This window comes from Marmoricola sp. RAF53 (assembly GCF_052114005.1).
Classification (GTDB): domain Bacteria; phylum Actinomycetota; class Actinomycetes; order Propionibacteriales; family Nocardioidaceae; genus Marmoricola.
The window spans coordinates 54,985-109,479 of the sequence record NZ_JBFRDX010000005.1; the positions used below are offsets into that span (position 1 = coordinate 54,985).

The 54,495-nt window shown below is 71.9% G+C and carries 60 protein-coding genes (2 of these 60 cut by a window edge); 27 read left to right on the top strand and 33 right to left on the bottom strand.

Features of this window, described 5'->3' with window-relative positions; translation table 11 throughout:
• The 3 genes in view from AB4Y76_RS05655 to AB4Y76_RS05665 are tightly spaced (at most 34 nt apart) and all read left to right on the top strand, a layout consistent with a single transcriptional unit that may run on beyond the window.
• Positions 1–407, top strand: partial view of a hypothetical protein gene (locus AB4Y76_RS05655; protein WP_441923015.1) — the end only. 757 nt of this gene lie to the left of the window's left edge; 407 of the gene's 1,164 nt are visible here — the last part of the coding sequence; the start codon falls outside the window, past its left edge; the stop codon is at positions 405–407.
• A 34-nt stretch (positions 408–441) separates the two neighbouring features.
• Positions 442–2,151 (top strand): fumarate hydratase, encoded by a 1,710-nt coding sequence (locus AB4Y76_RS05660; protein ID WP_441923017.1) that lies wholly within the window; start codon positions 442–444, stop codon positions 2,149–2,151.
• Positions 2,152–2,182: 31 nt separating this feature from the next.
• Positions 2,183–3,574 carry a class II fumarate hydratase gene (locus AB4Y76_RS05665; protein ID WP_441923019.1) on the top strand — a complete coding sequence of 464 codons (1,392 nt, stop codon included), beginning with the start codon at positions 2,183–2,185 and terminating at the stop codon, positions 3,572–3,574.
• Positions 3,575–3,612: 38 nt separating this feature from the next.
• Here AB4Y76_RS05665 and AB4Y76_RS05670 read toward each other — a convergent pair whose 3' ends face one another.
• The 3 genes from AB4Y76_RS05670 to AB4Y76_RS05680 all read right to left on the bottom strand — a co-directional run bounded on the left by AB4Y76_RS05670 (position 3,613) and on the right by AB4Y76_RS05680 (position 6,916).
• Complete coding sequence (locus tag AB4Y76_RS05670) at positions 3,613–4,248, bottom strand: lytic transglycosylase domain-containing protein (RefSeq protein WP_441923021.1); 636 nt, start codon at positions 4,246–4,248, stop codon at positions 3,613–3,615.
• Between the two features lie 248 nt (positions 4,249–4,496).
• Entirely contained in the window at positions 4,497–5,867 is a 1,371-nt protein-coding gene (locus AB4Y76_RS05675) for a PhoH family protein (protein WP_441923023.1), read from the bottom strand.
• 272 nt (positions 5,868–6,139) lie between these two features.
• A complete protein-coding gene (locus AB4Y76_RS05680; RefSeq protein ID WP_441923025.1) occupies positions 6,140–6,916 on the bottom strand; it encodes an isoprenyl transferase in 777 nt (258 codons plus the stop codon).
• Positions 6,917–7,022: 106 nt separating this feature from the next.
• Here AB4Y76_RS05680 and trhA point away from each other — a divergent pair, with 106 nt between their 5' ends.
• On the top strand, positions 7,023–7,754 hold the full coding sequence (trhA, locus tag AB4Y76_RS05685; protein WP_441923027.1) for a PAQR family membrane homeostasis protein TrhA: 732 nt from the start codon (positions 7,023–7,025) through the stop codon (positions 7,752–7,754).
• Here trhA and AB4Y76_RS05690 read toward each other — a convergent pair.
• The 5 genes from AB4Y76_RS05690 to AB4Y76_RS05710 are packed head-to-tail and all read right to left on the bottom strand — an operon-like array spanning position 7,747 to position 12,940.
• On the bottom strand, positions 7,747–8,655 hold the full coding sequence (locus AB4Y76_RS05690) for a DUF1353 domain-containing protein (RefSeq protein ID WP_441923029.1): 909 nt from the start codon (positions 8,653–8,655) through the stop codon (positions 7,747–7,749). The genes trhA and AB4Y76_RS05690 overlap by 8 nt on opposite strands.
• A gap of 21 nt (positions 8,656–8,676) precedes the next feature.
• Entirely contained in the window at positions 8,677–10,677 is a 2,001-nt protein-coding gene (locus AB4Y76_RS05695; RefSeq protein ID WP_441923031.1) for a thioredoxin domain-containing protein, read from the bottom strand.
• A gap of 38 nt (positions 10,678–10,715) precedes the next feature.
• Positions 10,716–11,504 (bottom strand): hypothetical protein, encoded by a 789-nt coding sequence (locus AB4Y76_RS05700; protein ID WP_441923033.1) that lies wholly within the window; start codon positions 11,502–11,504, stop codon positions 10,716–10,718.
• A gap of 56 nt (positions 11,505–11,560) precedes the next feature.
• Complete coding sequence (locus AB4Y76_RS05705; protein ID WP_441923035.1) at positions 11,561–12,322, bottom strand: helix-turn-helix transcriptional regulator; 762 nt, start codon at positions 12,320–12,322, stop codon at positions 11,561–11,563.
• A gap of 57 nt (positions 12,323–12,379) precedes the next feature.
• Positions 12,380–12,940, bottom strand: coding sequence for a hypothetical protein (locus tag AB4Y76_RS05710; protein ID WP_441923037.1), 561 nt, complete (start codon positions 12,938–12,940; stop codon positions 12,380–12,382).
• A gap of 267 nt (positions 12,941–13,207) precedes the next feature.
• Here AB4Y76_RS05710 and AB4Y76_RS05715 point away from each other — a divergent pair, with 267 nt between their 5' ends.
• A complete protein-coding gene (locus tag AB4Y76_RS05715; protein WP_441923039.1) occupies positions 13,208–13,615 on the top strand; it encodes a cyclic nucleotide-binding domain-containing protein in 408 nt (135 codons plus the stop codon).
• A gap of 1 nt (position 13,616) precedes the next feature.
• Here AB4Y76_RS05715 and AB4Y76_RS05720 read toward each other — a convergent pair whose 3' ends face one another.
• Together AB4Y76_RS05720 and AB4Y76_RS05725 are read right to left on the bottom strand one after the other, a co-directional pair.
• Positions 13,617–13,970 carry a hypothetical protein gene (locus AB4Y76_RS05720; protein WP_441923041.1) on the bottom strand — a complete coding sequence of 118 codons (354 nt, stop codon included), beginning with the start codon at positions 13,968–13,970 and terminating at the stop codon, positions 13,617–13,619.
• On the bottom strand, positions 13,967–14,797 hold the full coding sequence (locus AB4Y76_RS05725) for a sulfurtransferase (RefSeq protein ID WP_441923043.1): 831 nt from the start codon (positions 14,795–14,797) through the stop codon (positions 13,967–13,969). The genes AB4Y76_RS05720 and AB4Y76_RS05725 overlap by 4 nt, the downstream gene beginning before the upstream one ends.
• A 60-nt stretch (positions 14,798–14,857) precedes the next feature.
• Between AB4Y76_RS05725 and AB4Y76_RS05730 the strand changes: the two genes are divergently transcribed.
• From AB4Y76_RS05730 to AB4Y76_RS05750, 5 genes are all read left to right on the top strand, one after another.
• Complete coding sequence (locus tag AB4Y76_RS05730; protein ID WP_441923045.1) at positions 14,858–15,316, top strand: MarR family winged helix-turn-helix transcriptional regulator; 459 nt, start codon at positions 14,858–14,860, stop codon at positions 15,314–15,316.
• A gap of 25 nt (positions 15,317–15,341) precedes the next feature.
• Positions 15,342–16,397, top strand: a complete 1,056-nt coding sequence (locus tag AB4Y76_RS05735) for a hypothetical protein (RefSeq protein WP_441923047.1) — start codon at positions 15,342–15,344, stop codon at positions 16,395–16,397.
• Between the two features lie 87 nt (positions 16,398–16,484).
• Positions 16,485–16,904 (top strand): nuclear transport factor 2 family protein, encoded by a 420-nt coding sequence (locus AB4Y76_RS05740; protein WP_441923049.1) that lies wholly within the window; start codon positions 16,485–16,487, stop codon positions 16,902–16,904.
• Positions 16,905–17,009: 105 nt separating this feature from the next.
• A complete protein-coding gene (gene trxA / locus AB4Y76_RS05745; RefSeq protein WP_441923051.1) occupies positions 17,010–17,363 on the top strand; it encodes a thioredoxin in 354 nt (117 codons plus the stop codon).
• Positions 17,363–17,623, top strand: a complete 261-nt coding sequence (locus AB4Y76_RS05750; RefSeq protein ID WP_441923053.1) for a metal-sensitive transcriptional regulator — start codon at positions 17,363–17,365, stop codon at positions 17,621–17,623. The genes trxA and AB4Y76_RS05750 overlap by 1 nt, the downstream gene beginning before the upstream one ends.
• 34 nt (positions 17,624–17,657) lie before the next feature.
• On the opposite strand, the gene AB4Y76_RS05755 is transcribed toward AB4Y76_RS05750, so the two are convergent.
• Together AB4Y76_RS05755 and mca are read right to left on the bottom strand one after the other, a co-directional pair.
• On the bottom strand, positions 17,658–17,903 hold the full coding sequence (locus AB4Y76_RS05755) for a hypothetical protein (protein ID WP_441923055.1): 246 nt from the start codon (positions 17,901–17,903) through the stop codon (positions 17,658–17,660).
• A gap of 12 nt (positions 17,904–17,915) precedes the next feature.
• On the bottom strand, positions 17,916–18,836 hold the full coding sequence (mca, locus tag AB4Y76_RS05760; RefSeq protein ID WP_441923056.1) for a mycothiol conjugate amidase Mca: 921 nt from the start codon (positions 18,834–18,836) through the stop codon (positions 17,916–17,918).
• Between the two features lie 24 nt (positions 18,837–18,860).
• On the opposite strand from mca, the gene AB4Y76_RS05765 reads away from it, so the two are divergent.
• Together AB4Y76_RS05765 and greA are read left to right on the top strand one after the other, a co-directional pair.
• Complete coding sequence (locus AB4Y76_RS05765) at positions 18,861–19,253, top strand: DUF4307 domain-containing protein (protein WP_441923058.1); 393 nt, start codon at positions 18,861–18,863, stop codon at positions 19,251–19,253.
• Between the two features lie 140 nt (positions 19,254–19,393).
• A complete protein-coding gene (gene greA / locus AB4Y76_RS05770; RefSeq protein WP_441923060.1) occupies positions 19,394–19,894 on the top strand; it encodes a transcription elongation factor GreA in 501 nt (166 codons plus the stop codon).
• A gap of 36 nt (positions 19,895–19,930) precedes the next feature.
• Here the strand turns inward: greA and ilvA are convergent, their stop codons facing one another.
• The 7 genes from ilvA to AB4Y76_RS05805 are packed head-to-tail and all read right to left on the bottom strand — an operon-like array spanning position 19,931 to position 26,031.
• Positions 19,931–21,157, bottom strand: coding sequence for a threonine ammonia-lyase (gene ilvA, locus AB4Y76_RS05775; RefSeq protein WP_441923062.1), 1,227 nt, complete (start codon positions 21,155–21,157; stop codon positions 19,931–19,933).
• The gene (locus AB4Y76_RS05780) at positions 21,154–22,470 is read right to left on the bottom strand and encodes an AI-2E family transporter (protein ID WP_441923064.1); all 1,317 of its coding nucleotides are present in this window, start codon (positions 22,468–22,470) and stop codon (positions 21,154–21,156) included. Before AB4Y76_RS05780 ends, ilvA begins: the two co-directional genes overlap by 4 nt.
• Positions 22,467–23,933 carry a glutamate mutase L gene (locus tag AB4Y76_RS05785; RefSeq protein WP_441923066.1) on the bottom strand — a complete coding sequence of 489 codons (1,467 nt, stop codon included), beginning with the start codon at positions 23,931–23,933 and terminating at the stop codon, positions 22,467–22,469. The genes AB4Y76_RS05780 and AB4Y76_RS05785 overlap by 4 nt, the downstream gene beginning before the upstream one ends.
• Positions 23,930–24,295 (bottom strand): YidH family protein, encoded by a 366-nt coding sequence (locus AB4Y76_RS05790; RefSeq protein WP_441923068.1) that lies wholly within the window; start codon positions 24,293–24,295, stop codon positions 23,930–23,932. The genes AB4Y76_RS05785 and AB4Y76_RS05790 overlap by 4 nt, the downstream gene beginning before the upstream one ends.
• Positions 24,292–25,461, bottom strand: coding sequence for a cystathionine gamma-synthase (locus tag AB4Y76_RS05795; RefSeq protein ID WP_441923070.1), 1,170 nt, complete (start codon positions 25,459–25,461; stop codon positions 24,292–24,294). Before AB4Y76_RS05795 ends, AB4Y76_RS05790 begins: the two co-directional genes overlap by 4 nt.
• A 10-nt stretch (positions 25,462–25,471) precedes the next feature.
• Positions 25,472–25,834: a type II toxin-antitoxin system death-on-curing family toxin gene (locus tag AB4Y76_RS05800; RefSeq protein WP_441923072.1), complete on the bottom strand. Its 363-nt coding sequence runs from the start codon at positions 25,832–25,834 to the stop codon at positions 25,472–25,474.
• Complete coding sequence (locus tag AB4Y76_RS05805) at positions 25,831–26,031, bottom strand: ribbon-helix-helix protein, CopG family (protein WP_441923074.1); 201 nt, start codon at positions 26,029–26,031, stop codon at positions 25,831–25,833. Before AB4Y76_RS05805 ends, AB4Y76_RS05800 begins: the two co-directional genes overlap by 4 nt.
• Positions 26,032–26,099: 68 nt before the next feature.
• On the opposite strand from AB4Y76_RS05805, the gene AB4Y76_RS05810 reads away from it, so the two are divergent.
• The 3 genes from AB4Y76_RS05810 to AB4Y76_RS05820 all read left to right on the top strand — a co-directional run bounded on the left by AB4Y76_RS05810 (position 26,100) and on the right by AB4Y76_RS05820 (position 28,331).
• Positions 26,100–27,044, top strand: a complete 945-nt coding sequence (locus AB4Y76_RS05810; protein ID WP_441923076.1) for a DUF5995 family protein — start codon at positions 26,100–26,102, stop codon at positions 27,042–27,044.
• A 135-nt stretch (positions 27,045–27,179) separates the two neighbouring features.
• Positions 27,180–27,821 carry a peptide-methionine (S)-S-oxide reductase MsrA gene (gene msrA / locus AB4Y76_RS05815; RefSeq protein WP_441923078.1) on the top strand — a complete coding sequence of 214 codons (642 nt, stop codon included), beginning with the start codon at positions 27,180–27,182 and terminating at the stop codon, positions 27,819–27,821.
• A 150-nt stretch (positions 27,822–27,971) separates the two neighbouring features.
• Entirely contained in the window at positions 27,972–28,331 is a 360-nt protein-coding gene (locus AB4Y76_RS05820) for a YciI family protein (RefSeq protein WP_441923080.1), read from the top strand.
• A gap of 254 nt (positions 28,332–28,585) precedes the next feature.
• Here AB4Y76_RS05820 and AB4Y76_RS05825 read toward each other — a convergent pair whose 3' ends face one another.
• From AB4Y76_RS05825 to AB4Y76_RS05835, 3 genes are read right to left on the bottom strand one after another with little or no spacing between them, the layout of a single operon-like run.
• On the bottom strand, positions 28,586–29,218 hold the full coding sequence (locus AB4Y76_RS05825) for a hemerythrin domain-containing protein (protein ID WP_441923082.1): 633 nt from the start codon (positions 29,216–29,218) through the stop codon (positions 28,586–28,588).
• Positions 29,215–29,721, bottom strand: coding sequence for a cupin domain-containing protein (locus tag AB4Y76_RS05830; protein ID WP_441923084.1), 507 nt, complete (start codon positions 29,719–29,721; stop codon positions 29,215–29,217). The genes AB4Y76_RS05825 and AB4Y76_RS05830 overlap by 4 nt, the downstream gene beginning before the upstream one ends.
• Positions 29,718–30,275, bottom strand: coding sequence for a TIGR03086 family metal-binding protein (locus tag AB4Y76_RS05835; protein ID WP_441923086.1), 558 nt, complete (start codon positions 30,273–30,275; stop codon positions 29,718–29,720). Before AB4Y76_RS05835 ends, AB4Y76_RS05830 begins: the two co-directional genes overlap by 4 nt.
• Positions 30,276–30,344: 69 nt before the next feature.
• Between AB4Y76_RS05835 and AB4Y76_RS05840 the strand changes: the two genes are divergently transcribed.
• Positions 30,345–30,995: a TetR/AcrR family transcriptional regulator gene (locus AB4Y76_RS05840; protein ID WP_441923088.1), complete on the top strand. Its 651-nt coding sequence runs from the start codon at positions 30,345–30,347 to the stop codon at positions 30,993–30,995.
• Positions 30,996–31,013: 18 nt separating this feature from the next.
• On the opposite strand, the gene AB4Y76_RS05845 is transcribed toward AB4Y76_RS05840, so the two are convergent.
• On the bottom strand, positions 31,014–34,616 hold the full coding sequence (locus AB4Y76_RS05845) for an adenylate/guanylate cyclase domain-containing protein (protein ID WP_441923090.1): 3,603 nt from the start codon (positions 34,614–34,616) through the stop codon (positions 31,014–31,016).
• Between the two features lie 73 nt (positions 34,617–34,689).
• The gene (locus tag AB4Y76_RS05850) at positions 34,690–34,923 is read right to left on the bottom strand and encodes a hypothetical protein (protein ID WP_441923092.1); all 234 of its coding nucleotides are present in this window, start codon (positions 34,921–34,923) and stop codon (positions 34,690–34,692) included.
• A gap of 148 nt (positions 34,924–35,071) precedes the next feature.
• Here AB4Y76_RS05850 and AB4Y76_RS05855 point away from each other — a divergent pair, with 148 nt between their 5' ends.
• Positions 35,072–36,169 (top strand): ScyD/ScyE family protein, encoded by a 1,098-nt coding sequence (locus tag AB4Y76_RS05855; RefSeq protein WP_441923094.1) that lies wholly within the window; start codon positions 35,072–35,074, stop codon positions 36,167–36,169.
• Here the strand turns inward: AB4Y76_RS05855 and AB4Y76_RS05860 are convergent.
• Positions 36,159–37,085 carry an ArgP/LysG family DNA-binding transcriptional regulator gene (locus AB4Y76_RS05860; RefSeq protein WP_441923096.1) on the bottom strand — a complete coding sequence of 309 codons (927 nt, stop codon included), beginning with the start codon at positions 37,083–37,085 and terminating at the stop codon, positions 36,159–36,161. The two genes, AB4Y76_RS05855 and AB4Y76_RS05860, sit on opposite strands and share 11 nt — an antisense overlap.
• A gap of 79 nt (positions 37,086–37,164) precedes the next feature.
• Here AB4Y76_RS05860 and AB4Y76_RS05865 point away from each other — a divergent pair, with 79 nt between their 5' ends.
• Positions 37,165–37,791 carry a LysE/ArgO family amino acid transporter gene (locus AB4Y76_RS05865; protein WP_441923098.1) on the top strand — a complete coding sequence of 209 codons (627 nt, stop codon included), beginning with the start codon at positions 37,165–37,167 and terminating at the stop codon, positions 37,789–37,791.
• A 6-nt stretch (positions 37,792–37,797) separates the two neighbouring features.
• Here the strand turns inward: AB4Y76_RS05865 and AB4Y76_RS05870 are convergent, their stop codons facing one another.
• Positions 37,798–38,982, bottom strand: a complete 1,185-nt coding sequence (locus AB4Y76_RS05870) for an MFS transporter (RefSeq protein ID WP_441923100.1) — start codon at positions 38,980–38,982, stop codon at positions 37,798–37,800.
• Positions 38,983–39,075: 93 nt separating this feature from the next.
• On the opposite strand from AB4Y76_RS05870, the gene AB4Y76_RS05875 reads away from it, so the two are divergent.
• Genes AB4Y76_RS05875 through AB4Y76_RS05885 form a run of 3 tightly spaced genes read left to right on the top strand, consistent with a single transcriptional unit; the run spans position 39,076 to position 42,392 of the window.
• Positions 39,076–39,669 (top strand): carboxymuconolactone decarboxylase family protein, encoded by a 594-nt coding sequence (locus tag AB4Y76_RS05875; protein ID WP_441923102.1) that lies wholly within the window; start codon positions 39,076–39,078, stop codon positions 39,667–39,669.
• Positions 39,666–40,550: an RNA polymerase sigma-70 factor gene (locus AB4Y76_RS05880; protein WP_441923104.1), complete on the top strand. Its 885-nt coding sequence runs from the start codon at positions 39,666–39,668 to the stop codon at positions 40,548–40,550. Before AB4Y76_RS05875 ends, AB4Y76_RS05880 begins: the two co-directional genes overlap by 4 nt.
• 48 nt (positions 40,551–40,598) lie before the next feature.
• The gene (locus AB4Y76_RS05885) at positions 40,599–42,392 is read left to right on the top strand and encodes a glycoside hydrolase family 2 protein (RefSeq protein WP_441923106.1); all 1,794 of its coding nucleotides are present in this window, start codon (positions 40,599–40,601) and stop codon (positions 42,390–42,392) included.
• Here AB4Y76_RS05885 and AB4Y76_RS05890 read toward each other — a convergent pair.
• Both AB4Y76_RS05890 and AB4Y76_RS05895 read right to left on the bottom strand, forming a co-directional pair.
• Complete coding sequence (locus AB4Y76_RS05890; RefSeq protein WP_441923108.1) at positions 42,382–43,014, bottom strand: IMPACT family protein; 633 nt, start codon at positions 43,012–43,014, stop codon at positions 42,382–42,384. The genes AB4Y76_RS05885 and AB4Y76_RS05890 overlap by 11 nt on opposite strands.
• A 218-nt stretch (positions 43,015–43,232) precedes the next feature.
• Positions 43,233–44,633: a cystathionine beta-synthase gene (locus AB4Y76_RS05895; protein ID WP_441923110.1), complete on the bottom strand. Its 1,401-nt coding sequence runs from the start codon at positions 44,631–44,633 to the stop codon at positions 43,233–43,235.
• Between the two features lie 202 nt (positions 44,634–44,835).
• On the opposite strand from AB4Y76_RS05895, the gene AB4Y76_RS05900 reads away from it, so the two are divergent.
• Both AB4Y76_RS05900 and AB4Y76_RS05905 read left to right on the top strand, forming a co-directional pair.
• Complete coding sequence (locus tag AB4Y76_RS05900) at positions 44,836–46,140, top strand: peptidoglycan DD-metalloendopeptidase family protein (RefSeq protein WP_441923112.1); 1,305 nt, start codon at positions 44,836–44,838, stop codon at positions 46,138–46,140.
• Positions 46,141–46,181: 41 nt separating this feature from the next.
• On the top strand, positions 46,182–47,210 hold the full coding sequence (locus tag AB4Y76_RS05905; RefSeq protein WP_441923114.1) for an SGNH/GDSL hydrolase family protein: 1,029 nt from the start codon (positions 46,182–46,184) through the stop codon (positions 47,208–47,210).
• A 30-nt stretch (positions 47,211–47,240) separates the two neighbouring features.
• Here the strand turns inward: AB4Y76_RS05905 and AB4Y76_RS05910 are convergent, their stop codons facing one another.
• Both AB4Y76_RS05910 and AB4Y76_RS05915 read right to left on the bottom strand, forming a co-directional pair.
• On the bottom strand, positions 47,241–48,053 hold the full coding sequence (locus AB4Y76_RS05910) for a Bax inhibitor-1/YccA family protein (protein WP_441923116.1): 813 nt from the start codon (positions 48,051–48,053) through the stop codon (positions 47,241–47,243).
• Between the two features lie 130 nt (positions 48,054–48,183).
• Positions 48,184–49,659: a cellulase family glycosylhydrolase gene (locus tag AB4Y76_RS05915; protein WP_441923118.1), complete on the bottom strand. Its 1,476-nt coding sequence runs from the start codon at positions 49,657–49,659 to the stop codon at positions 48,184–48,186.
• A gap of 117 nt (positions 49,660–49,776) precedes the next feature.
• Between AB4Y76_RS05915 and AB4Y76_RS05920 the strand changes: the two genes are divergently transcribed.
• The 4 genes from AB4Y76_RS05920 (at position 49,777) to AB4Y76_RS05935 (ending at position 52,738) form a co-directional block, all read left to right on the top strand.
• Positions 49,777–50,445, top strand: a complete 669-nt coding sequence (locus tag AB4Y76_RS05920; RefSeq protein ID WP_441923120.1) for a hypothetical protein — start codon at positions 49,777–49,779, stop codon at positions 50,443–50,445.
• A 99-nt stretch (positions 50,446–50,544) separates the two neighbouring features.
• Positions 50,545–51,165, top strand: a complete 621-nt coding sequence (locus AB4Y76_RS05925; protein ID WP_441923122.1) for a TetR/AcrR family transcriptional regulator — start codon at positions 50,545–50,547, stop codon at positions 51,163–51,165.
• A gap of 101 nt (positions 51,166–51,266) precedes the next feature.
• Positions 51,267–51,482 (top strand): hypothetical protein, encoded by a 216-nt coding sequence (locus tag AB4Y76_RS05930; RefSeq protein WP_441923124.1) that lies wholly within the window; start codon positions 51,267–51,269, stop codon positions 51,480–51,482.
• A complete protein-coding gene (locus AB4Y76_RS05935) occupies positions 51,479–52,738 on the top strand; it encodes a hypothetical protein (protein ID WP_441923126.1) in 1,260 nt (419 codons plus the stop codon). The genes AB4Y76_RS05930 and AB4Y76_RS05935 overlap by 4 nt, the downstream gene beginning before the upstream one ends.
• Before the next feature lie 9 nt (positions 52,739–52,747).
• Here AB4Y76_RS05935 and AB4Y76_RS05940 read toward each other — a convergent pair whose 3' ends face one another.
• From AB4Y76_RS05940 to AB4Y76_RS05950, 3 genes are all read right to left on the bottom strand, one after another.
• Entirely contained in the window at positions 52,748–53,257 is a 510-nt protein-coding gene (locus AB4Y76_RS05940) for a hypothetical protein (protein WP_441923128.1), read from the bottom strand.
• 43 nt (positions 53,258–53,300) lie between these two features.
• The gene (locus tag AB4Y76_RS05945) at positions 53,301–54,296 is read right to left on the bottom strand and encodes an SAM-dependent methyltransferase (protein ID WP_441923129.1); all 996 of its coding nucleotides are present in this window, start codon (positions 54,294–54,296) and stop codon (positions 53,301–53,303) included.
• Positions 54,297–54,368: 72 nt separating this feature from the next.
• Positions 54,369–54,495, bottom strand: the final stretch of a protein-coding gene (locus AB4Y76_RS05950) for a hypothetical protein (RefSeq protein ID WP_441923131.1). Its footprint extends 149 nt past the window's final position; the window shows 127 of its 276 coding nt (coding positions 150–276); the start codon falls outside the window, past its right edge; its stop codon occupies positions 54,369–54,371.

A 54,495-nucleotide genomic window follows, 5' to 3' on the forward strand; every position in this document is an offset into this window, starting at 1 on the left:
CCGCCGCGACCGCGGGCTTCGCCGACCTGGAGCGCGTGGTCCCGGTGCCGGGCGGCGTGGTCGCCGTCGGCCTGCGCGACGACCGGTTCGGCGCCTGGACCCGGACGCACGGGCAGTGGCGGGCCGGTCCCGCGTTCGGACGGCTCGCCGGCAGCGGAGGCGGCGCCCCGTTCGTCTCGGGCCTCGCGACCGACGACGGCGGCACCCTCGCGGCGGTCAGCGACGGCCGCCGTTTCGGCCTCTGGGTCGACCGCGGGAAGGACGGCTGGCGCGCGGTACGCATCCCGCTGCGGCCGCCCACCAACGGCGACTCGACCCTCACCGTCGCCGGGGACGGCACCCGGGTGCTGCTGCTCGCCGACGACGGACGCGCCGGCCGCGTGTGGCTGGGGGGTGGACCGCGCTGAGCGGCCCCGGTCCGCGGGATTACGCTTGTCCACCGTGAGCACTGAGCCTGAATTCCGCTACTCCGACCTCCTCCCCACCGGCAAGGACGACACCCCCTACCGGCTGATCACCACCGAGGGCGTCTCGACCTTCGAGGCGGACGGCCAGACGTTCCTGCGGGTCGAGCCCGAGGCGATCCAGCGGCTCACCGCCGAGGCGATGCACGACATCTCCCACTACCTGCGACCGGCCCACCTGGCGCAGCTGCGCAAGATCATCGACGACCCCGAGGCCAGCGGGAACGACCGTTTCGTCGCGCTCGACCTGCTCAAGAACGTGAACATCTCGGCCGGCGGCGTGCTGCCGATGTGCCAGGACACCGGCACCGCGATCGTGATGGGCAAGAAGTCCGAGGGCGTGCTCACCGGCTCCGACGACGGCGAGGCGATCAGCCGCGGCGTGTACGACGCCTACACCAAGCTCAACCTCCGGTACTCCCAGCTGGCTCCGCTGACGACGTACGAGGAGAAGAACACCGGCACCAACCTGCCGGCGCAGATCGAGATCTACTCGACGCCGCAGACGTCCGGGAAGCCTGAGTACAAGTTCCTCTTCATGGCCAAGGGCGGCGGCTCGGCCAACAAGTCGTTCCTGTTCCAGGAGACCAAGGCGGTCCTGAACCCGAAGCGGCTGCTGGAGTTCCTCGACGAGAAGATCCGCTCGCTCGGCACGGCCGCCTGCCCGCCGTACCACCTGGCGGTCGTCATCGGCGGCACCAGCGCCGAGTTCGCGCTGAAGACCGCCAAGTACGCCTCGGCGCACTACCTCGACAACCTGCCGACCGAGGGCTCGATGAGCGCCCACGGTTTCCGCGACGTCGAGCTGGAGGAGGAGGTCTTCAAGCTGACCCAGTCCTTCGGCATCGGCGCCCAGTTCGGCGGCAAGTACTTCTGCCACGACGTCCGCGTGGTCCGGCTGCCGCGCCACGGCGCGTCCTGCCCCGTCGCGATCGCGGTCTCCTGCTCCGCCGACCGCCAGGCGCTCGGCAAGATCACCCCCGAGGGCGTCTTCCTGGAGCAGCTCGAGATGGACCCGGCGCACTACATGCCGGACGCCGGCGTCGCCGAGGACATCAGCGGCGGCGAGGTCGTGAACGTCGACCTCAACCGGCCGATGAGCGAGATCCTCGGCCAGCTCTCCCAGTACCCGGTGAAGACCCGGCTCTCCCTGACCGGTCCGCTCGTGGTCGCGCGCGACATCGCGCACGCCAAGATCCAGGAGCGGCTGGACGCCGGCGAGGAGATGCCGGACTACCTGAAGAACCACCCGGTCTACTACGCCGGCCCGGCCAAGACCCCGGAAGGCATGGCGTCCGGCTCGTTCGGCCCGACCACCGCGGGCCGGATGGACTCCTACGTGAAGTCCTTCCAGGCCGCCGGCGGCTCGATGGTGATGCTCGCCAAGGGCAACCGCTCCAAGCAGGTCACCGAGGCGTGCGACGCGTACGGCGGCTTCTACCTCGGCTCGATCGGCGGTCCGGCCGCGCGGCTGGCGCAGGACTGCATCAAGAGCCAGGAGGTCCTCGAGTACCCCGAGCTCGGGATGGAAGCGGTCTGGAAGATCGAGGTCGAGGACTTCCCGGCGTTCATCGTGGTCGACGACAAGGGCAACGACTTCTTCACCGACCCGAGCGGCGCGGTCAGCGTGCCGCTCACCGCGCTCGGTGACGCCTCCGGCCTGCGGGTGCGCTCGCGCGAGAAGTGAGGGTCGCGCGGGACAGCAGTAGCCTCGCACCATGACCGATTTCCGGATCGAGCACGACTCCCTCGGCGAGGTCCGTGTCCCCGCCGACGCGCTGTGGCGGGCGCAGACGCAGCGGGCGATCGAGAACTTCCCGATCTCCGGCGCCGCCCTGGAGCCGCGGCACGTGCACGCGCTGGCGGCGATCAAGAGCGCGGCCGCGACGGTGAACGAGCGGCTCGGCGTCATCACCGGCGAGCAGGCCGCGGCGATCCGCGCGGCGGCGGCGTCGGTGGTCGCCGGCGAGCACGACGACCAGTTCCCGATCGACGTCTTCCAGACCGGCTCGGGGACGAGCTCGAACATGAACGCCAACGAGGTGATCGCGGAGCTGGCGGCGCGGGCCGGCGCCGAGGTGCACCCGAACGACCACGTCAACGCCAGCCAGTCCAGCAACGACACCTTCCCCACCTCGATCCACGTCGCCGCGGCCGTGGCGGTCACCGACGACCTCCTCCCGGCGCTGGGGACCCTCGCGGCCGCGTTCGAGCGGAAGGCCGAGGAGTTCGGCGGGCTGGTGAAGTCGGGCCGCACCCACCTGATGGACGCCACCCCGGTGATGCTCGGCCAGGAGTTCGGTGGGTACGCCGCGACCGTCCGTCTCGCCGCCGAGCGCCTCACCGGCGTCCTCCCCCGGGTGCGCGAGCTGCCGCTCGGCGGGACCGCCGTCGGGACCGGCATCAACACCCCGCCCGGCTTCGCCGCGGCCGTGATCGAGGAGCTCTCCGCGCTCACCGGCCAGCCGTTCACCGAGGCCCGCAACCACTTCGAGGCCCAGGGCACCCGGGACTCGCTGGTCGAGCTGAGCGGGGTGCTGAAGACCTACGCGGTCGGGCTCACCAAGATCTGCAACGACCTGCGCTGGATGTCCTCGGGCCCGACCACCGGCCTGGCGGAGATCCACCTGCCCGACCTGCAGCCGGGGTCGAGCATCATGCCGGGCAAGGTCAACCCGGTCCTCCCGGAGGCGACCCTGATGGTCTGCGCCCAGGTGATCGGCAACGACGTCGCCATCACGACGGCCGGGGCGGCCGGGAACTTCGAGCTCAACGTGATGATGCCGGTGATCGCCCGGAACCTGCTGGAGTCGGTCCGCATCCTCGCGACGTCGTCGACTCTGCTCGCCACCCGCTGCGTCGACGGGATCACCGCGGACGCCGACCGGATGCGCCGGTACGCCGAGTCCTCACCGTCGGTGGTGACGCCGCTGAACCGCTACCTCGGCTACGAGGAGGCGGCGAAGGTCGCGAAGGAGTCGCTGCGCGAGGGCAGGACGATCCGGGAGCAGGTGCTCGCGATGGGGTACGTCGACCGCGGGGTGCTCACCCTCGAGCAGCTGGACGCGGCCCTCGACGTGGAGGGCATGACGCGCCCGTCCGGTTCCTGAGGAGGGCGGGCGGCCACCGTCCCGAAGGGCTCGGAACCTCAGTACCAGCCGTGGGACTGCTTGAACGACCACGCCGAGCAGGCGGTGCCGTAGCGCTTGGCGATGTACTCCAGGCCCCACCGGATCTGGGTCTCGGCGTTGTTCTCCCAGTCGGGGCCGGCCGAGGACATCTTCGAGCCGGGCAGCGCCTGCGGGATTCCGTAGGCCGAGGAGGTCGGGTTGTCGGCGTGGACGTTCCAGCGGGACTCGTGCTCCCAGATGTTGTCCACGCAGTCGAACTCGGAGGTCGCCAGGCCGTACTCGGGCATCAGCGCGCGGGCCAGCGTCTTCGGGTCGGCCTTGGTGAGGTCCTCGGTCTTGGTGACCGCGGCGCCGGGGTCGTCGGAGAGCGCGGCGGTCTTCAGCGCGTCGGTGGCTCCGCGGCGGTCGGCGGTCGAGCGGGACGCGGACTGCTCGCGGTCGGCGAGGTCGGCCCGGGTGAGCTGGGTCTTCCCGGCGGACAGGTTGACGAGGGCGCCGTCGGTGGACGGAGCACCGGTCGCCGCCATGCCGGCGGAGACGGAGACACCGGTCGCGAACAGGGCCGCACCCGAGGCGTAGACGACCTTCTTGGCTCCGGTGCGAACACGCTTGGGGGGTGCGTTCCGGTGCTTCGGAACGTACTTCTCAGGCAAGTCAGATCTCTCGGGGTCGACGACAGGGGACCGTCATGCGACGCCGGGGACTGGCAACGAGTCACCGGGCCGGGGAAGAAGCCCCCACCCTCTCCCACCTCCCAGGTGGTTGCAAGTTGAACGCGCGAACTGTCCGCGAACTTGGGGCGGGGTATGACGGGTGGTGCGGGTGTGACGAAAGAGGTGCCGTTTTGTCCGCATTTTGAACGGGCCCGGGCGCGGCCCCCGCCGCACCCGGGCCCGGTGCGCTACATCGTCACGTTCTCCAGCATCTCGGTCACCAGCGCCGCGATCGGCGACCGCTCCGAGCGGGTCAGCGTGACGTGGGCGAACAGCGGGTGCCCCTTGAGCCGCTCGACCACGGCCACGACCCCGTCGTGCCGGCCGACCCGGAGGTTGTCCCGCTGCGCGACGTCGTGGGTCAGCACGACCTTCGAGTTCGCTCCCATCCGGGAGAGCACCGTGAGCAGCACGTTGCGCTCCAGCGACTGCGCCTCGTCGACGATCACGAACGCGTCGTGCAGCGAACGGCCGCGGATGTGGGTGAGCGGCAGCACCTCGAGCATCCCGCGGTCGAGGATCTCGTCGACCACGTCGGTCGTCGTGATCGCCCCCAGGGTGTCGAAGACCGCCTGGCCCCACGGCGACATCTTCTCGGACTCGCTGCCCGGCAGGTAGCCGAGCTCCTGGCCGCCGACCGCGAACAGCGGCCGGAAGACCACCACCTTCTTGTGCTGCCGGCGCTCCATCACGGCCTCGAGACCGGCACAGAGGGCGAGCGCGGACTTCCCCGTCCCCGCTCGCCCACCCAGCGACACGATCCCGACCTCCGGGTCGAGCAGCAGGTCCAGCGCGACCCGCTGCTCGGCGGACCGGCCGTGGATCCCGAAGGCCTCCCGGTCGCCGCGGACCAGGTGGACCCGCTTGTCGGCGCCGACCCGGCCGAGCGCGCTGCCCCGCTCCGACATCAGCACCAGGCCGGTGTGGCACGGCAGCTCGCGGGCGTCGTCGAGGTCGATCACGTTGTCGTCGTACAGCTCGTCGAGGTCGGCGGCGGCGACGTCGAGCTCGGTCATGCCGGTCCAGCCGGCGTCGGACTCGTGGATCTGCTCGCCGCGGTACTCCGCGGCGTCCAGGCCCACGGCCGACGCCTTGATCCGCAGCGGCAGGTCCTTGGAGACCAGGGTGACCTGGTGGCCCTCGTCGGCGAGGTTCTTCGCGACCGCGAGGATCCGGGTGTCGTTGTCGCCGAGCCGGAAGCCGGACGGCAGCGATTCCGGGGAGATGTGGTTCAGCTCCACCCGCAGCGTGCCGCCGAGCTCGCCGATCGGGACCGGCTGGTCGAGACGACCCGCCGAGACCCTGAGCTCGTCGAGCATCCGCAGCGCCGACCGGGCGAAGTAGCCCAGCTCGGGATGGTGGCGCTTGCCCTCCAGCTCGGTGATCACCACGACCGGCAGCACGACCTCGTGCTCGTCGAACCTCTTCAGCGCGCCGGGATCGGCGAGCAGGACCGAGGTGTCGAGGACGTAGGTACGACGCGCGGCCTCGGCCGAGCTCGTGCCGGTGCGGGGGGCCTTGCTGGAGGTGCCACGACTGGGGCGCTTCGCAGTTGCCACGGATTCTTCCCCTCACGGACCGGCACGCGCACTCGGCGCCCCGGCCCTAGCAGTTGTGCTCGGACCGGAGCAGGGAGAGGCTCGAGTGCTGCCTCCGTGTTCCGTGATCTCTCACGAACCCGCCTTCCGGCTCGGCCCGCAACCGTTGCTGACCGATACCAGGAAGGTAAGACCGCCGGCGAGCCGATCCGGGGCGACACGCCCGTGCGCGGGTTACGTCTGGATGAACGGGACGGAGGTCCTGGTCAGATCGGATCAGGTCCCGTGCGCGCTCAGGCGCCGTAGCGGCGCTCGCGCTCGGCGTACGCGCGGACGGCGCGGAGGAAGTCCACGCGGCGGAAGTCCGGCCAGTAGGCCTCGCAGAAGTAGAACTCGCTCTGCGCGCTCTGCCAGAGCAGGAACCCGCCGAGCCGCTGCTCGCCGGAGGTCCGGATCACCAGGTCCGGGTCGGGCTGCCCCTTGGTGTAGAGGTGCTCGGCGATGTGCTCGACGTCGATGACCTCGGCGAGCTCCTCGATGGTCCGGCCCTGCGCGGCCTGCTCGTGCAGCAGCGATCGGACCGCGTCGGCGATCTCGCGGCGGCCGCCGTACCCGACGGCGATGTTGACCAGCAGCCCGTCGACGTCGCGGGTGGCCTCCTCGGCCGCCTTCAGCCGCTCGGCGGTCTCGGCCGGGAGCAGGTCCAGGGCGCCCACCGGGTGCAGCCGCCAGCGGCGCTCCTCGGCCAGCGTGGACACCGCTCCCTCGATCACGCCGAGGAGCTCGCGGAGCTGCTCGGCGGGCCGGTTGAGGTTGTCGGTGGAGAGCAGCCAGAGGGTGACGACCTGGACGCCGACCTCCTCGCACCACTCCAGCAGCGGCTCGATGTTGGCCGCGCCGGCCCGGTACCCGTCGGCGGTGTCGGCACCGACCGCCTTGGCCCAGCGCCGGTTGCCGTCCAGCATCACCCCGACGTGCTGAGGGATCCTGTCCGCGGGGAGACGACGCACCATGCGCGCCTCGTACGCCGGGTAGAGCACCCTGCGCAGTCCTCGCTTCCAGTCGGCCACCGGCTCAGGTTACCGCCGCCGGACCAGCGACCGACGGGCACCGCGGCGAGTCGCGCGTCCTCCGGTTCCCCGGGCGTGTCTACCTACGGTCACGTAACCTGTCGCCATGACAGCGCACGTCCCGATGCCCGAGAAGGCGACGCACGCCGGCCACGCGGCCCACGCGGCGCACGAAGCCGCCCTCGCGCTGCACGAGAAGATGAACGCGGCGAAGCCGAGGCTGCGCGGCTGGATCCACGCCGCGACGTCGCCGCTGGCCCTCGCCGCCGGCATCGTGCTGATCAGCCTGTCGCCGACGGCGGCCACCAAGATCGGCTCGGCCGCGTTCGCCGGCACCGCGATCCTGCTGTTCACGGTGAGCGGCATCTACCACCGCGGCACCTGGTCGCCCCGGACGTGGGCCTTCCTGCGCCGCTTCGACCACGCGAACATCTTCCTGCTCATCGCCGGTTCCTACACGCCGTTCGCGCTGATCCTGCTCGACGGCAGCGCGCAGGTCGTGATGCTCGCGATGGTGTGGACCGGAGCGATCCTCGGGATGCTCTTCCGGGTCTTCTGGATCGACGCGCCGCGCTGGCTCTACACCCCGCTGTACGTCGCGCTCGGCTGGGCGGCGATCTTCTACGCCGACGACTTCGCGTCCGGCGGAGCCGCGGTGATCACGCTGATCGCGGTCGGCGGCGCGCTCTACACCGTCGGCGGGCTGGTCTACGGCCTGAAGTGGCCGAACCCGTCACCGACCTGGTTCGGGTTCCACGAGATCTTCCACGTCTTCACGATCGCCGCGTTCATCTGCCACTACGTGGCCGCCTCGCTGGCGACGTACCGGCTCAGGTGACCAGGCCGACCAGGTAGCCGAAGGCGCCGCCGACCACGACGGCGCCGAGCGCGATCGCCACCGTCGGCCACCGTCCGGCCAGTCGCTCCAGCCCCTGGTAGAGCAGGGTCAGCCCGATCAGGGCAACGGTGACGTGCAGCATCACGGCCAGGGCGACGCCAACGACCGCGCCGGCGATCCGGAACCGGCCCCACAGCAGCGCCAGCACCAGCGGGACCACGATCGCGCCGGCCAGGCCGCCGGCCACCTCGACCGGCCAGGACCGGTCCCCCATCCACGGCAGTTCGGGCACGGGCCCGGCGTCGACGTCGAACAGGTCCAGGCTGGCGAGGACGCCGAGCACGCCGACCACGAGGAACGTGCCGAGGACGCTCAGCCGGTAGCGCCAGGTGCGGGCGACCGACCAACCGGTGCCGGCCCCGCTGACCATGGTCAGGGCCGTCACCGCCGACCAGACCAGCCAGCGGCGGACCACTCCGGTGCCGGTGTCGGCGAGCGCGTCGCGCAGCACCCGGTCCGCCTCCGCCCGCAGCACCACGTGCCCCTCGGTCGAGACGTAGGTGACGTCGTCCGCCGGGTGCACCAGCCCGTCGTGGACCAGCGTGGCCGGCAGGTGCCGCCCGGTCTTCGGGACCAGCCAGGTGAACAGCGCGGGGACCGAGGTCAGGTCGGTGCGGAACGACTGGGTCGCGCGCGGCACCAGCAGCTCGCCGAGGTGCCGGTCGCGGTAGGCGATCCGGCGCATCATCGCCCACTGCTCGCCGCCGTCGGCGGTGGTGATCCGGACGAGCTCGACCTGAGCGTCCGACCCCGGGTTCGGCGGGATCTCCGGCTGGTCCTCGAACGCGTCCACACCGCCGTCGTAGAAGCGGCGCGACTCGGTGTCGAGAGCCATCCTCATGCCGAACACCTCATGGGGCCATCATGGCCCCGCGGGCAGCCCGATCGCCGCGCGCAACGCGCCGACCTCGGTGACCGGTCGCTCGCAGACCATCCCCCGGCACACGTACGCCGCGGCGCGGCCGTCGACCAGCCCCCGGCCTTCGAGCAGCGGGACCGACGACGAGGCGGCGTGCTCCGGGTCGACCACGAGGACGACCGCCCCGAGGACCGACCGGGCGGTCGCGGCGAGCCCGGCACCGGCAGGGTCGCCCGGCTCGGTCACGACGACGATCTCCAGCGGGCCGTCGAGGGCGGCCCGGGCCGCGGCGAGCGACCAGCCGGCGAACCGCGGGGCTTTCTCGGCGAGCCCGCGGACCGAGGCCAGCGCCGCCTCGGCGGCATCCCGGTGGCGGCCCGACCCGGTGAGCGCGGCGTACCGGACCAGCGCGGTCGTGACCGCGGAGTGCCCGGACGGGCTGGCGTTGTCAGAAGGGTCGCGGGGCCGGGCGATCAGTGCCTCGGCGTCGTCCGCGGTGTCGTGGAAGCCGCCGTCGCCGGCGGCGAACCGGTCCAGCGCCACGTCGAGGAGCGCCCCGGCGCGGTCCAGCCAGACCCCGTCGCCGGTCGCCTCGGCCAGCGCGCAGAACGCGTCCGCGACACAGCCGTAGTCCTCCAGGACGCCCGCGTGCGGACCGACGGCCCCGTCACGCGACACCCGGCGCAGCCGGCCGTCGACCAGGTGGAGGTCGACCAGCAGTGTCCCGGCGGCGAGAGCCGCGTCGAGGAACCGCGGCTCGTCGAGGACCCCGGCGGCACGCGCCAGTGCCGCCACCGCGAGCCCGTTCCAGGCGGCCACGACCTTGTCGTCGCGGGCGGGCCGTTCCCGCAGCGCCCGGGCGGCGAGCAGGCGATCCCGCACCCCGGCCCAGCGGGCGGCGTCGTCGGGATCGGCCCGCAGCTGGAGCACCGAGGACCCGTGCTCGAACGTGCCGTTCTCGGTCACCGCGAGCAGCGCCGCCGCCCAGGCGCCGTCCTCGGGACCGAGCACCTCGGCCAGCTGCGCCGGCGTCCACACGTAGAACGTGCCCTCCGCTCCCTCGGAGTCGGCGTCCAGCGCCGATGCGAACCCGCCCTCGGCGGTGCCGAGCTCGGCGAGCAGGAAGTCCGCGGTCTCGACGGCGATCCGACGGGCGAGCTCGTTCCCCTCCAGCGCGTGCCACGACGTGTACGCCGCCAGCAGCAGCGCGTTGTCGTAGAGCATCTTCTCGAAGTGCGGCACCACCCAGCGGGCGTCGACCGAGTAGCGCGCGAAGCCGCCGCCGAGCTGGTCGTAGATCCCGCCACGGGCCATCGACGTCAGCGTCCCGCGGGCGATCCGGAGGGGGTCCTCGCCGCCCTGCCGGAGCAGGAACTCCAGCAGCATGGATGGCGGGAACTTCGGGGCGCCGCCGAAGCCGCCGTTCGCGGCGTCGTACTCGACGGCCAGGCGGGCGGCCGCGGCGTCGAGCACTCCGGCGCCGATCGGCTCGGTGTCGGCCAGCGAGGCGTTCGCGGCCACGTGCGCGGCGATGTTCACCGACGTCGCGATGACGTCGTCACGGCGCTCGACCCAGGCGTCGGTGATCGCCTGCAGCAGCTGGGTGAAGCTCGGCTGTCCATGGCGCGGCCGGTCCGGGAAGTAGGTCCCGGCGAAGAACGGCCGGCCCTCGTGGTCGAGCACGCAGGTCATCGGCCAGCCGCCGTGGCCGGTCGTCGCCACGGTGGCCTGCATGTAGACCGCGTCCACGTCCGGCCGCTCCTCGCGGTCGACCTTGATGCTCACGTAGTGCTCGTTGAGGTAGTCGGCGGTGGCCTGGTCCTCGAACGACTCGTGCGCCATCACGTGGCACCAGTGGCAGGCGGCGTACCCGACGCTCAGCAGCACCGGGACGTCGCGCCGCCGGGCCTCGGCGAAGGCTTCGGGTCCCCACTCCCACCAGTCGACGGGATTGTCGGCGTGCTGGAGCAGGTAGGGGCTGGTCGCGGACGCGAGTCGGTTCACCAGTCCATGGTCCCGCACCCCTGGGCAGCCGGCCGGGGTCAGTCCAGGAGTACGTCGCGCCACCTGTCGAAGACGCGTTCGATCTCGACGGGGTCGACAAAGGTGTCGAACGTGGACTTGGCCCGCTCCCGGCTCACCGGGTCCCGGAGCACCGCAGCGCACCACGCAACGCTCTGGCGGACGTGGCCCCCGACCTCAGGGTGGTCGAGGAACTCGGCGATGACGCGTGCCGTCTCCCCCGGGTCGGCAACCGCAGTGAGGCGCCACACGTCTCCGAAATCCTTGTCACGTACCGAACCCTTGCGTGGCTCACCGAGCCGTTCGCCGATCTTGGAAGCCTTGGCCAGGATGAGCGCCGGGAGCTCGGCGACGTGGATCTCCACGGACAGACGCGGGTCTGCGAGGTCGGAGATCGTCATGCGGGAGCGGTTGAACGCGGCGAGCTCGAGGCCCAAGGCGTTGCCGACCGCGAGCTTTCCGTGGGCGGGTCGGAGCGCTGGGACGCCGCGTTTGCTGCGGCTGGCCGTGCCGGAGAGTCCGTGGGGAGCCAGCAGGTCTATCTTCTCCCGGAAGGAGCGAGTCCCATCCGGCGCGTCGTACGGCTCCCGACCCCACAGCCCCGGTCGAGCGGTGGTCCGGTGCTCGTAGCCAGCCGCTACCAGCAGGTCGTCGATGCTGGGCTGGTCGCCGACCAGGCCCGGAGTGACCCCCAGATCCCCGTCACCGGTCGGCATTCTCGGCACGTCCAGGTCCATCGTCCGCAGCAGCACCGCATGAGCACCGACCAAGGTCAACGACTCGGCATGCGTGTCGAGCACCTCGACCACGTTGATGATCGCTCGGCGACTCCACTCGACTTCTGACCGCGGAGTTCTGTGCAGGGTCACGCCACCCGACGTCCCACGAGAATGTCGGCCTGCTCAACCATCCTGTCGATGCCGCCGTACGCATCCAGGATCACCTGATCGCGCGCGGCGGCGACGACGCCGTCGATGTCGGCCCGGCCCAGCTCGCTCACGCCGTCGAACGGGATCAACGTGACCCGCGTCCCGAACGAGCCCGGGGACTTCGGCACGAGACCGGCGGCCGCGGCCGCTCGCCCGACGTCCTCGACGTAGAGCACCGGCCAGGCCTCCCCCGCGCTGGACCGGTACAGGTTCGCGCCGGCGTCGCCCGTCAGCGCGTAGCCGATGCCGGCCATGCCGAGTGTGCGCGCGACCTCGTACGCGGTCGGCCCGGGCAGGAAGTCCAAGGCACCGGCGCGACGCGTGAGCCGGGCGGCGCGTCCGGCACGGAAAAGAAGATCAGGTTCCTTGCCCGACACCGCTCGCCCCGACGCGTCGACCAGACCGATGCGCGCCCATCGCTGCTGCCACGCGTTGACCTGCGTGGTCACCGCGATCCAGAGCGCCGGGTCGAGCGCCAGCCTGGCGGCCGCGATCGCAGCAGCATCAGCGACCCCGGTGAATCCGATGGGCTCCCCCAGGACCATCAGGATCTCCTGCGCCAGGTCGAACGACGGACTCACCGCCCCGGCCTCGATCCGGGTCACCGTCGTCGGCGCGACCGCGACCAGCGCGGCCAGCTGGCGCGCGCTCAACCCGTTCAGGCGACGCAGGGTCGAGATGCGCTCCGCAAGGTCCACGTGAGCATCCTAGGCGATCGTTGCATAAATGCAACAGGAACCCAGGGCCCGATGCCCTCAGCAGGAGACCTTCGGGTTGTACTCCGCGAACATGCCCGACGGGTTGTTCGCCCACACCCACACGTGCAGGTCGTAGTGCACCGGAGCGCCCGGGCCGTGACCCGGCATCGGGCCGTCGAACTCCTCGCCGAGAAGCGCGGGCCGGTCTCCGTCGGTGCTGACGTCCTGGTCGGCGTCGGCCTGGAAGTACTCGACCCCGACCAACCGGAGCCCGGCGCGGGTCGGTTCGTAGAGCAGGAACGCCGGCTTGCGGACGTCCAACGGTGCTCCCGCGCGGGCCGGGTTCATGTAGTGGATGCCCATAGCGCCGTCCGGACTGGAGACGCAGTCCGACACCGGGACGTAGCCGTCGGCCACCGCGACGTCGACGTCGTGGTAGCGCGCGGTCGCCGCGCGGGCGGCGGCGAGCTGAGCGCCGACCGGCTGGCCGCCCGCCTCGCCGACGACCTTGTCGACCGGCCTTGCGTCGGCCTGTCCGGTGGTGGCGGCGCCCACCGCGGCCGCAGCCAGGGCCAGGGCCCCGAGCACCCGGCCCTTGTTCGAGAGTCGCTCGCGCATCTCTCGTCCTCCTTCTCTTCGATGACGTTCGGGAACGCACCGAAGACTGCCGTCGTACGGCGGCACCGACCATCCCGACCGACCGGGGACTTCGTGTGCCAGAACCCTGGCGGTGGCGGCCCCAGAAATCTGGAGCCCGCGCGACTCCGCGGATCGCCGCGCGTGCACGGATGGCGACCTGGGCGTGACTTCCAGGACACGTTCCCGTCACACGGCCACGTGATGCTCGGGGCAACAGACGTCCACGGGGGTACGGAGGTGTGCAGCATGAAGTTCCGACGCGACCCGAAGCTGGCCCTGATCCGCCGGCTGCCGCTGTTCGAGGGCTGTACGTCGGCCGAGATCCGCGAGATCGGCGCGATCGCCGACGAGATGTGGCTGCCGCCCGGCCGGCGGCTGACCACCGAGGGGGCGCACGGCCAGGAGCTGGTCGTGATCGTCACCGGGTCGGTCGAGGTGGACAAGCGTGGCCGGAAGGTCGCCACCCTCGGGCCGGGCGACTTCGTCGGGGAGATCTCGCTGCTCACCGGCCGGCCGCGGACCGCGACCGTGGTGACCACCTCGGCGGTCGTCGTCCTGGTGATCGCCCGGCACAGGTTCGCCGGTCTCGTCGACCGCCTCCCGGGCCTGCAGGCCCGCCTGGACGAGGTCGTGCCGCTGCGGATGGCTTCCTAGCTCACCGCGCCAGCAGCACGATCCCCACGGCGACCGGCAGCATGCCGAGCAGCAACCACGGCGAGCGCAGCGGACGGCGGTGGATCGCCAGCCCGGCCGCGACCGACCCGACCCCGAGGACGCCGGCGATGGCGACCAGCCCGTACCGGGCCGATCCCCGGTCGGCGTCCATCAGGACCGCCGCCAGGAGCAGCCCGGCCGAGAGGTGCAGCACGGTCGTCACGGTCAGCGTCGACATCACCCACCGCTGGACGCGCTCCAGCCGGGCCTTCTCCGCGGCCAGGTCCGGGCGCGGCCGGCCGAGGGCGGCCGGGTCGATCAGGTGACGCGGACGGGGCCTGACCTCGGCGCTCATCGCTCGACCGGGACCCCGACCAGCGAGCCGTACTCGACCCACGAGCCGTCGTAGTTGCGCACGTTCTGCACGCCGAGGAGCTCGTGCAGGACGAACCAGGTATGGGCGCTGCGCTCCCCGATCCGGCAGTAGACGATCGTCTCGCCCGCGTCGAGGTCGACCCCGGCCGCCGTGTAGAGCGCGCGCAGCTCGTCGTCGCCGCGGAACGAGCCGTCGTCGGTCGCGGCCTGCGACCATGGGACGTTGGCCGCCGTCGGGACGTGCCCAGGGACGTAGGGCTGCTCCTGGGGGAACGCGGCGGGGGCGAGGATCTCGCCGGAGAACTCGGCCGGCGAGCGGACGTCGAGGATCCCGACGCTGCCGATCCCCCGGACCACGTCGTCGCGGTACGCGCGGAGCGCGGGGTCGGCGTCCTGGGCGACGTACGACGTCACGGGCCGGGTCACCTCGTCGGCGGCCAGGGCCCGCCCCTCGAGCTCCCAGCGCTTCCGCCCGCCGTCGAGGAGCCGGACGTCGGCGTGGCCGTAGATCTTGAAGTACCAGTAGGCGTAGGCGGCGAACCAGTTGTTGTTGCCGCCGTACAGGACGACGGTGTCGTCGTTCGCGATGCCGCGCTCGGAGAGCAGCCGCTCGAAACCGGCCCGGTCGACGAAGTCGCGCCGCACCGGGTGCTGGAGGTCGGCTCGCCAGTCGAGCCCGACGGCTCCGGCGATGTGTCCGCGTCCGTACGCGTCGGCGTCCTCGTCGACCTCCACCAGGACCACACCCGGCGCGTCGAGGTTCGCCTCGACCCAGTCCGGCGTGACCAGTACCCGCTCCCGGCTCATGGCAGCTCCTTTGATTGGTGAGCAAATGGTTTGTGTACTAACTATTGGTAGCCTAACCACATGGCCGCCCCCATCTCAAATCCGCTCGCGCTCGAGGAGCAGGTCTGCTTCGCGCTCTCCGTCGCCGCCCGCTCGGTCGTCTCGGTCTACAAGCCGGTGCTCGCCCCGATGGGCCTCACCCACCCGCAGTACCTGGTCATGCTCGCGCTCTGGGGCGCCGAGCCGGTCAGCGTCAAGCAGCTCGCCGGGATGCTCCAGCTCGACCCGGCCACGCTCTCCCCGCTGCTCAAGCGGCTGGAGGCGCTCGACCTGGTGGTCCGCCGCCGCGACACCAACGACGAGCGCAGCCTCGCGGTCTCGCTCACCCCGAAGGGCCGCGCACTGCGCGAGCAGGCCCTGAAGGTCCCGCCGGCGATCGTCGAGCGCCTCGGGATGAGCATCGACGAGCTGCAGGCTCTGCACGGGACCCTCACCCAGGTGATCGCGGCGGCCCAGCACGCGCTGGAGTCCCAGGACTGACGCCACCGGGCCCTAGGGTGTGGGAATGGCCGGCCCGCCCGTCCCGTCCGACCGCCGCTGGCGCATCGTCGCCGCCGTGGTCGTCGGCGCCCTGATCGCGGCCGGCGCCGGGTACGCCGTGACCCGGCACCGCTCGCACGGGTCCGGCGACCGGCCGCTCTCCTGCGCCGGCTCCCCCGACCTCTGCGACCGGCGGCTCGACGAGCTCGTCGTCGCCACCACCCACAACTCGATGGCCGCGACCGACGACGGGTTCAGCTACGCCTCGCAGACCCAGGGCATCGCCTGGCAGCTCGACCACGGCGTCCGCGGCTTCCTCGTCGACGCCTGGCTCGGGACGGTCCGTCAGGTCGGCGGCCGCCCGGTCGTCTACACCGACCGCGACGCGGGCCTCCGGCAGACCGCGGTCAAGGCGATCAGCTCGGGGGCGACCCGGCGCGCCCTGCGGATCCGCCAGCGGGCCGGACGGCCGCCGGTGACCGCCCCGCGCGAGGTGTACCTCTGCCACGAGTTCTGCGAGCTCGGCGCCGTGAAGCTGACCGACGTCGTCGACCTGTGGCGGGACTTCCTGCGGAAGAACCCGGGCGAGCTCCTCGAGATCGTCGTCCAGGACGAGCTCCCGGCCCGGCGGCTGCTCGCCCCGCTGCAGGGGCTGGCGCCGTACCTCGCCCGGATCGACCCGGAGGACCCGCCGACGCTGCGCTCGCTGGTCACCTCGGGGCGGCGTGTCGTCCTCGGCCTGGAGAACGGCGACCTCGGCCCCCGCATCCCCAACGTGTACGACGACGGGCTGGTCCAGGAGGTCCCGTACAACTACCCGACGGTCAGGAGCCTCGAGCGGAGCACCTCCTGCCGGACGAACCGCGGCCGGCCGGACGCGCCGCTGTTCCTGCTCAACAACTGGGTCTCCCCCGCGTCGAGGGCGGCCGCCGCGCGGGCCAACGGGACCGACTTCCTGGTCACCCGCGCGACCGCCTGCGGCAGCGAGCGCGGCCGGGCGGTCACCCTGGTCGCGATCGACTTCGCCGACCTCGGCGGGCTGGTCCCCGCCGTCGAGGAGCTGAACCGGAAGGCGGGATGAGCCGCACCGGACCCGTTCCCCAGGACTAGAACATGTTCTATCCTGGCGTCGCCGGAGCGCTCCCGGCGACGACGAAACGGAGACCCCATGTCCGAGCAGGCCGACCTCACCCCCGCCCTCGCCGCGTCGCACGCGTCCTGGAAGGCCGTGCAGTCGCACGACCGCGCCGGCTGGCTCGCCCTGATGGCCGACGACGTCGTGATCGAGGACCCGATCGGCAAGGCGATCACCAACCCCGACGGCAACGGCGTCCGGGGCAAGGCCGCCGTCGAGGAGTTCTACGACACCAACATCGGCCCGAACGACCTCCGCGTCGAGTGCGAGGAGACCTTCGCGTCGAGCTCGCCGAACGAGGTCGGCCACATCCTCACCCTGCACAGCCGCTTCGACAACGGGCTGTCCAGCAAGGTGCGCGGAATCTTCTGCTACAAGGTCGACGACGCCGGCCTGATCACGAACCTCCGCGGCTACTGGAGCATGGACGCGATGGAGTTCCAGCAGGACTGAGCCGGCGCTCGTCCCGGGCGGCGAAATACTTCCGCGGCTCTCGGCGTTGAGCACGAAAGACACCCCCTGGGGTATTTTGAGCCCGACCCGCGAAGGAGAACGCACGTGCCCACCACCGACCTGACCGCCGAGAACCTCGAGCAGACCGTCACGGAGAACGAGATCGTCTTCGTGGACTTCTGGGCCTCCTGGTGCGGCCCGTGCCGGCAGTTCGCCCCGGTCTACGAAGCAGCCTCCGAGGCCAACCCGGACATCGTCTTCGGGTCCGTCGACACCGAGGCCGAGCAGGAGCTCGCCGCCGCCGCCCAGGTCAGCTCGATCCCGACCCTGATGGTCTTCAAGCAGGGCGTGCTCGTCTTCAACCAGGCCGGCGCGCTGCCGGCCACCGCGCTCGACCAGGTCATCCAGGGCGCGCGCGAGCTCGACGTCGCGGCCGCGATCGCCGCCGAGGAGAAGTGATGCAGCTCGACCCCGGCGAGATGAAGCCCGTCATCAACCGGATCAAGCGCGCCCAGGGTCAGCTGGCCGGCGTCGTGCGGATGCTGGAGGAGGGGCGCGAGTGCGAGGACGTCGTGACCCAGCTGGCTGCGGTCTCCAAGGCGCTCGACCGCGCCGGGTTCGCGATCGTCGCGAACGGCCTCGAGCACTGCCTCAAGGAAGGCACCGCCGACGAGCTCGACGTCAAGAAGATGGAGAAGCTCTTCCTGTCCCTCGCCTGAGCCGGGCGCGCGGCCGTCACGTCAGGCCGTCGCGTCAGGCCAGGTCGTCGTGCGAGCCGTCGGAGAGCTTGGCGGCGTCCTCGGGACCGAAGACGCCGGCAGCGGCGTTCGCCTTGGTCTTCTTGAGGTGACGGACCAGGCTCCAGCCCAGCAGGGCGACCGCCGCGGCCATCAGCAGGAAGATCCCGAACGCGCCCCAGCCGGCCTTCACGTCGTCCGCCGCCGGAGCCGGGTCGGCACTTCCGACGAGGCCCGCCAGCGCGATCACGAAGGTGTTCATGCGGCCAGTCTCTCAGGCAGCCGGATCCGGCCGGGAAGCGCCCTCGACCACGCCGCGGATCCCGGCGAACAGGTCGTCCTCCGGCAGCGCGGCATCCACGTGGCTCTTCACCAGCTCGAAGTCCTCGGTCGGCCAGATCTCCTGCTGCAGGTCCATCGGGATCTGGAAGAAGAAGCCGTCCGGGTCGATCTGGGTGGCGTGCGCGATCAGCGCCCGGTCCCGGACCGGGAAGTACTCGCCGCACTCGACCCGGGTGGTGATCCGGGCGTCGTGCTTCGGGTCCGGCTTCCACTGCTCGAGGCGCTCGGTCAGCGGGGACTCCAGGCCACGGGCCAGCATCGCCTCGTGCAACGCGACCGTGCGCGGCCGGTTGAAGCCGTGCTGGTAGTAGACCTTGAGGACCTGCCAGGGCTCCCCCGCCTCCGGGAACCGCTCCGGGTCCGCGGCAGCCTCGAAGGCCGCCATCGAGACCTCGTGGCAGCGGATGTGGTCCGGGTGCGGGTAGCCGCCGTTCTCGTCGTACGTCGTGAGCACGTGCGGGCGGAAGGAACGGATCAGCCGGACCAGCCGCTCGGTCGACTCCTCCAGCGGCACCAGCGCGAAGCAGCCCTCCGGCAGCGGCGGCTTCGGGTCGCCCTCCGGCCAGCCGGAGTCGATGAATCCGAGCCAGTCCTGGGTCACGCCCAGGATCTCGCGGGCGGCCTCCATCTCCGCGCGCCGGATCTCGGTGATGTTGGCCAGCACGTCCGGCCGGTCCATCTTCGGGTTCAGCACCGACCCGCGCTCGCCACCGGTGCAGGTGACCACGTGCACGTCGACACCCTCCGCGACGTAGCGCGCGGTGGACGCCGCACCCTTGCTCGACTCGTCGTCGGGATGGGCGTGGACGTGCATGAGTCGGAGGCCGGCGGCGGACTGCCCGTTCGGAGACATGGACACGATCATAGGATTGCCACCGTGAGCGATCTTCTCCAGGAGCGGTACGGCGCCGCGAAACCCGGCCGGCGCCTCGCGGTGATCGTCGCCTCGACGCTGCTCGCGGTCGCCTTCCTCGCCTGGCTGGCGTGGGCCGCGTGGTTCCACAGCAGCCCCGCCCTCGACGCCGAGCTGACGGCGTACGACGTCACCGGAACCCACGAGGTGAAGGTCAAGGTCGTCCCGCAGGTCCGCGACGACCAGGTCCGCGGCACCTGCCTGGTCCGGGCGACCGCGGCCGACCACACCATCGTCGGCGAGCTCAACCTGACCGTCGCGGACCTGCAGGAGCAGCAGGGCCACTGGATCCCGCTGCGGACCGAGCGGCGCGCCACGACCGTCGAGCTGGTCCGCTGCACCACGACCTCCTCCTGAGCGGTTCCTGGCCCGAGCCGGGAGCGCACACGGGGCCCCGTTGCTAGGCTGGTTGTTTCCCCGTCCCCCTGGTGGGTACCGAGCATCGGGCCACCGGCTCCGGTGGACGACACCCGCGAGACAGCACAGGAGTTGTACCCATGACGCAGGCAGACGAGCGCGAAGGCGTGTGGCTCACGCAGGCGAAGTTCGACGCCCTGACCGCCGAGCTCGAAGAGCTGCGCGGCCCGGGTCGGGCCGCCGTCGTCGAGAAGGTCAGCCAGGCTCGCGACGAGGGCGACCTCAAGGAGAACGGCGGCTACCACGCCGCCCGTGAGGAGCTCGGCAAGCTCGACGGCCGCATCGCCCAGCTGACCGAGATGCTGAAGAACGCCCGGGTCGGCGAGACGCCGGCCGACGACGGCGTGGTCGAGCCCGGCATGATCGTGACGATCCGCTTCGTCGGCGACGACGAGGACGAGACCCCGTTCCTGCTGGGTGCCCGCGAGATGGCCGGTGACGACGTCGAGGTCTTCTCCCCGCAGTCGCCGCTCGGCGAGGCGATCAACGGCAAGAAGGTGGGCGACAAGGTCTCCTACCCGGCGCCGAACGGCAAGGAGATCCGGGTGGAGATCCGCGCCGCCAAGCCGTACGACGGCTGATCCGGGACGCGGTGAGGTAGCCGCGACGCCCCGACCTCAGGACTCCGCCTGGCTGACCCGGTAGCCGTGCTCGCGCAGCCGCGCGATCACGGCTTCCGCATGTTCGGGGCCGCGCGTCTCCATCTGGACGTGCACCTCGACCTCGTCGAGGTGGAGGGTGCCGGAGGTGCGCTCGTGCACCACGTCGAGGACGTTCGCGCGGAGGTCCGCGAGCTCGCCGAGCAGCCGCGCCAGGCCACCCGGCCGGTCCGGGATCCGCACCGCGACGTTGAGGTAGCGGCCCGCGGACGCCAGGCCGTGGCGGATCAGCTTGGAGAGCAGCAACGGGTCGACGTTGCCGCCGGAGAGCACCGCCACCGCCGGTTCCACGACCACCTCGGGGCGGTCCAGGACCGCGGCCACGGCGACCGCGCCGGCCGGTTCCACCACGACCTTGGCCCGTTCGAGCAGGAGCACCAGGGCCCGGGAGATCGACTCCTCCGAGACGGTGACGACCTCGTCGACCAGGTGCGAGATCGCCGCGAACGGGACCACGCCCGGACAGGCGACCGCGATGCCGTCGGCCATCGTGCTCATCGACGGAAGCGGGACCGGCTCGCCGGCCGCCAGCGAGCCCGGGTACGCCGCCGCGCCCTCGGCCTGCACCCCGACGACCCGGACGTCGGGCCGGCGCTGCTTGATGGCCAGCGCGATCCCGGCCAGGAAGCCACCGCCGCCGGTCGGCACCAGCACGGTGCGCGCGTCGGGGGCCTGGTCGAGGATCTCCAGGCCGCAGGTGGCCTGGCCGACGACGATGTCGGTGTGGTCGAACGGGTGGATCAGGACCGCGCCGGTCTCCTCGGCGTACTGGATCGCGCGGGTGAGCGCCTCGTCGAGGATCGACCCGTGGAAGACCACGTCGGCGCCGTATCCGCGGGTGGCGTTGAGCTTGGGGATCGGGGCGCCCTCGGGCATGAAGACGGTCGCGCGGATGCCGAGCATCTTCGCCGCCAGGGCCACCCCCTGCGCGTGGTTGCCGGCGGAGGCGGCGACGACCCCACGGGCCCGCTCCTCAGGGGAGAGCCGGGACATCCGGACGTAGGCGCCCCGGATCTTGAACGACCCGGTGCGCTGGAGGTTCTCGCACTTGAGCATCACCTTGCCGTCGACCACCGACGACAGCCAGCGCGACTCCTCCATCGGCGTGGTGATCGCGACACCGCGGAGCAGCTCGGCGGCCACCTCGATCTCGGGCAGCGTCAGGGCCGGGTCGATGGCGTTCACTCCGGCTCCCCCGCGACCTCGGCCTGGATCTGGGCGTCCGTCTCCCGGGGTGGATCGTCCGCGGACGCGTGCTCGGCCGACTCTCCGATGTCGGTGTAGGTGGCCAGGTGCTGCACGACCGCGTTGAGCGCGGCCGCGATCGGCACCGCGACCAGGGCACCCGGGATGCCCGCGACCAGGACACCGCCGGCGATCGAGAGGATGACGGCGAGCGGGTGGACGGACACGAACCGGCCCATCAGGAACGGCTGCAGCACGTGCGCCTCGATCTGCTGGACCAGGATCACGCCACCGAACATCAGCAACGCCACGATCGGCCCGTGCGCGACCAGCGCCACCAGGACCGCGACGGTGCCGGAGACGAACGCACCGATCATCGGCACGAACGCGCCCAGGAAGACGAGCAGGCCGATCGCGGTCACGAGCGGCACCTTGAGGATCGCCGCGATGATCGCGATGCCGATCGCGTCGGTGGCCGCGACCAGGACCGTCGCACGGACGAACTGGACCAGCGAGGTCCAGGCGACGCGTCCCGAGGAGTCGGCCCGGGTGCGGGCGGCCCGCGGGAAGATCCGGACCATCCAGGCCCAGATCATGTGGCCGTCGGCGAGGAAGAAGTACGTCGCGAACAGGACGATGAAGAAGCCGGCCAGGATGTGGGTGACCGTCACCCCGAGCTCGGTGGCCTGCCCGGCGATGTCGCCGCCGCGGTTCTTCACGAAGTCCTGGAGCTTCTCGATCCAGTCGTTGATCTGCGAGTCGGTCAGGTGCAGCGGCCCGGTCTGCAGCCAGTCCTTGATCTCGCCGAGTCCTCCGGCGACCTGGGACGACAGCTCGCCCGCCTGGCTGGAGACCTGCTGGGTGACGAAGGTGATCGCGAGCGCGACCACGGCGATCCCGGCGATCACGACGAGCAGGGCGGCGAGCTTGCGCGGGATCCCGGCGCGCTGCATCAGCCGGACCAGCGGTGCCGCGAGCGCAGCCAGGAAGAGGGCGATCACGACCGGGAAGACGACCACCGAGAAGAAGTCGATGAACTTCAGCACGACGAAGCCCGCCGCGACGATGACCAGGAAGCGCCACGCCCACGCGGCCGCCAGGTCGTAGCCCCACGGCACCTGGGCCCGGGAGAAGTTCGACGGCCCGGTCTCGATCACCGGCTCCACCGATTCCGCCTGACGCCGGGCCTCGCGCACCTGCTCCCACTGGTGCGCGAACTGCTGGGCGAGCCGCTCGCGCAGCTTCTCCTCCTCGTGCCGCGCGGCGTCGTGGACCTCCCCGCCCCCGGTGCCCTCAACAGGTGGTTGCGTCACGACGTGCTCCTCCCGTGTGCCATGCCGGACACGCTATTGCAGATCAGGTCACGGGCCACCGAAGCAGCCGCCTCGTCGCCGCCGCTCAGTGCGACCAGCCCGGCCGCGGCCAGGACCGAGTGCTCGTCGACGACCACCACCGGCGCCTCCGGCACCTGCCAGCCCTCGGCGTCGTGGCCGGTGGCCGCGGCGAGCACGGCCCGGGCACCGCCGGGGTCCGAGGACCGGAGCACCCCGCCGGAGCCGACCAGCAGGTCGACCGCGCGGAGGTTCTTCCCGGAGCGCTCGACGACGCGGCCGTCGGCGGCGAGCACCACCCGGGAGCGACCGGCGTGGCGTCGTACGGCGACCGCGACGGCGGCGGACGCGAGCGCGCGGTCCAGGGCGGTCCCCTCCGGCGTACCGGCGAGCAGGCCCGGGTCCTCGGTACGCCGGACCGCGCCCGCGGCCAGCTCCTCGGGGGTAAGCGCGAGGTCGAACCCGAAGTCGAACCCGGCGGCGGTCGCCGCGGCCACCGTGGTCACCGCGCTCCAGCGCATGCCCAGGTCACCCTCGACGGTGCGGCCGACCGGGCTCGTCGCGACGACCTCCCGCGACAGCGTCCCCTCCTCGGGGTCGGGCACCACCACGGAGTAGACGTCGGTGGTGGCGCCGCCGACGTCGACGACCACCACCCCCGAGCCGGGGGTGTCGCTGCCGTGCGCGCCGGCGAGCAGCTCGACGCCGAGCAGGACCAGGTCCGGCGTCGGCCCGAGCACCATCGCCGCGAAGTCGGGCCGCGCACTGAGGTGCTTGCCGCCGATCACGTGCTCCAGGAAGACCGCCCGGATCGCGGTGCGCGCCGAGTCCGGTGCGAGCTCCCCGATCCGCGGCACCACGTTGTCGGCGAGGACGTGCGGGGTGCCCGCCGCGACGAGCAGCGCGGTCACCGCGTCGCGGGCCTCGACGTCGCCGGCGACCACCACGGGTCCGGACCAGGCCGCCCCGGCGAGGACGGCGGCGTCGGCCAGCAACGGCTCGGCGTTGCCGCCGTCGGTCCCGCCCACGAGCAGGACCACGTCCGGCTCGGCGACGCGCAACGCGGCCAGGCGTTCGTCGTCGAGGCCGCCGGCGAGGACCGTGACGACCTTGCCGCCGCTGGACAGCGCGACCCGGCGGCCGGCCTCGGCGGTGACCAGCTCCTCGTTGCCGACCACGCCGATCCGCAGACCACCACCGGCCGAGGAGCAGGCCACCGCGGGGGCGGCCGCGGCCGCGGGCACCCGGGCGAGGAGGTCGGCCCGGCAGGCGTCGTACCCGTCGAGGACGTCGCCCACCTCGAATGCGTCGGGGATCGTGGTGCGGTGCTGCGCGGTCGCGGCGACGACGGCGCGCACCGTGTCGACGAGGACCGCCTTGGTGAAGGTGGACCCGAAGTCCACGCAGAGCAGGTACGGCGGGAGCGGGCGGGTCGTCGCGGTCATCCCGCGGACGTGACCACGTAGAGCGCGCCGACCACCACGCAGAGCAGCAGCCCGACCGAGAGCGCCACCGAGGTGCGGCCCGGGCCCAGGGAGCGGCCCTCCCGGATCGCGTGGTCGGCCTCGACGTACCGGCGGTGACCGCCCACGCCCGCGATCGCGGCGCACACGATGAAGAGCGCCCCGAGGACGTAGGTCAGGACCTCGTCGTCGAGCAGCTTGACGACGCCGACCCCGGCGGCGACCAGGCCGATCGTGGTCCGCTGGTATGCGAGCAGGGTGCGCTCGTTGGCGAGGCTGAACCGGACGTCCGGCTCGTGGCCCGGCCCGAGGGCGGCCCCGGTCTCCTCGGCCGACCCGCTCACCGGCCGGGCTCCAGCGCGCGGGCGAGATCGGCGACGAGGTCGTCCGCGGTCTCGATGCCCACGCTCAGCCGGATCAGGTCCGCGGGGACCTCCAGGTCGGTGCCGGCGACGCTCGCGTGGGTCATCCTGCCGGGGTGCTCGATCAGCGACTCGACTCCGCCGAGCGACTCCCCGAGGGTGAAGACCTCGGCCCGGTCGCAGACTTCGAGCGCGTGCTCCTCGCCGCCGACGACGCGGAACGACACGATCCCGCCGTACCGCTTCATCTGCTTGCTGGCGACCGTGTGCCCGGGGTGCTGCTCGAGGCCGGGGTAGATGACTTCGGCGACCTGCGGGTGCGCGAGCAGGAACTCGACGACCTTCTCGGCGTTGTCGGAGTGCCGGTCCATCCGGACGCCGAGGGTCTTCAGGCCGCGATGGGTCAGGAAGCTGTCGAACGGTCCCGCGACCGCACCCATCGCGTTCTGGTGGAACGTGATCGCGTCGGCGAGCTCCAGGTCGCGGACGACGAGCGCGCCGCCGACCACGTCGGAGTGGCCGCCGACGTACTTGGTGGTCGAGTGCACGACCACGTCGGCACCGAGCGTGAGCGGCTGCTGCAGGTACGGCGAAGCGAAGGTGTTGTCCACGACGAGCAGCGCGCCGGCGTCGTGAGCGACCCCGGCGAGCGCCTCGATGTCGCCGATGTTGAGCAGCGGGTTGGTCGGGGTCTCCACCCACACGACCTTGGTGGTGCCCGGCTGGATCGCGGCCCGGACCGCGTCGACGTCGGAGACCGGCGCCGGGCTGTGGTCGAGTCCCCAGACCTTCGCGACCTTGTCGAAGAGGCGGAACGTGCCGCCGTACGCGTCGTCGGGGATGACCGCGTGGTCGCCGGGCCGGGTCAGCGCGCGCAGCAGGGTGTCCTCGGCCGCCAGGCCGCTGGCGAAGGCGAACCCGCGCTCCCCCTCCTCGACGGCGGCGAGCGCCCCTTCGAGCGCGGTCCGGGTCGGGTTCGCCGAGCGGCTGTACTCGTACCCGCCGCGCAGGCCCCCGACCCCGTCCTGCTTGTAGGTGCTGGTGGCGTAGATCGGTGGGATCACGGCCCCGGTCATCTCGTCCGGCTCGTAGCCCGCATGGATCGCACGCGTCTCGAACCCGGCCTTGCTCCTGTGCTCCTGGCTCACGCCAGCGAGCCTAGTCGCTCAGGGCAGCGGCGATCTCCGGCACGTCGAGCCGACCTGCGGCGGTCGCCCCGACGAGGTCGAACGCTTCGTCCTGCGAAAGCCCGAATCGGCAGCCGTTGACCCGCAGGAAGGTGACCGTCGCCAGCAGCGCTAGCCGCTTGTTCCCGTCGACGAGGGCCTGGTTTCCGCAGAGAGAATGCATGAGCGCGGCAGCCTTGAGCTCGATCGTGGGGTAGGCGTCCTGGCCGAACACCGTTGAACGGGCTCGCGCGGCCGCCGCGTCCAGGAGCCCGACGTCGCGCACCGGGCCGGCCCCGAGCATCTTGGTGAGCAGAAGCAGGTCTTCGACTCCGAGGTGCTCGACATCCGTCACGCCTGGCCCAGCCGGTCCAGGGCCTCCGCGTAGTCGACGAGGGCCTCGCTCGCGATCCGGTCGACCAGCTCGCGACGGACCGTTCGGTCACGACGGTCGATCACGGCGCGCTTGATCACCTCCTGCTTGGAGGTGCCCTCCCTGGCTGCGAGGTCGTTCAGCGCCCGCTCCAGCTCGTCGTCGATACGTAGCGTCATGGCCATGACCGCACGGTATCAATCTGATACCACGTAGCCAATCTCCCCAGGCCTTCGTTGGGCAGCACATGCGCACCCGCCTCGCCCGTGCCCTCGCCGCCGCCGTCGCCGCCACCCTCGGACTCGGCCTGACCAGCACGCCGGCACACGCCGTGGACCCGGCGCCCGCGGATCCGGTGACCAACCTGCTCGCCCCGCTGCTCTCGCCCACCCTGGTCGACCCGGTGATCGGGCTGCTGGCGGCGCTGCCCGCGCAGTACAAGCCGTACGCCGGGCCGGTCTGCGCGAGTGGCGACCCGCAGTGCATCGTCGACGTGATCGCCGAGATGAAGCAGCGGCTGACCCCGTTGGCCGCGTCCTGCAGCCACGACGCGATCTTCTCCCTCGCCTACCTGCGGGTGACCGAGAACGTGAAGGCGGCGGCGGACAACGGCTACTTCGCCGACCGGAAGTGGCTCACCCAGATCGACGCGGTGTTCGCGCACATGTACTTCGACACCCTCGACGCCTGGAACTCCGGCCGGCCCCAGGACGTGCCGCACGCCTGGCGGCTCGCGCTCCGGGCCACCCAGGACCGCACCATGTCCGGTCTCGGCGACTTCATGATGAACATGAACGCGCACATCAACAACGACTTCCCGCGCGTGCTCGCGCAGGTCGGGCTGGTCGACGCGAACGGGAAGAGCCACAAGCCGGACCACAACGCCTACAACCAGCGCCTCGACTCGCTCTACCACCCGGTCTTCGACGAGGAGACCGCGCGCTTCGACCCGATGTTCAACAAGCTCGACGTCGGCCCGGTCGACGAGCTGCTCGTCGGCCTGATCATGCGCGGCTGGCGGGAGATGGTCTGGCGGCACGCCGAGGCCCTGGTCAACGCCCCGGCGATCCTCAAGCCGCTGGTCGAGAGGGAGATCGAGGAGTACGCCGCGACGCAGGCGCAGCTGATCCGGGTCGTCTTCGCGGCCAACCCGGCACAGCGCGACGCCTGGTGCGCGACGCACCACGGCTGAGGTCGGCGGCCGTCACCGCCTCGTCACCTCCTGACCTCGAACCGGCTGTGCCCGCGGGGCAGACTGGGCCTCACCGGGGAACACCAGCCGCTCCCCCGCTGTTGTGACCGGTGCACGCGAGACGAAGGAGTACGCATGCTGTTCAGCAAGTACAAGTCCCAGATCGTCGAGCCGGAGAACGCGTTGCCGGGCCGGACGTCACGCACGTTCAAGCTGGCGGAGAAGCACAAGGTGCTGGACGCGCCGCTCGTCACCGACGAGATCCCCGCGGGCTACGAAGTGGCTCTGTTCGGGCTCGGCTGCTTCTGGGGTGCCGAGGAGATCTTCTGGCAGATTCCGGGCGTGTGGTCGACCTCGGTCGGCTACGCCGGCGGTACGACGCCGAACCCGGACTACGAAGAGGTCTGCTCCGGCCGCACCGGCCACACCGAGGCCGTCCGGATCGTCTTCGACCCGGCGAAGGTCGGCTACGCCGAGCTGGTCGCCGCGTTCTACGAGGTGCACGACCCGACCCAGGGCATGCGCCAGGGCAACGACGTCGGCACCCAGTACCGCTCCGCGATCTACACCAACTCCTCGGAGCAGGCCCAGGTCGCGAAGGAAGTCACCGAGCGCTACCAGCCCGAGCTGGCCAAGCGCGGCTACGGCACGATCACCACCGAGATCAAGCCGGCCCCGACGTACTACTACGCCGAGGACTACCACCAGCAGTACCTGATCAAGAACCCGCTCGGGTACCGGTGCCACAGCGCGACGGGCGTCAAGGTCCCGCGCTGATCGCCTCGTGTGCCTGAGGACGCGCTACTGCGCGTGCTCAGGCACACGACCGGGTTCAATCGCTGCGCCGAAGGTGTCGTACGGGCCTGTCCCCGTTCGTAGCGAAGGTGAAGGATGGCCGCACCGGGCCGTCCCGACCGAGGAGGAGCCATGCCCCAGTACCTGATCAGCTTCAACGCCGAGTGGGTCCCGGACCTGACCGAGGAGCAGATCCTGGACAGCGCGAGGTCCGTCGACCCCGTGATCGACGAGGCCATCGCAGCGGGCGTGTGGGTTTTCGGCGGGGGCCTGGACGGCACGTCCGCGGTGTTCAGCGTCGACCCGAACGGCGGCCAGCCCAGGTTCACCGACGGCCCGTACGCCGAGACCAAGGAGCACTTCGGAGGTTTCTCCGTGGTCGACGTGCCGGACGACGAGCAGGCGCGCTACTGGGCGGCGAAGATCGCCGTGGGGTGCGGGTGGCCGATGCAGGTGCAGCAGCTCGGCACGCCGCCGAACGTCACGCGCTGATCGCGTCGTGTGCCTGAGGACGCGCTACTGCGCGTGCTCAGGCGCATCACCAGGAGTCGGGCGGGTTCCAGCTCGACCACCTCGTAGGTGTAGGCCAGCCGTCGCCCGAGGAACTGCGCCACGAAGTCCATCTGCGACCCGACCGCGACCGGGGGCGTTGCCGGGATCGCCCGCGTACGCCGCGACCACGCCGACCGGCCGGTCGATGGTCACCTGCACGCACACGTCCACACCCATGACGCCATTCTCGCGGATCAGCCCCAGACGGAGGCGATGTCGCGGCGGTAGTGGCGACCGGCGACGGCGGTGATCGCGAAGACCACCGGTCCTGGGACCTGCTTGCGGAGTCCGGCTCTGTCGTCGGCGGTGGCGCCGTCCTGGAGCCAGGCGAAGAAGTTGCCCATCCTGCCCTGGTGCGCCTTCTGCACCTTCTTCAGCGCAGCCTTCATCGGTGCCGAGTCGTGGTACCTGGCCGAGATCGGCTCCAGGTCGCGTTCCTCGTGGGCGAGGTGGTCGAGCAGGACGTCGCTCAGGTGGGCGACCGCCTTCCGGGCACGGTCGGCCTCGTCCGCGGACGGGCACTGGTGGAATCTCGCCATCACGTCACTCGCCGCCTCGAGGGCCTCCCGCATCGCGTCGTGCTCACCGTCGAGGTCCTGGACGAGCGACAGATCCGCGCCCACCTCCTGGAGCGCCGGCCAGAACAGGGTCTCTTCGTAGGTGTGGTGGTAGTACAGCTCCTCCTCGAAGTTGTCCCAGGCCCGCTTCAGCTGATCGGCCCGTGACCGCGAGTCCGCAGGGAAGGCGGCAAGCGCCTGGTCGAAACGGCCGAGGTCGCGCCGGACCGCCGCGTGCACGACCGTGTTCATCGTCTGGTGCTCCGTCATGACTGGTCTCCTCGTGCGTCACCGGGTCGGCTGGACCGCCACCCGTCGAGGGCGAGCGCGCTCGCCGCGTGGTTGTCGTAGCGCTCGTCGGATCCGGCCAGGACCGACCGGTCCGCCCTGCCCGTGGCCACCTCGTGGACCGCGCGGAAGAAGTCGAAGCGCTCGATCCCGGGCGTGACCAGGACCAGCAGCTCGCCGTCCGCACGCGCAGTCGCACCGAACGCGTGGTCGACTCCCGGGGGCACCACCACGAGGTCGCCCTCGATCGCGTGCAGCACATCCGCTCCGGCCAGCAGGTCGACCGCTCCGGAGAGCACGTAGAACAGCTCGGTCGTCGTGAGGTGCCGGTGCGGCGCGGCGCCCTCGGCGCCCGCCCGTAGCAGGACCCGGTGCGTGCTGACTGCTCCGCCGGTGTCCGAGGAGTCCAGCAGGAGTCGCAGGGTGTGACGCTCCGAGGTCAGGGCGACGGCGTCTGCCGCCCGGAGGACGGCGGCCGAGGTCATGGCTGCCGACCGAGCAGGCCGAGCATCCGCTCTGCCACCGGCACCTCGACCGGGACCGGGACCTCGGCGGCGAGAATGCCGCCCTTGCGCATCCCCTCGAGCGGGATGGCGGCGTAGAGACCGTGGACGAGGGCGGCCTGCTCAGGGTCGAGCTCCAAGTGGGCTCCGATCCCCCGCGCCAGGTCCCAGCTGTGCACCAGGACCTCGCCCAGGTTGATCACCGCCGACGCACCCGCCGGGAAGGTCCCGTAGAAGTAGGTCCGCTCGCCGTCGAGGCCGGATGCCCGCCAGGAGGCGACGTTCTCCTCGCCGAGGCGGACCCAGGTCTCGCCGAGACCGTCCCCGTCGCCGACCAGGTCGCCGCGGTCGTTGCCCGCCGTCTCCCCGTGGTTGACCATCGTCATCATCTGGCACTCGCCCATCGTGTGGTTGAGCAGCTGCTTCACGTCCCACCCGGCGCACACGGTCGGCCGGTTCAGGTCCTCGGCCGTCAGCCGGGCGATGATGGTCGCGCCGTCGTTCCAGCTGCGCTCGAGCGCGTCGATCGGGTTCATGACCGCCTCCTGATTAGACTAGAACGACATTCTGCGAATAGCATCACTCTAATCTAAAAGGAGGTGCCGGTGTCAACCCCCGACCCGAAGCGTTCCTACGACGCGACGCGACGCCGCGAACGTGCCGAGTCCGAGCGCGAGGAGACCCGCGTCAAGGTCGTCGAGGCCGCGACCAGGCTGTTCGCCGAGAAGGGCTACACCGCGACGACGGTCAGCCAGATCGCCCAGGAAGCCGGCGTCGCCCTGCAGTCGGTCTACAAGGCCGCCGGCAGCAAGGCCGAGCTGATGCACCAGGTGGTCGACGTGGCCGTGGCCGGCGACACCGACGACGGCCTGGTCCAGGAGCGACCACCCTTCGCCGCCTTCATGGCTGAGACCGATCCGGTGGCGAAGGTCCGGTTGTTCGCCGGGATGATCTGCGACGTCCAGGAGCGCCTGGCCCCGATCCAGCGAGCCCAGAGCGAGTCCGCCGCGGTCGACGCGACCGCGGCGACGTACTGGCGCAACGCTCACCTGCTCCGACGGGAGACCTTCGACTTCGCGCTGCGCACGCTGCCTCCGGACCGGCTGCGGCGCTCGCACGAGGAGACGACGGCGACGGCGTGGGCGATCGGCAGCACCGAGGTCTACACGCTGATGACCACCGTCCTCGGCTACGACCGCGAGCGCGTTCGCGCCTGGCTGGCCGACACCCTCGTGGACGCGCTCCTCCGCACCTGAACCCGACGGTGAGCCGGCCTAGCCGGCGGACGGCTGGTCGAGCGCGGCGAGCCAGTGCCGGGCACCGATCCCCTCGTAGACCTCCCGGGCCCGCGCCAGCAGCGGTGCCGCCTCGTCCCGGCGTCCCTGCCGCTCCAGCCAGCGGCCGTAGTCGACGCAGGTGTGCGCCTCGTACAGGGCCGACCCCCAGGTCCGCATCCCCGCGAGCGCCTCGGTGAAGTTCTGCTCGATCTGGTCGGCGGCCACCGAGCGGTGCTCCCCCAGAACGGCCTCCAGGCGGGCGCGCTGGGCGGCGACCCCGGTCGGCACGGGGCCGGTGGCGAGGTCGACGAACGGGAGCAGATCGGCCAGCATGCCGACCTCCCCCTGCTCGAGGACGATGTCGGAGGCGAACACCAGGAACGGCCAGAAGTCGCCGAGCGTCGCGTACGCCGCGTGCGAGAGCCGCACCGATTCGAGCGCCAGCGAGGTGGCCTCGGGCAATCCGGCGACGGCCGCATCGAGAGCCCGGCCCAAGGTGTAGTACGCCCGCGACGGCGGGTCGTCGACCGCAGCGGGGTCCTGCCCGAACAGCTCCTCGATCGGTGCCATCTCCTCACCGCGGGCCAGGGTCAGCGCCCGGAGCCGGACATCGCCGGTGACCGAGGTGAAGCGAAGAAGGTCTTCGAGGCCGGCGATCTCGACGGCCTCGTCCCACTCCCCGGCGAGCTGCAGCGCCAGGCACAGGTTCAGCTGGGCATAGGTGAGGACATCCGGCTCTCCGAGCTCGGTCGACGCCGCCACGGCCTCCCGGGCGTTGCGGATCGCCGCAGCGATGTCCTGGAAGCAGAACAGGTCGGCCGCGTTGAGCAGGGCCAGGCTCCGTGCCCGCAGGGCGCGGTTCTCGCCGGCCAGCTCGGCGGTGTGCTCGAAGATGAGCGAGGCGGTGTACGGCAACCGGTTCGTGATGGCGATCGCCACCGCGCCCAGGGTGACGGCGATCAGCCGCGGGTCGCCGATGAGCTCCGCGATGGCCAGGCTCTCCCAGGCGAGACGGGAACAGCTCTCGGCATCGCCCGACACCAGCGCGACCGAGAAGGCAGTGTTCAACAGGTCGACCCGGGCGTGCCGGGTCCCCGGCTGGTCGGGGATCCGTTCGAGGAGGTCGGCGATCACCGACCTCGCCCGGTCGTAGTCGGCGCTCTCGCCGTAGACGATGGCACGCGCGAGGTCTTCGGCCGGACCTGCGGCGGCGAGCACGTCCCCGTTCGCCTCGAAGCCCTTCAGGGCCTGGGTGGCGTGCTCGATCGCACCGTCGTGGTCCCCGGCCAACCGGAGCTGGCGGGACAGCTTGCTCTGGATCGTCAGCCGACGCTCGGCCGCGGAGCGGGCCAGCGCCTGGGCCAGGTGCGCCGCCGCTTCCCGCGGGGCGCCCAGGGAGGCGGCGCGGTCCGCGGCGCGCTCGAGGTGGTCGGAGGCCGCCCGGGTCAGGTCCGCCACGTCCGCATCCGCCGGGACCGCGTCCAGGGCGTCCAGGTAGTGCTGGGCGATGATCGGGGCCAGCTCGTAGGCGTCGTTCCGGGCGTCGAGCTCGGCCTCGAGCGTCCGGGCGACCGTCAGGTGGGTCGCCTTCCGGTCACGCCGGGACAGCATGCCGTAGGCGACCTGCCGGACCACGCCCTGGACGAACCGGTAGTCGCCGTAGTCCGCGCTGAGCCGGTCGGTGTCGCGGCGGATCACTTCGCGCCGGACCAGCCCGGAGATCGCCAGCTCGAGGTCCGGGACGTCCGCGCACAACGCAGCCAGGCCGTCGGCGGAGAAGGCGATACCGAGCACGCTCGCGCGATCGACGACCTTCCGCTCGTCGGCCGGCAGGGTGTCCAGACGCGCGGCGATCAGCGCCTGCAGGCTCGCCGGCGCGGTCAGCGCACCCAGGTCGACCGCGTCGGGGTCGGCGAGCACGTAGTGGCCATCCCGGGCCTGCACCAGGTCCAGGTCGGCGAGCGCACGCACCGTCTCGATGGCGTAGAGCGGGATCCCCTCGGAGCGGGCGACCAGCTCGTCGCGGATCGTCTCCGGCACCCCGACGATCATCGCGTCGAGCAGGCGCACCATCTCCACCGACGTCAGCGGCTCCAGGTGAACCGCGGTCAGGCGTCGGTTGCTGACCAGCGCGGGGTGGTCGGCCAGCAGCTCGGGCCGCGCCAGCGCCAGCACGAAGACCGGGAAGTCCGCGGCGGCGAGCAGGTGCTCCAGGAAGGCCAGCAGACCGTCGTCGGCGTACTGGGCGTCGTCGATGACGAGCACGACCGGTTGCGGCTCGTCGGCGTTCCAGAGACCGACGTACTTGAAGAACGCCGTCCAGGCCGCGAACAGGTCCTCCCGCGGGAACGAGCTGCCGGCGTCGAGCCCGAGCAGCACCGCGAGCCGGGGCTCCAGCCAGGCGCGCTCGGTCTCGACGGGCACGCAGGCCGCCAGACCCCGCTCGAGCAGCTGCCGGTTGTCAGCCGCCGCCTCGCCGACGGCGACGACGGCACCGGCGAGCACCGCCAGCCGTCCTCGGACGGCTTCGGCCAGCGCGTAGTACGCCACGCCTTCGCCGTAGGACAGACAGCGACCGCGGTGCCAGAGAACGCGGGCCTGGAACCCGTCCACGTACTTCTCGAACTCCCAGCCCAACCGGGTCTTGCCGACCCCGGCCTCCCCGTCCACGACCAGCAGGCCGGGGCGCAGGGTCTCCTGGACCCGGTGGAAGAACTCCTTGACCAGCCGCAGCTCGCCGTCACGGCCGACCAGCGGGGCCTCCAGGCCGTCGTCACGCCGGTCTCCGCCGACACCGGCGACGACCGCACGCACCTTCCACAGCGGGACCGGCTCGGCCTTGCCCTTCATCGCGTGCGAGCCCGCGTCCGCGTAGCTGATCGAGGACGCCGAGAACGCCCGGGTGGTCTCGTCCACCCAGACCTCGCCCGGTGCCGCCGTCGACTGGATCCGGGCCGCGGTGTTCACCGGGTCGCCGGCCACCATGCCCTGACCGGTCGCACCCAGCGTGACCGCGACCTCCGCTGTGGTGATGCCCACCCGCAGCGCCAGACCGTGCATCCCGATCCGGTCACCGAGTGCCGACACCCGCCCGACCAGTTCCAGGCCCGCCCGGACGGCGCGTTCGGCGTCGTCCTCGCGGGTCACCGGGATCCCCCAGACCGCCATCACCGCGTCGCCGATGAACTTCTCCAGCTCTCCGCCGTACCGGCTGATCACCGCCCGGCACTCGTCGAAGTACTCGGTCAGCAGCTCGCGGACCTCCTCCGCGTCCCGGCTCTCGGAGAGCGTGGTGAAACCGACCAGGTCGCCGAAGAGAACGCTGGTGATCTTGCGGGCGGCTCCCGGGCGTACCGGCTGTGCCGCGGCCGCCGCCGGGGTCGCGGCGCCCGCGGCCCCGTGGCTGTTCCCGCAGTACGGGCAGAACCGCGCGCCGGCCGGCAACGCCGATCCGCAGGACGCGCAGGCCGGGTCTTCGGCCAGCCGCCCACCGCAGGCGAAGCAGAAGCCGGCAAGATCGTCCTGCGCCACCGTGCCGCAAGTGCCACAAGTCCTCAACCGAACCCCCACCTCGAGAACGTTCTCGATGCCCGCCAGCATGACGCATCCGCGCGGTCAGGGCGAGGGGTCGGCGCCTCCGGTCGTGTGCCTGAGGACGCGCCCTGGCGCGTCCTCAGGCCGTGCAGGTCACCGGCCCGGAAGCGATCAGGCCCTGGTCGCTGCTCAGGAAGAGCGTCTGCGGCGGGTCGACCGGACAGACCGCCCGGACCCGGAGCTGGTCGACCGAGAGCGAGGCCAGCGAGAGCCGGAGACCCGGCGCGGCGTTCGCCGCCGGTACGGCGGCCAGCGTGAGCGCCGCGAGCACCGCGCTCAGCATCAGGGCCAGGAGCAGAAGCATCTTCTTCACGGTGGTGCCTTTCTGGTCGGTCCCTGACCGTTCCCGCATCCCGCCGACTGCATTCGCCGGTCCGCCACCCGCCCTAGACCGGTCGGGAGCCGCCCGCCGGATCCGTGTTAGGACGAGAGGTCCGACTGACCACCTTTGAGGAGTGCAGATGGTGTCACCGAGGAGAGCGGCCCTGGCGTCGCTGGTAGCGCTGGGCACGGCAGCGGCGCTCACCGCCGTACCGTCCACGTCGACGGCAAGGCCCGCGGCCGGGTCCGCGCGCGTCGTCGCGCAGGGGCTCGACATGCCGTTCGGCCTGCAGAAGGCCGTCGCCCGTCCCGGGTTCGTCGTCGCGGAGAGCGAGTCCGGCGAAGTCACCCGCGTGAGGCCCGACGGGGGCGTCCACGCGATCCTCACGGGCGTGCCGGGCGTCGCCGGCGTGGCCGCGAGCGCTAAGAACGTCTTCGCCGTCATCGGCGGCCCCAACGAGGAGGGAGCCCCGTCCGGCGGCAAGTACGGCCCGAGCCGGGTGCTCCGGATGGACTACCGCGGCAAGCACGTCAAGGTGATCGCCAACCTGCTGCACTACGAGCGCAAGCACAACCCCGACGGCCAGGTGCAGTTCGTCAAGGGTCAGCCGGTCGACGCGCTGTCGAACCCGTTCGCGATGACGTACTCGACGAGGTTCGGCCTTTTCGTCGCCGACGGCGGCGCGAACGACGTCCTGCGCGTGAACCCGCGCACCGGTCACATCTCGACCTTCTTCGTGCCCCCGACGGTCAAGGACGTGCCTGCCTGCAAGGGCCCGGGCGCGAACGCCAACCCGGGCACCAAGGGCTGCGACCCGGTCCCGACCGGCGTCCAGGTGCTCGGCAACAGCGTGTACGTCAGCACGCTGGGCGCCGAGGCTCCCGGCGCCGGGCGGATCTACAAGCTCAACGCCCACACCGGCAAGGTCCAGCGGATCTGGAAGGGCATGACCGCGCCGACCGGCGTCGCCGCCCGCCCCGACGGGACGATCTACTTCTCCGAGGTCCTGTACGGCGCCCCCGAGGGTCCGCCGCCTCCGGGCTTCGACCCGGCCGACGTCGGCCGCATCACCCGGATCAAGAACGGGCACCGCACGCACGCCGCGGTGACCATGCCGACCGGCCTGCTGCTCGACCAGGGCCGGCTGTTCGCCTCGGCGTGGAGCATCGCGTCGTTCCTGGGCATCCCGCACGCCGGCCAGGTGGTCCGGGTCCCGGAGAGCCTGTTCAAGAAGTAGACGAGCGCATCCCGGCACCGGCCGGGGAGGGCCGCGGCCGCCGCAACGCGGTCGCGGCCCGGCGCACGTCGTCGCTGAGCAGCCCGAGGACCGGGCTGTCCAGTCGCCAGCGCTGCCAGTGCAGCGGCACGTCCACCGGCCGGGCTCCCGGCAGCCGGACGAGCAGGCCAGCCGCGAGGTCGGCCGCGAGGTCGGGCTGGGCCTGGCTGTCGAGCAGCATGCCCCAGCCGAGCCCGCGCCGGATCGCCTCGTGGAAATCGGCCGCGCTCGGCACCCGGTGCACCACCGGCGGACGGGACGCTCCGCGTGCCGCCAGCAGGTCGTCCTGGAGGTGGTCCTTCTCGTTGAAGACGACCATCGGGAGGGCGGACCAGTCGACGCCCCGGCCGGCGCGGTGGCGCTCGACCAGCGCCGGTGTCGCGGCCGCGGCGTACCGGAGCGAGCCCAGCGGCTCGACGACGCAGCCCTGGACCGGACGCGGGTCGTCGGTCACCGCGGCGACCACCTCGCCGCGGCGCAGCAGGTCGTGGGAGTAGCCCTGGTCCTCGACGAAGAGCCGGAGCGCGGTCGCCCCGCGCTCGGCGACGGCGCTGAGCACCGGTCGGAACCACGACACCAGGGAGTCCGCGTTCACCGCGACCGGCAGGTCTGCGGTCCCGGTCCCGTCGAGCGCCGCGGAGGTCTCGGCGGCGAGGAGCCGGAGCTGGCGGCCGAGCCTGAGCAGCGGCTCCCCCGCTCCGGTCACGGTCACGGGCGTCGTACGCCGGACCAGCACCCGGCCGGCGGCGCCCTCCAGCGCCCGCACCCGCTGGCTGACGGCGCTCGGCGTGACGTGCAGCCGGCGAGCCGCGGCCTCGAAGGTTCCTTCCTCGGTGATCGCGAGCAGGGTCTCGAGGTGGTCCGGGTCGAAGCGCACGGAGCCAGTGAAGCATTGCTTCACGATCTGTAGAAACATTTGCTGGCCTTCACCACGGGTCCGGCCTACGTTCGACGGCGTGACCGACTCCGCCGTCGCCGGCTTCCTCACCGGCCTGACCCTCATCGTCGCCATCGGGGCGCAGAACGCCTACGTGCTCCGCCAGGGGTTGGCGCGTTCCTACGTCGGCCCGGTCGTGGCGGTCTGCGCCGTCTCCGACGTCGTGCTCGTCCTCGCCGGCGTCGCCGGGATCGGCACGCTCGTCGCCCGTGCCGGCTGGGTGATCGACGTGGTCCGCTGGTTCGGCGTCGCCTTCCTGGTCGGGTACGCCGTCGCGTCCCTGCGACGGGCGCTCCGGCCGGAGTCGCTCGGACCGGCCGCGACCGGCCCGGGTGCCACCGAGAGCCGCCGGTCGGTCGTGCTCCGGGCGGTCGCGCTCACCTGGCTGAACCCGCACGTCTACCTCGACACCGTCCTCCTCCTCGGCTCGATCGCCACCGCCCACGCTGCCGCCCAGGACGTCGCCGGCGCGCAGTGGTGGTTCGCCGCGGGCGCGTGCCTGGCGAGCATCGCCTGGTTCAGCGGTCTCGGGTACGGCGCCCGGCTGCTCGCCCCGCTCCTGACCAGCACACGGGCGTGGCAGGTCCTGGAGCTCCTCGTCGCAGCGACGATGCTGCTCGTCGCGGTCCGGCTCGCGGTCGGGTAGCGCGGCTCAGTCCTCGGGTGACCGGAGCGCCCACCACAGCGGCAGGTAGGCCAGCGCCATCGCGACCGCGGTCCCGAGGGCGAGCGCCTCGCGGTGGTGCGCGTACAGCAGGCCGGCGAGGGTGCCGCCGAGGAGCGCCGCGACCCCCTGGTAGGCCGCGAAGACGCCGTACGCCGTCCCGAGGTGCCGGTGCGGGACCAGGTCGGCGACGAGCGCCTTGACGGTCGAGTCCTGGATGCCCGTCGCCGCACCCCACAGCGCGATGCCGGCCAGGGCGACGCCGAGCCGGTCACCGAAGACCAGCGCCGGCACCGGCGCGACCAGCGCCGGGAGCACGACCAGGGTGCCGCCCCCGAACCGGTCGAAGGCCGACCCGGTGACGAGCGCGGCGACTGCTGCGACCGCCATCGCGCCCGCGTAGACGACCGGCACCAGCGGCGCGGAGACCAGTCCGGACTCGGTCAGGTGGTAGCCGAACAGGCCGAAGGTGAGCAGTCCCGCGGTGGTCAGCCCGACCGCGACCGCGAACGCGTGGAACCGCCGCGGCAGCGGGACCCGGCCGGTGACCGCCGCCGGCACCGGCTGCTCCGGGAGGTCGGTGGTGTCGAGGTGGCGGCGCAGGACGAACAGCAGCGCCATCGCGATCGCACCCGGGACCACCAGCACGGCCAACCCGGCCTGCACGCTGGCGACGGCTGCGACGCCGGCGACCACGAGCGGCCCGGCGAAGGAGCCCACCTGGTCCAGCGCCTTGTGCACGCCGAACCCCTTGCCGCGGCCGATCGACCGAGCCGCCGAGGCCAGCAGCACGGACTTCGACGGGCTGCGCAGCGCCTTGCCGGTGCGCTCGGCCAGGATCAGCACGGTGGCGTAGGCCAGCCCGGCCGCGCCGAGTGCCGGGGCGAAGGCGAGCAGCGGGACGCAGACGGCGGTGAGCCCGTAGCCGACGATGGTGAGCGTCCAGTGCTTCTGGGTGCGGTCGGCGACCGTCCCGGCCACCAGCCGCAGGATCAGCGCGGCGGCCTCGCCGGCGCCGGTGATGAGGCCGACGGCGGCCGCCGAGGCGCCGAGCTCGCCGAGGTAGGGGCCGGCGATCGAGCGCATGCCCTCGTAGACCATGTCGGCGAACAGGCTGACGAAGCCGAAGGCGAGCACGCCGCGCCAGGGCGACCACGTGGTCCGGGTGCTCACGGACCCGAGCGTAGGCGAACTTCTCTCGCACCCGTGTCACAGCCGCGGCCCGCCCGGTGTCTTCATGGCGAAACCCCCACGGAAGGAAACGCCATGAGCACCGACACCTACGCCACCACCGAGCAGCGCCGCGCCGCCGTCCGGGTCCCGCTGACCGAGGACGACGGCCTGTTCGCCAAGCTGGTCGGCTGGTACTCGCGCCGTACCTACGGCGACGTCCTCGACAACGCGCTGGTGCTGCTGCACCACAAGCCGATCCTGCGCGCGGTCATGCAGTTCGAGGGCAGGGTCGCGAAGTGGGACCGACTGGACCCGCACCTGAAGAACCTCGCCCAGCTGGCCAGCGCCTCCCTGATCGGCTGCAGCTGGTGCATGGACTTCGGCTACTACGCCGCGCACAGCAAGGGCGAGGACACCTCCAAGTTCGAGCAGGTGCCGTACTGGCGCGACTCCGACGTCTTCACCCCGGTCGAGCGCCGCGTCCTGGAGTACGCCGAGGCGGTGACCGTGACGCCGCCGACGGTGACCGACGAGATGGCCGAGGCGCTGCGGGCCGACCTCGGCGAGGATGGCTTCGTGGAGCTGACCATGATGATCGCCGTCGAGAACGAGAGGTCGCGGTTCAACAGCGCGCTCGGCCTGACCAGCCAGGGCTTCAAGGCGACGTGCGACCTGAAGCCGGCATGAGCACGGACGACGGCCCGGCCGCGGACTTCGCGCGGCACCGCGGACTGCTGTTCACGGTCGCCTACGAGATGCTCGGCAGCACCGCCGACGCCGAGGACGTGCTCCAGGAGTCGTGGCTGCGCTGCCGGGACGTCCTGTGGGACGAGGTGCGCGACCCGCGCGCGTACCTCGTCCGGGTCGTCACCCGGCAGGCGCTGAACCGGCTGCGCACCCTGCAGCGGCAGCGCGAGACGTACGTCGGCACCTGGCTTCCCGAGCCGCTGGTCACCGCGGCCGACGTGGCCGAGGACGTCGAGCTCGCCGACTCGGTGTCGTTCGCGATGCTCGTCGTGCTCGAGACCCTGACCCCGCTGGAGCGTGCGGTGTTCGTCCTCCGCGAGATCTTCGGCTTCGAGTACGACGAGATCGCGGCCGCGACCGAACGCACTCCCGCGGCGGTCCGCCAGCTCGCCTCCCGGGCCCGCAACCACGTCCAGGCCCGCCGGCCCCGGGTGGAGGTGCCGGAGAACAGCGAGCAGATCATCGCCGAGTTCCTGGTCGCCGCCTCGACCGGGCAGGTCGAGCCGCTGCTGCAGGTGCTCGCGCCCGACGTCGTGCTGCACACCGACGGCGGCGGCCTGAAGAAGGCGGCCCTGCGCCCGATCCACGGCGCGGACAAGGTGGCCCGGTTCCTGTCGGCCGTCGTCCCCGCCGAGGGCGAGATCGACATCCGCTGGGCGACCGTCAACGGCGCTCCCGCGGTCTTCCTGTCGATCGACGGCGAGCTCGACGCGGTCGGCAACGTCGTGGTCGAGAACGGCCGGATCACGGAGATCTACCTGGTCCGCAACCCGGAGAAGCTGACCGGCGTCGGCACCGAGCGCGAGGTCCGGCTGGGCTAGCCAGCTGGGCCAGCGATCTGGGCCGGTGATCTGGGCTAGCCTCCCTCCGTGCAGCTGTGGACCCGCTGGGGCCGGGACCTCGACCCGGACGATCCGCTCCCCGAGCACCCCCGACCCCGGCTGACCCGCGCGGCCGGGAGCTGGCGCAGCCTCAACGGACGCTGGTCCTACGCCTTCGGCACCGAGGAGCGGCCGGCGACCTGGGACGGCGAGATCGTGGTGCCGTTCTCCCCCGAGGCGCCGCTGTCCGGGGTGGGCCGGCAGCTCCAGCCCGACGAGTGGCTCTGGTACCGGCGTACCGGGATCGCGCTGCCGGACGCGCACCGGCCTGGCGACCGGGTGCTGCTGCACTTCGGCGCGGTCGACCAGTCCTGCACCGTCTGGGTGGGCGGTACCGAGGTCGGCCGCCACACCGGTGGCTACCTGCCGTTCACGCTCGACGTCACCGAGGCGCTGGTCGAGGGTCCTCGGACCGTCGAGGTCCGGGTCCGCGACCTCTCCGAGACCGGGCCGCACGCCCGCGGCAAGCAGCGCCTGGACCGCGGCCGGATCTGGTACACCGCGCAGTCCGGGATCTGGCAGACCGTCTGGCTCGAGGTCGTGCCGGCGGTGCACGTGACCAGCGTGGACGCGGTCGCCGACGTGGCCGCGGGGACGTTGACGGTCAGGGTCGGCGTGGCGGGTGTCGAGACAGGCGCGGAGCGCCTTCCTCCACCAGCGGTGCGAGTGACGGTCCAGGTTCTCGACCGCAGGTTCACCGGCCTCCCCGGCGAGCCGATCACCGTCGTCCTGCCGGACCCGCGCCCGTGGACGCCGGCGGACCCGTACCTCCACGACCTCGAGGTCACCTGCGGTGAGGACCGGGTCGCCTCGTACGCCGCGCTGCGCGAGGTCGGCACCGGCACCGCACCGGACGGCACCCGGCACTTCACCCTCAACGGCGAGCGGATCCAGCACGTCGGCGTGCTCGACCAGGGGTACTGGCCCGACGGCCTGCTCACGCCGCCGAGCGACGCCGCGATGGTGCACGACATCAGCGCGATGAAGGACCTCGGCTTCACCGTGCTGCGCAAGCACGTGAAGATCGAGCCGCTGCGCTGGTACCACCACTGCGACCGGCTCGGGATGCTCGTCTGGCAGGACATGGTCAACGGCGGCGGCCGGTACCGCGAGCTGACCGCGAACCTGCCGGCCCGCTACCCGGTGCGTCTCTCGGACCGCCGCTACGACCTGTTCTTCCGCGGCGACGCGGACGCGCGCGCGGAGTTCCTGGCGGAGGTGGCCGAGACCGTGGCGCTGCTGCGCGGCACCGCCTGCGTCGCGGTCTGGACGCCGTTCAACGAGGCCTGGGGCCAGTTCGACGCGAACGCCGTCGCCGACCTGGTCCGCACCCTCGACCCGACCCGACCGGTCAACCACGTCAGCGGCTGGATCGACCAGGGCGGCGGCGACGTGAAGAGCCACCACTCCTACCTGCGGCCGTTCCGGTTGCCCCGGGCCCGGCCCTGGTGGCGGCCGTGGCGCCGCGAGCAGCGGGTCCGGGCCCTCACCGAGTACGGCGGCTACAGCCTGCGCTCCGACGAGCACGACTGGAGCAGCGAAGAGTTCGGCTACCTGCACTGCGCGACGCCGGCCGAGCTGGCGGCCGGGTTCGTCGCGCTGCACCGCGAGCAGATCGAGCCGGCGATCGCCGCCGGCCTGGCCGCGACCGTCTACACCCAGGTCAGCGACGTCGAGGACGAGCTGAACGGGCTGCTCACCTGGGACCGCGCGGTCCTCAAGATCCCCGCCGAGGTGGTCCGGGAGACGCTGGACCGGCTGCGCGGCGCCGTCAGCCGCTGATCGGCGCGTCCACCCACTGCCGGCCGCGGTGGAACAGCGCGGCCGAGCCCTCGGTGAGCTCGGCGACGATCTCCTGGGCGATCGGCATCGCGACCGACGGGACCGCGAGGGAGAGGGTGGCGACGTCGGTGTACTCGATGTTCATCACCTTGGTCCCGCGCGAGCGCAGCTCGTGCTCGAGCCGGCCGGCGGCCGCGAGGTCCACGGTGACGTCGCAGAGCTCCTGCTGGACCCGCTCGACCAGGTGGCTGTCGGCGAGCGCGGCGCGGACCGCGTCGGAGTACGCCCGCGCCAGGCCGCCGGTGCCGAGCAGGGTGCCGCCGAACCAGCGCGTCACCACCGCGACGATGTCGCTGACGCCGGCGCCGCGGAGCACCTCGAGCATCGGCGCTCCCCCGGTGCCGGGCGGCTCGCCGTCGTCGTTGGAGCGCTCGATCCGGCTCTCCGGACCGAGGATGAACGCCGAGCAGTGGTGCCGGGCGTCGTAGAACTCGCGCCGGGCGCCCTCGATGACGCTGCGGGCAGTCATCTCGTCCTCGACCCGCACGAGCTGGCAGAGGAAGCGAGAGCGCGAGACCTCGATCTCGGCCTCCCCCTGCGAGGCGATCGTGCGATAGCCCATGTGGTCGTCCCCTGGCCGGCCCGAGGTGAGCGTCGGAAAGAAGCGGGTCCTGAAAATTGGGTGGTGGCGGGGTACCCCTCCCAGGATCACCCCGCCACCTGATCCGTTGAGCGCGAATCAGAGACTCGCGCTGCACCCAAACGGATCCCGGTCGCTTCCATGTGGGGTACGGAGTACGCGACCGTGACCTCAGGTTAGACCACGGATCAAGGGAACGACTAACGGAACGCCGCGATGTAGGTCAGCAAGTCGGCGCGGGTCAGCACCCCCACCGGACGGCCGTCGTCCTGGACCAGGAGCGCGTCCGCGTCCTCCAGTGCGGAGATCGCCTCGGCGACCCCGGCGGACGCCCCGATCGTGGGCAGAGCGGGGCTCATGTGGGCCTCCACCTGGTCGGCCAGCTTGGCCTTGCCGGCGAAGAGCGACTCGAGCAGGGCCCGTTCGGAGACGGATCCGGCGACCTCGGCCGCCATCACCGGCGGCTCGGCCCGGACGACCGGCATCTGCGAGACGCCGTACTCCTTGAGGATGCTGATCGCCTCGGCGACGGTCTCGTTGGGGTGCGTGTGCACCAGGTCCGGGAGCTCACCGCTCTTGCCGCGCAGCACCTCCCCGACGGTCTGGTCGTCCTGCGCCTGCAGGAAGCCGTACTGGGCGAGCCAGTCGTCGTTGAAGACCTTGGTCAGGTAGCCGCGCCCGGAGTCCGGGAGCAGCACGACGATGACGGCCTCCTCGGCGTTCTGCTCCGGGTCGGCCGCGATCTCGGCGGCGAGCTTGGCGGCGGCGAACGCGGCCATGCCGGAGGACCCGCCGACGAGCAGCCCCTCCTCGCGGGCCAGCCGCCGGGTGAAGGCGAACGAGTCCGCGTCGGAGACCTCGATGACGCGGTCGGCGACCGAGGCGTCGTAGGTCTCGGGCCAGAAGTCCTCGCCGACGCCCTCGACCAGGTACGGCCGTCCGGTGCCGCCGGAGTATACCGACCCGGCCGGGTCGGCGCCGATCACCTGGACGGCGGGGTTCTGCTCCTTCAGGAAGCGGCCGACGCCGCTGATCGTGCCGCCGGTGCCCATGCCGGCGACGAAGTGGGTGATCTTCCCGTCCGTCTGCCGCCAGATCTCGGGGCCGGTGTCCTCGTAGTGCGACCGGGGGTTGTTCGGGTTGGAGTACTGGTCCGGCTTCCACGCCCCGGGCTGCTGGGAGAGCCGGTCGGAGACGTTGTAGTAGCTGTCCGGGTGCTCCGGCGCGACCGCCGTCGGGCAGACGACCACCTCGGCGCCGTACGCCTTGAGCACGTTGCGCTTGTCCTCGCTGACCTTGTCCGGGCAGACGAAGACGCACTTGTAGCCGCGCTGCTGAGCGACCAGGGCGAGACCGACCCCGGTGTTGCCGGACGTCGGCTCGACGATGGTGCCCCCCGGCTGGAGGGCGCCGGAGGCCTCGGCGGCGTCGATCATCCGGCGGGCGATCCGGTCCTTCACCGAGCCGCCGGGGTTGAGGTACTCGACCTTGGCCAGCACGAGGGGTCCCCCGGTGCTGTCGTCGGGTCGGTCCAGGCTGCGCCCGAGCCTGACCAGCGGGGTGTTGCCGATCAGATCGAGCAGGGAGTTCGCGTAGTCCATACGGCTCAAGATAGTGCGCCGTGCGCCGAAGGGAAGAACAGGCGAAATCGGGTCCGGTGAGTATTACACCGTTGTGATTTGCAAGGACCGACACGCCACACGAGTCACTTTTTTTCACTCAGGACTCAAATTTTCACAGATTTTGATCCATACTTCCGGTGCGGGCCGGCTTCCCACGGCCCCTGACGACCAGGAGAACCCGATGCCCGGCAGCCGCCCCGCCCGATCCCACCTCCGGGCACCCGTCCGCCTGCTGTGCGCCCTCACCGGGCTCGCCGCGCTCGCCGTTCCCGCCCTCGTCCACGCCGGCGCGGACGCCAGCACCCCGCCGGCCTCGAAGCGCACCGCCTACGCGCCGAACGTCATGTTCCCCGTCGCCGGCGGCCGCGGCGTCGACCTGCGGACCTCCGGCAAGCGCCCCGGCACCGAGATCAAGGCCGGCTGCGGCAGCACCGTCCGCGCCGCCACGGCGGGCACCGCGGTCGTCACCTCGTCGCCCACCGCCGGACCGAACCTGGTCCGCGTCGTCACCAGCTTCGGCCGGCTCGTCACCTGGTACGGCTTCATGCAGAAGGCGACCGTCACCAACGGCCAGGTCATCCAGGCCGGACAGCCGATCGGCGTCGTCGGCCACGCCGGCATCGCCCGGATGTGCTCGCTCTACTTCGCGGTCACCAGCAACAGCGGCGCGACGACCTACAACCCGACCCGCTGGCTGAACACCTACGTCGGCAAGCCGGTGCCGAGCACCTCGCTGTTCGACAACAACGGCTTCGTCCTCGCCACCTTCAACACCCTCGGCGCGAGCCACACCAAGAACTCCTCGCGCTACGCGACGTACGACGTCCGCACCCCGCGGCAGGTCGCCCTGCTGGCCCGGTACGGCGTCGACGTGGTCGGCCTGCAGGAGTTCCAGAAGCCGCAGCGGGCCACCTTCCTGAGCGCGGCCGGCAGCACCTACGGCATCTACCCGACCAGCACCACCGCCGACCCGGAGAACTCGATCATCTGGCGGAACTCGACGATGGAGCTCGTCAGCGGCTCGACGATCGACGTGCCCTACTTCGACGGGCACATCCGGAAGATGCCGGTGGTCCTGCTGCGGCACCGCGCGAGCGGCCGCGAGGCTTACTTCATCAACGTCCACAACCCCGCGTCCGGCGTCGGGTACGGCGACGAGACCGCCAACCGCCGCAAGGCGATCGCGGTCGAGCGCGCCAAGGTGGCCGAGCTGCGGTCCACCGGCCGCGCGGTGTTCCTCACCGGCGACATGAACGACCGCGCGCCGGCGTTCTGCCCGCTCACCGCCGGCAAGCTGATGCTGGCCCCGAACAGCATCCCGTCGATGGCCTGCTCGATGCCGGCCAGGGACACCGGCATCGACTGGGTGCTGGCCGCCGGCCCGGCCCGGTTCACCCGGTACGGCTACGACTGGACGCCGAAGAACCTGCGGCTCACCGACCACCCGATCGTCTGGACGCGGGTGCACCTCGCCCCCAACCAGTGACCCCGGCCGGAGCAAGCTCGGGCACTCGATAACCTCGACTCGTGGGGAAGGCAGCAGCGGCTCGGAAGCTGGCATCGGCGGCGACGTACGGCGGTGCGGGCCTCTCCGTGCTCGGCGCCACTTTCTACGGGATGCTCCGGGCCGAGGCCAAGGTCGCCCGCAAGGCGATCGGGCGCCTCGAGGGCCGGGTGCCCGACGCCACCGGCTGGTACGGCCGGGGCCGGCCGGGTCCCGCGATCAAGATCGCGCTCCTCGGTGACTCCAGCGCCGCCGGGTACGGCGTCCCGACCGTCGAGGAGACGCCCGGCGCCCTGCTCGGGTCGGCCGTCGCCGACGCTGCCGACCGCCGGGTCCACCTCGGTGCCTTCTGCGTCTCCGGCGCCATGTCCAGCGACCTGGCCGGCCAGGTCGACCGGGCGCTGCCCGGTGAGCCCGACGTGGCCCTGATCCTCATCGGCGCCAACGACGTCACCCACCAGATGCTGCCCTCGGAGTCGGTGCGCTACCTCAGCGAGGCGGTCCGGCGGCTGCAGGACGCCGACATCGCGGTCGTCGTCGGCACCTGCCCCGACCTCGGCACCATCCGGCCGATCCCCCAGCCGTTGCGGCAGATCGCCCGCAGCTGGTCGCGCCGGCTCGCCGCCGCCCAGACGATCGCGGTGGTCGAGGCCGGCGGCCGGACCGTGTCGCTGGGCTCGATCCTCGGCCCCGAGTTCGACGCCGCGCCGGCACTGCTGTTCGGGCCGGACCGGTTCCACCCGTCGGCGGCGGGCTACGCCTCCATGGTCAGCGTGATGGTCCCCTCCACCCTGGCCGCGCTGGGCCTCGGGCCGGCACCCGACCTGGGCCCGGAGCCGCTGCGCGGCGAGGGTGTCCTCCCGATCAGCCAGGCCGCCGTCCGGGCCAGCAAGCAGCCGGGCACCGAGCTCGACGGCACCGAGGTGGACGGCTCCGCCCGCGGCACCGGTGGCCGCTGGGTCACCCTGATGCGCCGGCGCCGGAACGCGCCCGTGGACGCCGAAACGCCCGGTCCCTCTGACGAGGAACCGGGCGCTGAGCTGCCGGCGTAGCTTCCCGCGGGCTGCGGCGACCTCGGGGGGTCAGTCACCGCGCAGGATCGCGAGGATCCGCAGCAGCTCGATGTAGATCCAGACAATGGTCACGGTCAGGCCGAAGGCCGCCCGCCAGGACTCCTGCTCCGGCAGGCCGGCGGCGATGCCGCGCTCGACGTAGTCGAAGTCCAGGATCAGCATGAAGACGCCGAGGCCGAGGCCGAGGAAGCTGAACAGCAGCCCGACACCGCCGAAGCCGTTGATCCCGAGGTCGGCGTGGAACAACGAGAGCACGAAGTCGAACAGCGTCAGGCCGACGAAGCCGAACATCATGATGGTGACCCACTTGCGGAAGCGGCTGCCCACCTGGATGTCGAACACCTTGTACGCCGCGAGCGTGCCTGCGACGGCGGCGAACGTACCGACGACGGCACCGACGACGATGTGGTCACCGGCCCCGATCGTGGCGTCGAGGACCTTGCTGAGCGCGCCGACCGCGATCCCCTGGAACGCCGCGTAGGCGAGCACCAGGGCCGGGTTCACGACGCGCTTGAACGAGTTCATCATGCTGAGCGCGAAGCCGGCGAGCGAGCCGACGACGGAGATGACGTACAGACGCGTGGCGACGTCCTGGTTGATGTCACCCACGTCGTTGACCAGGGTGCCGGTCAGCGCCCAGGTCGCCGCGGCGGTGAGGACCACGACACCGAGCGTGATCGCGGTCTTCTGCACCACGGTGTCGATGGTCATCCGGCCTTCGAGCCCGGAGGTCTGCAGGGCCGGGTTGAAGTCGGCGTAGAGCTCACCGCCCTGGCCGTTGAAGCCCTCGCTGCGGGTGAGGATCGGGTTGCTGCTCTGCATGTGGTCTCCTCCTTGGAGGCCTCCTGGCGCACCACCGTGGTGCCAGGCTGACGCCTCGATCCTACGAGGCGCTACCTGGACAACGGGCGGCGGAGGGCAGGGGTTCCCCGGCGTGTCAGGCGGGCCGGGGTCAGGGCAGCGGCGTGATCGTCACGTGCACGACCGTGTCGGTGTCGACGTCGAGGTCGACGTACGAGCCGTTCTCGGTGACCGCGCCCGCCGAGGTCACCACGGAGTACCCGTGCGGCGCGGTCAGCGGGCTGACGAAGATCCTGGTCGGCGCGTCGATCGACGGGTCGGCGTGGAAGGACATCGTGAACTTCCCGGTCGCCGGGTCGTAGTCGTAGGTCAGGTCGCGGCCCGCGGTGGCCTGCGGGTAGGTGCGGACGAGCTGGCGCAGCTTGGCGTCCTTGGTGCTGCTGAGGTCGGCGTCGTCGGTGAACAGGCCCTGGGCGGTGTCCGCGGTGGTGGGGTCGTCCCAGCGCTTGTAGGCCCAGTACATCCAGCCCATCTGCTTCTCGTCCGCGACGTCCGCGTCGATGGAGACGGCCTCGATGTTGTCGGTGGCGCCCCACTCGGACATCAGCGGGACCGCGCCCATCGTGGCCGACTGCCGGAGGGCGTTGTTCTCCCGGTCGGTGGTGAACTGGCGGCAGCTGCTGGTCGGGACCAGCGGGATCCCGGTGCTCTCCAGGAAGACCGCGGTGCAGTAGTTGTGCCAGGAGAGGCCGAGGTTCTGCTCGTCGGCGACGCGCTGGTAGTACGTCGGCACCGTGGTGCCGGCCGCGAACTGCTGCGGCTCCCACCAGACGATGTTGTGCGGGTCGGCCTGCCGGACCGCCTTCATCGCCCTGGTCATCGCCGGCTGGAGCTCGGTCTGGTAGGTGAGCGCGCAGCCGCCGGCGATGCAGAGGAGTCCCTCGAGGCCGGCCCAGGGCTCGTTCATCAGGTCGTAGCCCATCGAGTACGGCTGGTTGCGGTAGCGCTCGGCGACGAGCTTCCAGAAGGCGACCCAGCCGTCCTGCACGCCGCCCTTGTTGGCCCAGAAGTTGTCGAACACCGTCGACACCTCGGGCGTCCAGTAGCCCATCGGGAACGGCAGCTTGGTGTACGGCAGCAGGTTGAAGAGCGCCGGCCGCTTGGCCGCCCAGCCGGGCACGCCCTCGCCGCCGTAGGTCTCGTGCCACATGTCCTGGTGCTGGTCGAGCTGGATCCAGATGCCCTTGGCCGTCATCAGGTCGATGACCCGGTCCCACTTGTCGAAGTAGGAGGTGTCGGCGACGCCGGGCGCGTTCGGGGTGACGCCCGCCCAGAGCATCCCGATCCGGGCGCCGTTGAAGCCGTGCGCGTAGAGCCAGTCGGCGTCGGCGGCGGTGAAACCGGCCGCGGTGTTCGGCGGCACGTACGGCGCCTTCTTCCAGACGAAGTTCAGTCCGTGCACGATCACGATCCGGCCGTGCTCGTCCACCATGAACCGGCCGTCGCGGCGCAGCTGCGGCGTCGGGCCGGAACCGGGCCCGGTGTCCGCCGACGCGGCGGGGACGGCGGTCCCGACCACGACGAGCGCGAGCAGGGACGCGACCAGGCCGGCAGTGAGCTTCCTCATGTGAACTGAAACGAGTTCTAGCTTCTCGGGTTACTTCGGCCGCCCGAACGGGTGATTTTCGGACCGAACCGCGGGCCCGCGGCCCGGAACGTCCCATTCATGCCTCATGATCGACCGGTGACCGACGCAGCCGCGCTTCCTCCCGAGCCCGAACCGCAGCCCGAGTCCTCCGAGGCCTCCGAGCCCCAGGAGGCCGTGGCGATCGGGTACGACGAGTTCGGGATGCGGTTCATGAACCTCGTCCTGCACCGCGACCGGGTGATGGAGTCGATCAACCGGGTCCTCGGGGAGGACTTCCGGCTCGGCCCGATCGGCGCCGGCCCGGGTCGCAAGGTCGCCAAGGTGACCGCGTCCGGCACCTTCGGGGCGGCGTACGGCGACGCGCTGCCCGACGTCGTCGGGTACTCGGTGAACCTGCCGGTCCGGGTCTCCTTCCACCTCGATCTCGGCGTCGACATGCTCCGGTTCGACGCGGACCTGGTGCTCCCGCTGCGCCTGACCATGGAGCTCGTGGAGCCGCTCACCATCCTGTGGCACATCACCCCGCCCGACCCGGACGCGGTGCAGATGACGATCGTCTCGGACACCCGCCGGGCCGCGGTGCTGCAGAAGCTGACGGGCCTCGACGGCGAGCTGCGCCGGTTCATCGTGCGGTTCATCGACCGCGAGCTGGAGAAGCCGCACGTGGCCAAGGCGATGCGGATCGACCTGGTCACGCTGATCGACAACGCCTGGGAGCACATCGCCGCGCAGTTCATGCCGAACGGCCCGGAGGACCGCGGCTGACCGACGCCGTCCCGGGCACTTTCGGAAAATCCGTCGGACCGGTCCGGACCGGTTGCGGACGCCCGGACTTAGGATGGCCTCCTACGGAAGGGGGACCGTATGCCTGAGACCGCACGCCGGTACGCCGGGCAGTCGGCCGACGAACGTGACGCGGGGCGTCGCCGTCGGCTTCTCGACACCGGCCTGGAGCTCTTCGGGACCGTCGGCTACTCGGCCACGTCGGTCGAGCGCCTGTGCAGCAACGCCAAGGTGTCGACCCGGCACTTCTACCTGCTCTACGCCAACAAGGAAGCCGCGTTCCTCGACGTCTACGACGAGATCAACCGGCAGTCCCTGGAGGGTGCGCTCGCCGAGCTCTCCGCGACGGAGAACGATCCGATGAGGATCCGGCTGCCCCGGACCGTGCTCGCCTACCTGACCCCGATGGTCGAGGACATGCGGGCCGCCCGGATCGCCTTCGTCGAGGTGATGGGCGTCAGTCCGCGGGTCGAGGAACGCCGCCTCGCGCAGCGCGAGGCGCTCGTCGACCTGGTGAACGCCGAGGGCGCGATGGCCATCCAGCGGGGCGAGACCGAGGCGCGGGACTTCCGCTTCGCGACGCTGGCGCTGGCCGGCGGGGCGAACGCGATCATCTACGACTGGGCGGTCAAGGGCGGTGGGGACGGGTCCGAGCTCAAGCGGAAGATCGCCGACCTCGCGGTCACCCTGATGACGACCTGAACCCAGCGGTGCAGCAGGACTGATCCGCGGACAGGGGCGACATCGGCGTGCCGGTGTGGCAGGTTCGGCACCGTCACCTCTCCCCTCCCAGGAGGTCCCGCATGACCCCGGCGCACGCCCGCCTCGCCGACGAGCTCGGCGGACCGCTGCCGCCCGGCCTGGCCGGCCTCGACGAGGCCGACGCGGCACACCTGGCCGACGCCGTCGAGGCCGCCCGCGCCCGGCAGAGCGCGGCCCTGCGCGACGCGACCGACGGCGGGCTGGAGTTCGTCCCCAAGCTGCTCCGCGGCCCGGTGAAGAAGGTGCTGTTCGGATGAGCCGCACCCTCGAGACCCAGGCCGAGATCCTCAAGCTCGGCCGGCTCCTCGGCCTGCCCGAGGGCGAGCTCGACTACCTGGACGGCGTCGCGCCCGAGGAGATCCGGTCGCTGCGCGAGAAGGCCACCGACTCGCTCTTCGACACCGGGGCGGCGACCCTGTCCCGGCTCGGCGCGGCCGCCAAGCTGCTCCCGTCACCGCTGGTCGCCTCCATCTCCGAGCGCGTCTTCGGGCCGCTGCTCTGCGCGCGTGCGGCGGCCAGCGTCGACCCGGGGAAGGCGATCGACGTCGCGAAGCGGCTCTCGCCCGACTTCCTCGCCGACGCCACCGTCGAGCTCGACCCGCGCCGGGTCGCCCGGATCATCGCCGGGGTCCCGACGTCCCTGGTCGAACCGGTCGCCGCCGAGCTCGGGCGCCGCGGCGAGCACGTGACGATGGGCCGGTTCCTCGCCTTCGTCTCCGACGACGCGATCGTCGCCGCGATGGGCGCGCTCTCCGACGAGGCGATGCTGCGGACCGCGTTCGTGCTCGAGCACAAGGAGGCCCTCGACCACGCCGTCGGGCTGCTGCCACCGGACCGGCTGCCGAGCGTGCTCGCGTGCGCCTCCGAGCACGACCTCTGGCCGGAGGCGCTCGACCTCCTCGACCACCTCTCCCCCGCGACCCGGGGCCCGATCGCCGACGTCGTCGCCGAGCTCGACGAGGACCTGGTGGCCCGCCTGGTGGCGGCCGTCTCCGCGGCCGGGATCTGGGAGAACCTGCTGCCGGTGGTCGGCACGATGACGCCGGAGGGACGGTTGCTGATCGCCTCCCGGCCCGCGTTCCACGACGCGGCGGTGCTGCGCGAGATCGTGCACGCATCGGCCACCGGCGGGCTCTGGGTGGACCTGGTCCCGCTGCTCCGGGCGCTGCCCGCGGACGGGGTCGCGCTGCTGCCCGGGATCGTCACGGACCTCGACCACGCCACCCTGGCGGCCGTGCTGGGCCAGGCCGTCGCAGCCGCGGACACGCTGGTGCCGCTGCTCGACATCGTCACCGACATGGACGCCGCCGGACGGGCGAAGGTGGTCGAGGTGGTCGACGCCGCGGACCGCGACCTGGGTGAGCTGCTGGTCGCCGCCCTCACCGATCCCGAGCACGTCCGGCTGCTGCTCGACCACGTCCCCGCCGACGTGCTGGCCGCGGTCGAGCGGGCCGCGGACCGGACCGGGCTGCGCGAGGAGTTCGACGCCGCGGTGGCCGGTGCGAGGGCCTAGGGATCAGGCCTAGGCGGCCGAGCGCCGGCGCGCGATCCCGAACCAGTCCTTGACCGGGAACGAGATCAGCAGGAAGAACGAGGCCGCGCTGAGGATGAGCGCGAAGGCGCCGTACGGGAGCTCGAAGATGCCGAAGGCGATGTTGATGCCGGTGAGGGCCAGCATCGTGGAGCGGGCGCGGCGGTCGCGCGCCATCAGCCCGCGGGCGACCCAGAGGTAGGCGACGGCGAGCACGCCCGCGAGGATCCCGGTCACGACCCAGGTCGCGTCCGAGACGTCCCAGGTGAGTCCGTGGACCGTGCCCGGCTTGGCCGCGACGACGAGGACGCGGATCGCGAAGACGGCCTGGTAGACCGCCCCGAGCAGGGCGACCCCGGCCACGATCGGGATCATCATCGGCCGCGAGTACCGGCTGCGGCGGCCGTGGGCGACCTCCTGGGCCCGGTTCGCCGGATTTCCGGAGGTGCGCGGGTGCGCATCGGCCTTCGGGCGCTTGCGGGTACGGCTCTTGGGGCTCATCACTCACCTCCGGCGTGCTGGTGCAGGCAGCCTAGGCCCGGCGTCAAGGACGGACCGCCCGTACGGCGGGCGAGCCGGCGCGCGGGACGACGTGGACGTCGACGAAGCCGGCTGCCTCGATCTCGGCGACCAGGGTCTCCGGCGTACGGTCCGGGACGCCCCACGCGCCGAGGACGACCCGGCCGATGCGGTACTCCTGCGCGGCCGGCCCGGTCGGGTCCGCCGCCACCGCGTCGTGGTCGGCCCCCAGCGGGGCGTCGAAGCTCGCCCCCGGCCGGAGCACGGCGTGCAGGGCCGCGAGCGCGCCGGCCCGTGCGGACGCCGGGAAGAAGAACTGGCTCCAGAAGCCGTGGTCGAACGGCTCCTCGTCGCGGAAGTCGGCCGCGTCGGCGCACACGACGGTGAACCGGTCGGCGACCCCGAGCTCGGCGGCCCGGCGCCGGGCCTCGTCCGCGAGGTCCTCGCTGAGCTCGACGCCGACCGCGGTGAGCGCCGGAGCCGCCCGCAGCGTGGTCAGGACCCGGCCGGCGACGCCGCAGCCGAGCTCGAGCAGCCGGCCACCCCGGAGCATCGGCGCGCGGTCCGCGTCCGCGGCGATCTGCGCGGCGAAGGCCGCGACCAGCCCGTCGGAGAAGGGGTCCGGCGAGACCGACCGCGCGTAGACGAGCCGGTCCTCGCGCGGCATCGTCCAGTAGGTCTGGCTGAGGCCGCGGAGCAGCCGGCCCTCGACCGCGTTGCCGTCGAGCGCGGTGGCGAGCGGGACGAAGGCCGCCGGGTCGGTCAGCACCTGCCACGCCTCGGTGAGCACGTAGGTGTCGCCGTGCCGGACGGCCACCCCGGTGGCGGTCAGCGCGTCGCACACCGCCTGGACGACCTCCGGGGCCTGACCCGTGGCCGTCGCGAGGTCGGCCGCGGTCCGCGGGCCTCGCAGGCCGGAGACCAGACCGGCCTCCTCGGCCCCGGCGACCAGGCCGAGCAGGTTGCCGGCGGTGAAGAGCGGAGTGAGGACCTCGTCGTAGGCCTCGAAGAAGTCGGGCATGGCGATCAAGGTAGACCCGGAGACGCAGGAAGGCCCGGACGCGCGCGCGTCCGGGCCTCCGTCACGCCGGGCTCAGCTGTTGTTCGTGGAGCTGCTGGAGCCGTGGTCGTGGCAGTGACCGTCGTGGTCGTGCCCGTGCTCGTGACCGTGGTCGTCGTCGCGGTCGTGACCGTGCTCGTGGTCGTGACCGTGCTCGTGC

Bases quoted from the DNA above. Each gene is read 5' to 3' on its own strand.
- AB4Y76_RS05665 (WP_441923019.1), top strand. From the start codon at position 2,183: ATGACCGATTTCCGGATCGAGCACGACTCCCTCGGCGAGGTCCGTGTC.
- trhA (WP_441923027.1), top strand. From the start codon at position 7,023: ATGACAGCGCACGTCCCGATGCCCGAGAAGGCGACGCACGCCGGCCAC.
- AB4Y76_RS05690 (WP_441923029.1), bottom strand. From the start codon at position 8,655: ATGAGGATGGCTCTCGACACCGAGTCGCGCCGCTTCTACGACGGCGGT.
- AB4Y76_RS05710 (WP_441923037.1), bottom strand. From the start codon at position 12,940: ATGCGCGAGCGACTCTCGAACAAGGGCCGGGTGCTCGGGGCCCTGGCC.
- AB4Y76_RS05715 (WP_441923039.1), top strand. From the start codon at position 13,208: ATGAAGTTCCGACGCGACCCGAAGCTGGCCCTGATCCGCCGGCTGCCG.
- AB4Y76_RS05720 (WP_441923041.1), bottom strand. From the start codon at position 13,970: ATGAGCGCCGAGGTCAGGCCCCGTCCGCGTCACCTGATCGACCCGGCC.
- AB4Y76_RS05725 (WP_441923043.1), bottom strand. From the start codon at position 14,797: ATGAGCCGGGAGCGGGTACTGGTCACGCCGGACTGGGTCGAGGCGAAC.
- AB4Y76_RS05730 (WP_441923045.1), top strand. From the start codon at position 14,858: ATGGCCGCCCCCATCTCAAATCCGCTCGCGCTCGAGGAGCAGGTCTGC.
- AB4Y76_RS05735 (WP_441923047.1), top strand. From the start codon at position 15,342: ATGGCCGGCCCGCCCGTCCCGTCCGACCGCCGCTGGCGCATCGTCGCC.
- AB4Y76_RS05740 (WP_441923049.1), top strand. From the start codon at position 16,485: ATGTCCGAGCAGGCCGACCTCACCCCCGCCCTCGCCGCGTCGCACGCG.
- AB4Y76_RS05750 (WP_441923053.1), top strand. From the start codon at position 17,363: ATGCAGCTCGACCCCGGCGAGATGAAGCCCGTCATCAACCGGATCAAG.
- AB4Y76_RS05755 (WP_441923055.1), bottom strand. From the start codon at position 17,903: ATGAACACCTTCGTGATCGCGCTGGCGGGCCTCGTCGGAAGTGCCGAC.
- mca (WP_441923056.1), bottom strand. From the start codon at position 18,836: ATGTCTCCGAACGGGCAGTCCGCCGCCGGCCTCCGACTCATGCACGTC.
- greA (WP_441923060.1), top strand. From the start codon at position 19,394: ATGACGCAGGCAGACGAGCGCGAAGGCGTGTGGCTCACGCAGGCGAAG.
- AB4Y76_RS05785 (WP_441923066.1), bottom strand. From the start codon at position 23,933: ATGACCGCGACGACCCGCCCGCTCCCGCCGTACCTGCTCTGCGTGGAC.
- AB4Y76_RS05805 (WP_441923074.1), bottom strand. From the start codon at position 26,031: ATGACGCTACGTATCGACGACGAGCTGGAGCGGGCGCTGAACGACCTC.
- AB4Y76_RS05810 (WP_441923076.1), top strand. From the start codon at position 26,100: ATGCGCACCCGCCTCGCCCGTGCCCTCGCCGCCGCCGTCGCCGCCACC.
- msrA (WP_441923078.1), top strand. From the start codon at position 27,180: ATGCTGTTCAGCAAGTACAAGTCCCAGATCGTCGAGCCGGAGAACGCG.
- AB4Y76_RS05820 (WP_441923080.1), top strand. From the start codon at position 27,972: ATGCCCCAGTACCTGATCAGCTTCAACGCCGAGTGGGTCCCGGACCTG.
- AB4Y76_RS05825 (WP_441923082.1), bottom strand. From the start codon at position 29,218: ATGACGGAGCACCAGACGATGAACACGGTCGTGCACGCGGCGGTCCGG.
- AB4Y76_RS05830 (WP_441923084.1), bottom strand. From the start codon at position 29,721: ATGACCTCGGCCGCCGTCCTCCGGGCGGCAGACGCCGTCGCCCTGACC.
- AB4Y76_RS05835 (WP_441923086.1), bottom strand. From the start codon at position 30,275: ATGAACCCGATCGACGCGCTCGAGCGCAGCTGGAACGACGGCGCGACC.
- AB4Y76_RS05845 (WP_441923090.1), bottom strand. From the start codon at position 34,616: ATGCTGGCGGGCATCGAGAACGTTCTCGAGGTGGGGGTTCGGTTGAGG.
- AB4Y76_RS05855 (WP_441923094.1), top strand. From the start codon at position 35,072: ATGGTGTCACCGAGGAGAGCGGCCCTGGCGTCGCTGGTAGCGCTGGGC.
- AB4Y76_RS05875 (WP_441923102.1), top strand. From the start codon at position 39,076: ATGAGCACCGACACCTACGCCACCACCGAGCAGCGCCGCGCCGCCGTC.
- AB4Y76_RS05880 (WP_441923104.1), top strand. From the start codon at position 39,666: ATGAGCACGGACGACGGCCCGGCCGCGGACTTCGCGCGGCACCGCGGA.
- AB4Y76_RS05890 (WP_441923108.1), bottom strand. From the start codon at position 43,014: ATGGGCTATCGCACGATCGCCTCGCAGGGGGAGGCCGAGATCGAGGTC.
- AB4Y76_RS05895 (WP_441923110.1), bottom strand. From the start codon at position 44,633: ATGGACTACGCGAACTCCCTGCTCGATCTGATCGGCAACACCCCGCTG.
- AB4Y76_RS05900 (WP_441923112.1), top strand. From the start codon at position 44,836: ATGCCCGGCAGCCGCCCCGCCCGATCCCACCTCCGGGCACCCGTCCGC.
- AB4Y76_RS05910 (WP_441923116.1), bottom strand. From the start codon at position 48,053: ATGCAGAGCAGCAACCCGATCCTCACCCGCAGCGAGGGCTTCAACGGC.
- AB4Y76_RS05915 (WP_441923118.1), bottom strand. From the start codon at position 49,659: ATGAGGAAGCTCACTGCCGGCCTGGTCGCGTCCCTGCTCGCGCTCGTC.
- AB4Y76_RS05925 (WP_441923122.1), top strand. From the start codon at position 50,545: ATGCCTGAGACCGCACGCCGGTACGCCGGGCAGTCGGCCGACGAACGT.
- AB4Y76_RS05930 (WP_441923124.1), top strand. From the start codon at position 51,267: ATGACCCCGGCGCACGCCCGCCTCGCCGACGAGCTCGGCGGACCGCTG.
- AB4Y76_RS05935 (WP_441923126.1), top strand. From the start codon at position 51,479: ATGAGCCGCACCCTCGAGACCCAGGCCGAGATCCTCAAGCTCGGCCGG.
- AB4Y76_RS05940 (WP_441923128.1), bottom strand. From the start codon at position 53,257: ATGAGCCCCAAGAGCCGTACCCGCAAGCGCCCGAAGGCCGATGCGCAC.
- AB4Y76_RS05945 (WP_441923129.1), bottom strand. From the start codon at position 54,296: ATGCCCGACTTCTTCGAGGCCTACGACGAGGTCCTCACTCCGCTCTTC.